The 56,242-nt window shown below is 67.3% G+C and carries 52 protein-coding genes (2 of these 52 only partly in view); 28 read left to right on the top strand and 24 right to left on the bottom strand.

Features of this window, described 5'->3' with window-relative positions; translation table 11 throughout:
* The 5 genes from hydA to C8N44_RS12480 form a co-directional block, all read left to right on the top strand.
* Positions 1-1,016, top strand: the 3' portion of a protein-coding gene (hydA, locus tag C8N44_RS12500) for a dihydropyrimidinase (RefSeq protein ID WP_107977032.1). Its footprint begins 439 nt before the window's first position; only the last 1,016 of its 1,455 coding nucleotides appear in the window; its start codon lies off the left edge, out of view; it ends in the stop codon at positions 1,014-1,016.
* 7 nt (positions 1,017-1,023) lie between these two features.
* On the top strand, positions 1,024-1,839 hold the full coding sequence (locus C8N44_RS12495) for an ABC transporter ATP-binding protein (RefSeq protein ID WP_107977030.1): 816 nt from the start codon (positions 1,024-1,026) through the stop codon (positions 1,837-1,839).
* Between the two features lie 68 nt (positions 1,840-1,907).
* Positions 1,908-2,828, top strand: coding sequence for an ABC transporter permease (locus C8N44_RS12490; protein WP_244641075.1), 921 nt, complete (start codon positions 1,908-1,910; stop codon positions 2,826-2,828).
* Complete coding sequence (locus C8N44_RS12485) at positions 2,825-3,670, top strand: ABC transporter permease (protein ID WP_107977026.1); 846 nt, start codon at positions 2,825-2,827, stop codon at positions 3,668-3,670. Before C8N44_RS12490 ends, C8N44_RS12485 begins: the two co-directional genes overlap by 4 nt.
* Positions 3,671-3,734: 64 nt before the next feature.
* Positions 3,735-4,727 (top strand): ABC transporter substrate-binding protein, encoded by a 993-nt coding sequence (locus C8N44_RS12480; protein WP_107977024.1) that lies wholly within the window; start codon positions 3,735-3,737, stop codon positions 4,725-4,727.
* A gap of 80 nt (positions 4,728-4,807) precedes the next feature.
* Here the strand turns inward: C8N44_RS12480 and C8N44_RS12475 are convergent, their stop codons facing one another.
* Both C8N44_RS12475 and guaB read right to left on the bottom strand, forming a co-directional pair.
* Positions 4,808-5,746 carry a hypothetical protein gene (locus tag C8N44_RS12475; protein WP_146178841.1) on the bottom strand — a complete coding sequence of 313 codons (939 nt, stop codon included), beginning with the start codon at positions 5,744-5,746 and terminating at the stop codon, positions 4,808-4,810.
* A 90-nt stretch (positions 5,747-5,836) separates the two neighbouring features.
* Positions 5,837-7,285 carry an IMP dehydrogenase gene (guaB, locus tag C8N44_RS12470; RefSeq protein ID WP_107977020.1) on the bottom strand — a complete coding sequence of 483 codons (1,449 nt, stop codon included), beginning with the start codon at positions 7,283-7,285 and terminating at the stop codon, positions 5,837-5,839.
* A gap of 134 nt (positions 7,286-7,419) precedes the next feature.
* Here guaB and C8N44_RS12465 point away from each other — a divergent pair, with 134 nt between their 5' ends.
* On the top strand, positions 7,420-8,382 hold the full coding sequence (locus tag C8N44_RS12465) for an agmatinase (RefSeq protein WP_107977018.1): 963 nt from the start codon (positions 7,420-7,422) through the stop codon (positions 8,380-8,382).
* On the opposite strand, the gene C8N44_RS12460 is transcribed toward C8N44_RS12465, so the two are convergent.
* Together C8N44_RS12460 and C8N44_RS12455 are read right to left on the bottom strand one after the other, a co-directional pair.
* The gene (locus C8N44_RS12460; RefSeq protein WP_107977016.1) at positions 8,349-9,563 is read right to left on the bottom strand and encodes a DegT/DnrJ/EryC1/StrS family aminotransferase; all 1,215 of its coding nucleotides are present in this window, start codon (positions 9,561-9,563) and stop codon (positions 8,349-8,351) included. The two genes, C8N44_RS12465 and C8N44_RS12460, sit on opposite strands and share 34 nt — an antisense overlap.
* A 31-nt stretch (positions 9,564-9,594) precedes the next feature.
* Positions 9,595-10,263, bottom strand: coding sequence for an HAD-IA family hydrolase (locus C8N44_RS12455; protein ID WP_107977014.1), 669 nt, complete (start codon positions 10,261-10,263; stop codon positions 9,595-9,597).
* 105 nt (positions 10,264-10,368) lie between these two features.
* Here C8N44_RS12455 and glmU point away from each other — a divergent pair, with 105 nt between their 5' ends.
* Both glmU and glmS read left to right on the top strand, forming a co-directional pair.
* Entirely contained in the window at positions 10,369-11,721 is a 1,353-nt protein-coding gene (glmU, locus tag C8N44_RS12450) for a bifunctional UDP-N-acetylglucosamine diphosphorylase/glucosamine-1-phosphate N-acetyltransferase GlmU (RefSeq protein ID WP_107977011.1), read from the top strand.
* A gap of 4 nt (positions 11,722-11,725) precedes the next feature.
* On the top strand, positions 11,726-13,543 hold the full coding sequence (gene glmS / locus C8N44_RS12445) for a glutamine--fructose-6-phosphate transaminase (isomerizing) (protein WP_107977009.1): 1,818 nt from the start codon (positions 11,726-11,728) through the stop codon (positions 13,541-13,543).
* Between the two features lie 169 nt (positions 13,544-13,712).
* Here the strand turns inward: glmS and C8N44_RS12440 are convergent, their stop codons facing one another.
* Positions 13,713-14,186, bottom strand: coding sequence for a hypothetical protein (locus tag C8N44_RS12440; RefSeq protein WP_107977007.1), 474 nt, complete (start codon positions 14,184-14,186; stop codon positions 13,713-13,715).
* A gap of 86 nt (positions 14,187-14,272) precedes the next feature.
* Here C8N44_RS12440 and moaA point away from each other — a divergent pair, with 86 nt between their 5' ends.
* Positions 14,273-15,280 carry a GTP 3',8-cyclase MoaA gene (gene moaA / locus C8N44_RS12435; RefSeq protein WP_107977005.1) on the top strand — a complete coding sequence of 336 codons (1,008 nt, stop codon included), beginning with the start codon at positions 14,273-14,275 and terminating at the stop codon, positions 15,278-15,280.
* Between the two features lie 319 nt (positions 15,281-15,599).
* On the opposite strand, the gene C8N44_RS12430 is transcribed toward moaA, so the two are convergent.
* Positions 15,600-16,655, bottom strand: a complete 1,056-nt coding sequence (locus C8N44_RS12430; RefSeq protein ID WP_244641076.1) for an anhydro-N-acetylmuramic acid kinase — start codon at positions 16,653-16,655, stop codon at positions 15,600-15,602.
* A gap of 97 nt (positions 16,656-16,752) precedes the next feature.
* On the opposite strand from C8N44_RS12430, the gene tyrS reads away from it, so the two are divergent.
* The 3 genes from tyrS (at position 16,753) to C8N44_RS12415 (ending at position 19,745) form a co-directional block, all read left to right on the top strand.
* Entirely contained in the window at positions 16,753-18,006 is a 1,254-nt protein-coding gene (gene tyrS, locus C8N44_RS12425; protein ID WP_107977001.1) for a tyrosine--tRNA ligase, read from the top strand.
* Between the two features lie 255 nt (positions 18,007-18,261).
* Positions 18,262-19,152, top strand: coding sequence for a GNAT family N-acetyltransferase (locus C8N44_RS12420; protein ID WP_107976999.1), 891 nt, complete (start codon positions 18,262-18,264; stop codon positions 19,150-19,152).
* Between the two features lie 98 nt (positions 19,153-19,250).
* Positions 19,251-19,745: a hypothetical protein gene (locus tag C8N44_RS12415; protein WP_107976997.1), complete on the top strand. Its 495-nt coding sequence runs from the start codon at positions 19,251-19,253 to the stop codon at positions 19,743-19,745.
* A gap of 7 nt (positions 19,746-19,752) precedes the next feature.
* Here the strand turns inward: C8N44_RS12415 and C8N44_RS12410 are convergent, their stop codons facing one another.
* From C8N44_RS12410 to C8N44_RS12390, 5 genes are all read right to left on the bottom strand, one after another.
* Complete coding sequence (locus tag C8N44_RS12410; RefSeq protein ID WP_107976995.1) at positions 19,753-20,874, bottom strand: ABC transporter ATP-binding protein; 1,122 nt, start codon at positions 20,872-20,874, stop codon at positions 19,753-19,755.
* 31 nt (positions 20,875-20,905) lie between these two features.
* Positions 20,906-22,558, bottom strand: a complete 1,653-nt coding sequence (locus C8N44_RS12405; protein ID WP_244641069.1) for an alpha-glucosidase — start codon at positions 22,556-22,558, stop codon at positions 20,906-20,908.
* Positions 22,559-22,569: 11 nt separating this feature from the next.
* Entirely contained in the window at positions 22,570-23,829 is a 1,260-nt protein-coding gene (locus tag C8N44_RS12400) for a carbohydrate ABC transporter permease (protein WP_107976993.1), read from the bottom strand.
* A gap of 1 nt (position 23,830) precedes the next feature.
* On the bottom strand, positions 23,831-24,805 hold the full coding sequence (locus C8N44_RS12395; protein ID WP_107976991.1) for a carbohydrate ABC transporter permease: 975 nt from the start codon (positions 24,803-24,805) through the stop codon (positions 23,831-23,833).
* A gap of 96 nt (positions 24,806-24,901) precedes the next feature.
* Complete coding sequence (locus tag C8N44_RS12390) at positions 24,902-26,242, bottom strand: ABC transporter substrate-binding protein (protein ID WP_107976988.1); 1,341 nt, start codon at positions 26,240-26,242, stop codon at positions 24,902-24,904.
* A gap of 271 nt (positions 26,243-26,513) precedes the next feature.
* Here C8N44_RS12390 and C8N44_RS12385 point away from each other — a divergent pair, with 271 nt between their 5' ends.
* From C8N44_RS12385 to C8N44_RS12350, 8 genes are all read left to right on the top strand, one after another.
* A complete protein-coding gene (locus C8N44_RS12385) occupies positions 26,514-27,539 on the top strand; it encodes a LacI family DNA-binding transcriptional regulator (protein WP_107976986.1) in 1,026 nt (341 codons plus the stop codon).
* Between the two features lie 7 nt (positions 27,540-27,546).
* On the top strand, positions 27,547-28,866 hold the full coding sequence (locus tag C8N44_RS12380; protein ID WP_107976984.1) for a GH1 family beta-glucosidase: 1,320 nt from the start codon (positions 27,547-27,549) through the stop codon (positions 28,864-28,866).
* A gap of 5 nt (positions 28,867-28,871) precedes the next feature.
* On the top strand, positions 28,872-29,837 hold the full coding sequence (locus C8N44_RS12375) for a glucokinase (RefSeq protein ID WP_107976982.1): 966 nt from the start codon (positions 28,872-28,874) through the stop codon (positions 29,835-29,837).
* A gap of 324 nt (positions 29,838-30,161) precedes the next feature.
* Positions 30,162-30,599 carry a universal stress protein gene (locus tag C8N44_RS12370; RefSeq protein ID WP_107976980.1) on the top strand — a complete coding sequence of 146 codons (438 nt, stop codon included), beginning with the start codon at positions 30,162-30,164 and terminating at the stop codon, positions 30,597-30,599.
* Between the two features lie 16 nt (positions 30,600-30,615).
* The gene (locus tag C8N44_RS12365; RefSeq protein WP_107976978.1) at positions 30,616-32,157 is read left to right on the top strand and encodes an alanine/glycine:cation symporter family protein; all 1,542 of its coding nucleotides are present in this window, start codon (positions 30,616-30,618) and stop codon (positions 32,155-32,157) included.
* Positions 32,158-32,345: 188 nt separating this feature from the next.
* Entirely contained in the window at positions 32,346-34,211 is a 1,866-nt protein-coding gene (locus C8N44_RS12360; protein WP_107976975.1) for an ABC-F family ATP-binding cassette domain-containing protein, read from the top strand.
* A gap of 55 nt (positions 34,212-34,266) precedes the next feature.
* The gene (locus tag C8N44_RS12355; protein ID WP_107976973.1) at positions 34,267-34,893 is read left to right on the top strand and encodes a MarC family protein; all 627 of its coding nucleotides are present in this window, start codon (positions 34,267-34,269) and stop codon (positions 34,891-34,893) included.
* Positions 34,894-34,950: 57 nt separating this feature from the next.
* Complete coding sequence (locus tag C8N44_RS12350; protein WP_107976971.1) at positions 34,951-35,532, top strand: retropepsin-like aspartic protease family protein; 582 nt, start codon at positions 34,951-34,953, stop codon at positions 35,530-35,532.
* Here C8N44_RS12350 and C8N44_RS12345 read toward each other — a convergent pair.
* Genes C8N44_RS12345 through C8N44_RS12335 form a run of 3 tightly spaced genes read right to left on the bottom strand, consistent with a single transcriptional unit; the run spans position 35,529 to position 37,906 of the window.
* Positions 35,529-35,981, bottom strand: a complete 453-nt coding sequence (locus C8N44_RS12345; protein ID WP_188758717.1) for a GNAT family N-acetyltransferase — start codon at positions 35,979-35,981, stop codon at positions 35,529-35,531. The genes C8N44_RS12350 and C8N44_RS12345 overlap by 4 nt on opposite strands.
* Positions 35,974-36,438 (bottom strand): DNA polymerase III subunit chi, encoded by a 465-nt coding sequence (locus tag C8N44_RS12340; RefSeq protein ID WP_107976969.1) that lies wholly within the window; start codon positions 36,436-36,438, stop codon positions 35,974-35,976. The genes C8N44_RS12345 and C8N44_RS12340 overlap by 8 nt, the downstream gene beginning before the upstream one ends.
* Before the next feature lies 1 nt (position 36,439).
* Entirely contained in the window at positions 36,440-37,906 is a 1,467-nt protein-coding gene (locus tag C8N44_RS12335) for a leucyl aminopeptidase (RefSeq protein WP_107976967.1), read from the bottom strand.
* A gap of 134 nt (positions 37,907-38,040) precedes the next feature.
* On the opposite strand from C8N44_RS12335, the gene lptF reads away from it, so the two are divergent.
* From lptF to rsmA, 6 genes are all read left to right on the top strand, one after another.
* A complete protein-coding gene (gene lptF, locus C8N44_RS12330) occupies positions 38,041-39,168 on the top strand; it encodes an LPS export ABC transporter permease LptF (RefSeq protein WP_244641070.1) in 1,128 nt (375 codons plus the stop codon).
* The gene (gene lptG / locus C8N44_RS12325; RefSeq protein WP_107976962.1) at positions 39,165-40,259 is read left to right on the top strand and encodes an LPS export ABC transporter permease LptG; all 1,095 of its coding nucleotides are present in this window, start codon (positions 39,165-39,167) and stop codon (positions 40,257-40,259) included. The genes lptF and lptG overlap by 4 nt, the downstream gene beginning before the upstream one ends.
* Positions 40,256-42,397, top strand: coding sequence for an LPS-assembly protein LptD (locus C8N44_RS12320; RefSeq protein WP_107976959.1), 2,142 nt, complete (start codon positions 40,256-40,258; stop codon positions 42,395-42,397). The genes lptG and C8N44_RS12320 overlap by 4 nt, the downstream gene beginning before the upstream one ends.
* Positions 42,385-43,650 (top strand): peptidylprolyl isomerase, encoded by a 1,266-nt coding sequence (locus tag C8N44_RS12315; protein ID WP_244641071.1) that lies wholly within the window; start codon positions 42,385-42,387, stop codon positions 43,648-43,650. The genes C8N44_RS12320 and C8N44_RS12315 overlap by 13 nt, the downstream gene beginning before the upstream one ends.
* A complete protein-coding gene (gene pdxA, locus C8N44_RS12310) occupies positions 43,647-44,612 on the top strand; it encodes a 4-hydroxythreonine-4-phosphate dehydrogenase PdxA (RefSeq protein ID WP_107976957.1) in 966 nt (321 codons plus the stop codon). Before C8N44_RS12315 ends, pdxA begins: the two co-directional genes overlap by 4 nt.
* Positions 44,613-44,697: 85 nt before the next feature.
* On the top strand, positions 44,698-45,540 hold the full coding sequence (rsmA, locus tag C8N44_RS12305; RefSeq protein ID WP_107976955.1) for a 16S rRNA (adenine(1518)-N(6)/adenine(1519)-N(6))-dimethyltransferase RsmA: 843 nt from the start codon (positions 44,698-44,700) through the stop codon (positions 45,538-45,540).
* Between the two features lie 16 nt (positions 45,541-45,556).
* On the opposite strand, the gene C8N44_RS12300 is transcribed toward rsmA, so the two are convergent.
* The 6 genes from C8N44_RS12300 to C8N44_RS12275 form a co-directional block, all read right to left on the bottom strand.
* The gene (locus tag C8N44_RS12300) at positions 45,557-46,312 is read right to left on the bottom strand and encodes a DUF4167 domain-containing protein (RefSeq protein ID WP_107976953.1); all 756 of its coding nucleotides are present in this window, start codon (positions 46,310-46,312) and stop codon (positions 45,557-45,559) included.
* A gap of 220 nt (positions 46,313-46,532) precedes the next feature.
* The gene (gene prmC, locus C8N44_RS12295) at positions 46,533-47,372 is read right to left on the bottom strand and encodes a peptide chain release factor N(5)-glutamine methyltransferase (protein WP_107976951.1); all 840 of its coding nucleotides are present in this window, start codon (positions 47,370-47,372) and stop codon (positions 46,533-46,535) included.
* A gap of 1 nt (position 47,373) precedes the next feature.
* Positions 47,374-48,423, bottom strand: coding sequence for a peptide chain release factor 1 (gene prfA, locus C8N44_RS12290; RefSeq protein WP_107976949.1), 1,050 nt, complete (start codon positions 48,421-48,423; stop codon positions 47,374-47,376).
* A 48-nt stretch (positions 48,424-48,471) separates the two neighbouring features.
* The gene (locus tag C8N44_RS12285) at positions 48,472-48,885 is read right to left on the bottom strand and encodes a DUF1499 domain-containing protein (protein WP_107976947.1); all 414 of its coding nucleotides are present in this window, start codon (positions 48,883-48,885) and stop codon (positions 48,472-48,474) included.
* 116 nt (positions 48,886-49,001) lie between these two features.
* Positions 49,002-49,967, bottom strand: coding sequence for an agmatinase (gene speB, locus C8N44_RS12280; RefSeq protein WP_107976944.1), 966 nt, complete (start codon positions 49,965-49,967; stop codon positions 49,002-49,004).
* Positions 49,968-50,019: 52 nt separating this feature from the next.
* The gene (locus C8N44_RS12275) at positions 50,020-51,180 is read right to left on the bottom strand and encodes a M20 aminoacylase family protein (protein ID WP_107976942.1); all 1,161 of its coding nucleotides are present in this window, start codon (positions 51,178-51,180) and stop codon (positions 50,020-50,022) included.
* A gap of 63 nt (positions 51,181-51,243) precedes the next feature.
* Here C8N44_RS12275 and mazG point away from each other — a divergent pair, with 63 nt between their 5' ends.
* Positions 51,244-52,053 carry a nucleoside triphosphate pyrophosphohydrolase gene (mazG, locus tag C8N44_RS12270; protein WP_107976940.1) on the top strand — a complete coding sequence of 270 codons (810 nt, stop codon included), beginning with the start codon at positions 51,244-51,246 and terminating at the stop codon, positions 52,051-52,053.
* 90 nt (positions 52,054-52,143) lie between these two features.
* Positions 52,144-53,148: a Fe(3+) ABC transporter substrate-binding protein gene (locus tag C8N44_RS12265; protein ID WP_107976938.1), complete on the top strand. Its 1,005-nt coding sequence runs from the start codon at positions 52,144-52,146 to the stop codon at positions 53,146-53,148.
* 258 nt (positions 53,149-53,406) lie between these two features.
* Here C8N44_RS12265 and C8N44_RS12260 read toward each other — a convergent pair whose 3' ends face one another.
* The 4 genes from C8N44_RS12260 to fabD form a co-directional block, all read right to left on the bottom strand.
* Entirely contained in the window at positions 53,407-53,970 is a 564-nt protein-coding gene (locus C8N44_RS12260) for a hypothetical protein (protein ID WP_107976936.1), read from the bottom strand.
* 142 nt (positions 53,971-54,112) lie between these two features.
* Positions 54,113-54,349: an acyl carrier protein gene (locus C8N44_RS12255; RefSeq protein ID WP_107976933.1), complete on the bottom strand. Its 237-nt coding sequence runs from the start codon at positions 54,347-54,349 to the stop codon at positions 54,113-54,115.
* A gap of 208 nt (positions 54,350-54,557) precedes the next feature.
* Positions 54,558-55,295: a 3-oxoacyl-[acyl-carrier-protein] reductase gene (gene fabG, locus C8N44_RS12250; protein ID WP_107976931.1), complete on the bottom strand. Its 738-nt coding sequence runs from the start codon at positions 55,293-55,295 to the stop codon at positions 54,558-54,560.
* Positions 55,296-55,338: 43 nt separating this feature from the next.
* On the bottom strand, positions 55,339-56,242 hold the 3' portion of the coding sequence (gene fabD / locus C8N44_RS12245; RefSeq protein WP_107976928.1) for an ACP S-malonyltransferase. It continues 38 nt past the right edge of the window; only the last 904 of its 942 coding nucleotides appear in the window; its start codon lies beyond the right edge, outside the window; it ends in the stop codon at positions 55,339-55,341.

Below are 56,242 nucleotides of genomic sequence, written 5' to 3'. Positions count from 1 at the left end.
AGCACTTCATGGCCTACAAGGGCGCGCTGATGGTGAACGACGACGAGATGTACGCCAGCTTCCAGCGGCTGGCCGAGCTCGGCGGCATCGCCATGGTCCACGCCGAGAACGGCGACGTGGTGGCCGAGCTTTCCGCCAAGCTTCTGGCCGAGGGCAACACCGGCCCCGAGGCGCATGCCTATTCGCGGCCCAGCCAGGTCGAGGGCGAGGCCACCAACCGCGCGATCATGATCGCCGACATGGCGGGCGTGCCGCTTTATGTCGTGCACACCTCCTGCGAGGAGAGCCACGAGGCCATCCGCCGCGCGCGCCAGCAGGGCAAGCGCGTCTGGGGCGAACCGCTGATCCAGCACCTGACGCTCGACGAGAGCGAGTATTTCGACAAGGACTGGGACCACTCCGCCCGCCGCGTGATGTCGCCGCCCTTCCGCAACAAGAAGCACCAGGAAAGCCTCTGGCACGGGCTGCAGGCCGGGTCTCTGTCGGTGGTGGCCACCGACCACTGCGCCTTCAGCACCGACCAGAAACGCTACGGCGTGGGCGATTTCACCAAGATCCCCAACGGCACCGGCGGAGTCGAGGACCGCATCCCGCTGCTCTGGACCCAAGGGGTCGGCACCGGACGCCTGACGCCCGAGGAATTCGTGGCCGTGACCTCCACCAATATCGCCAAGATCCTGAACTGCTACCCGAAGAAGGGCGCGATCCGCGAAGGCGCCGACGCCGATATCCTCGTTCTGGATCCCGAGAAGGAAAAGACGATCAGCGCCGCCACGCAGGCCAGCGCCATCGACTACAACGTCTTCGAGGGCATGCAGGTGAAGGGCCTGCCGCGCTTCGTGCTGACCCGCGGGCAGCTTGCCGTGAACGACGGGGAGCTTCAGAGCGAGCCGGGCCACGGCAAGTTCGTCAAGCGCTCGGGCAACGGCCCGGTCAACAAGGCGCTGTCGAGCTGGAAGGAGCTCACCTCGCCCCGCCCGGTGGAACGCACCGGCATCCCGGCCACGGGGGTGTAAGGGACACATGCAGAGCGCCGCAGCCCAATCCGCCCCGGCCCCGCAGAGCGCCCCCGCCGTCGTTTCGGCGCGGAACCTCTTCCTGACCTTCCAGACCGCCGACGGCCCGGTGAACGCCCTCTCGGACGTCACGCTCGACATCTCCAAGGGGGATTTCGTCAGCTTCATCGGCCCCTCGGGCTGCGGCAAGACCACCCTCCTGCGCTGCATCGCGGCGCTGGAGACGCCCACAGGCGGCAAGCTCACCGTCAACGGCATGGACCCCGACGCCGCCCGCAAGGCGCGCGCCTACGGCTACGTGTTCCAGGCGGCGGGGCTTTATCCGTGGCGCACCATCGGCGGCAACATCCGCCTCCCGCTTGAGATCATGGGCTTTTCCAAGTCCGAGCAGGAAGAGCGTGTCGCCCGTGTCCTCGACCTCGTGGAACTGACGGGTTTCGAAAAGAAATTCCCCTGGCAGCTTTCGGGCGGGATGCAGCAGCGGGCCTCGATCGCCCGGGCGCTCGCCTTCGACGCCGACATCCTGCTCATGGACGAACCCTTCGGCGCCCTGGACGAGATCGTGCGTGACCGGCTCAACGAGGAGCTCTTGGGCCTCTGGGACCGCACGGGCAAGACCATCGCCTTCGTCACACACTCGATCCCCGAGGCGGTCTACCTGTCCACACACATCGTGGTCATGTCGCCGCGGCCGGGCCGGATCACCGACGTGATCGAAAGCCCCCTGCCCCGGCAGCGCCCGCTCGACATCCGCGACAGCCCCGAGTTCATCGAGGTGGCCCACCGCGTCCGCGAAGGTCTGCGCGCTGGGTACGAGGAATGAGCGAGGCCGTGGCAGAAGGCACCGCTCCGCGCCCGCATCGGCGGCTGCCCATCCCGCCGGTCGTGCCCATGATCGTGGCGCTGATCGCGCTCTGGTACGTCGCCGCGGTGCCGATGAACATCAAGGAAGCGCTCACGCAGGTCGAACGCGACGGCGCCGTGGTCTCCCCCGAAAGCGCGGTGGAGCGGCGCGACATGTCCAACTGGGCGCTCGTGGCGCGCAACCCGCAGCACATCGCCGGCAGTTGGGCCACCGCGCGTCCGCGCCTGCCCGCGCCGCACGTTGTGGTGGAAGAGCTCTACGACTCGACAATCGGCGAAGAGGTCAACGGTCGCCGTGGCCTTGTCCGCTCGGGCAGCCTCTCGAACCGCAGCCTCGTCTACCACGGGCTCGTGACGCTCAACGCCACCTTCGTGGGCTTCCTGATCGGTGCGGTGCTCGGCGTGGCGCTCGCCATCGGCATCGTGCACAGCCGCGTCATGGACATGAGCGTCATGCCCTGGGCCATCGTCAGCCAGACCATCCCCATCGTGGCGCTGGCGCCCATGATCATCGTGGTGCTCTATTCCATCGGCGTGCAGGGTCTGATCCCCAAGGCGGTGATCTCGGCCTACCTCAGCTTCTTCCCTGTGGTCGTGGGCATGGTGAAGGGCCTGCGCGCGCCCGACGGGATGCAGCTCGACCTCATGCGCACCTACAACGCCGACGCCCGCACCGTGCTCCAGAAGCTGCGACTGCCAAGCTCGGTGCCCTACCTCTTCGCCTCGCTCAAGATCGCCATCGCGGCGAGCCTCGTGGGCGCCATCGTGGGTGAGCTTCCGGTGCAGCGCGGCGGGCTTGGCGCCCGGATGCTGGCGGGAAGCTACTACGGCCAGACCGCGCAGATCTGGGCCGCGCTTCTGACCGCCGCCGCCCTTGCCGCAGTCCTTGTGGGACTGCTCGGCTGGCTTGAACGGAAAACCCTCGCCCGCATGGGGATGCAGACATGAGCCTCGTCGTCTTCGCACTGATCCTCTGGGCCGCCGGCTGGGCGATCAACGTCCGCATCGCCAACGGCCCCGGCGGCACAACCCGCGCAGGCGCGCTCGCCGTGCCGATCATCTTCGGCGCCACCCTGCTCGGCATGTGGGAGCTCATGGTGCGCGGCTTCGACGTGCCCCGCGTGATCCTGCCGCCGCCCAGCATGATCGCCACAACCTTCTCCGAGAACCTCGGCATGCTCTGGGGCGATTTCGTCCAGACCATCCTCAAGGGGGCGCTTACGGGCTACCTCATGGGCTGCGCCGCGGCCTTCCTCGTGGCGCTGCTGGTGGACCGCTACGATTACCTGCGCCGGGGCCTGCTGCCGCTGGGCAACTTCATGGCCGCCCTGCCCATCGTGGGCACCGCGCCGATCCTCGTGATGTGGTTCGGCTTCGGCTGGCAGTCCAAGGCCGCCGTGGTCGTGCTCATGGTCTTCTTCCCGATGCTCGTGAACACCGTCGCGGGGCTTTCGGACACGACCAACATGCAGCGCGATCTCATGCGCACCTATGCCTCAAGCTGGGGCCAGACCCTGCTCAAGCTCCGCCTGCCCGCGGCTTTGCCGTTCATTTTCAACGGCCTGAAGGTCTGCACCACGCTGGCGCTCGTCGGGGCCATCGTTGCCGAGTTTTTCGGCAGTCCCACGCTGGGGCTCGGCTTCCGCATCTCGACCAGCATCGGGCAGCTTGACCTCGGCATGGTCTGGGCCGCCATCTTGGTGGCCGCGATCTTCGGTACGCTTTTCTACGGCATCATTGCCGGCCTCGAAAAGCGCCTGACCTACTGGCACGCCTCGCAGCGGGGCTGACAGTTCCAGAACCCGGACCCGGGACAACCCGGGCCGTCACCGACGACAACATGGAGGTTCGTCAATGCATCGCAATATCCTCGCCGCCGCCGCGGCGTCCCTGGCCTTCGCCGCGCCCGCCATGGCGCAGGACGAGGTCACGCTGCAGCTCAAGTGGGTCACGCAGGCCCAGTTTGCCGGCTACTACGTGGCGCTCGAAAACGGCTACTACGACGAGGCGGATCTCGACGTCACCATCCTGCCCGGCGGCCCAGACATCGCACCCACGCAGGTGATCGCCGGGGGCGGTGCCGACGTGATCGTGGAATGGATGCCCGCCGCGCTTGCCGCGCGCGAAAACGGCCTGCCGCTGGTGAACGTCGCCCAGCCTTTCAAGGCCTCAGGGATGATGCTCACCTGCTGGGGTGACGTCGGCATCGAGGAACCGGCCGACCTTGCGAACCGCACGCTCGGTGTCTGGTTCTTTGGCAACGAATATCCCTTCTTGTCGTGGATGAGCCAGCTCGGCATCGACACCGACGGCGCCGACGAAAACGGCGTCGAGGTGCTCAAGCAGGGCTTCAACGTCGACCCGCTGCTCCAGCGCCAGGCCGACTGCATCAGCACCATGACCTACAACGAATACTGGCAGGTCATCGACGCGGGCGTCGCACCCGAGGAACTCGTGACCTTCCAGTACGAGAACCAGGGCGTCGCCACGCTCGAGGACGGTCTCTACGTGCTCGAGGACGATCTCGAGGACGAGGCTTTCGTCGACAAGATGGCCCGCTTCGTGGATGCCTCGATGCAGGGCTGGAAATGGGCCGAGGAGAACCCCGAGGAAGCGGCCATGATCGTGCTCGACTACGACGAGACCGGCGCCCAGACGGAACAGCACCAGATCCGCATGATGGAAGAGGTCGCCAAGCTCACCGCCGGCACCGAAGGCGCCCTGGACGAGGCGGACTACGAGCGTACGGTGGAAACCCTGCTCGCCGGCGGTTCCGACCCGGTGATCACGAAAGAGCCCGAAGGCGCCTTCACCCACGCTGTCACCGACAAGGCGCTGGCCGACTGAGACGGTCTCGGATCGAGCCTGAAACGAACAAGGCCCCCGTGGAACCGGGGGCCTTTTTTATGCGCGTGGCTCGATGCGGCTCAGTTCTCCGCGGCTTCGTCGTCGCGCCGCACAGCCGGGCGCGCATCGCTCAGGATCGTGTCGATGGCCCGACGAATGCTCTTTACCAGCGCGGGTCCTTCCGGCCCTTCGCCAAGGGCATCGACGCGCGCCGCGATCTGTCCGTTCAGGACGGCCAGACGGCGCAGCGCCTTGGTTTCGGCCGGCTCGGGTTCTGGTGCCGCCTCGGGAACAGTGCCATGGCTTTCGGAAAGCTGCAGCAGCAGGGCCTTCAGTTCCTGCTGGATCACCTCCGCCCGCTCCGACGCACTGCCGATACCGCCGAGCGCGGCCAGAACCTGGCGGTTCAGGCGGGCGAGCAGGGCCGTCTGCTCCGCCTCCGCCGCCGAGATCCCGGCCTCCTCGATCGCAGCACGGGCCTCTGCCGCCACGTCGCGCCTGAACTGTCCCATGGTCTCGCCGAAGCCGTCGAGCATGTCCGCGATGCGGTCGCCGAGCCTGTCCAGCATCTCGGGGCCCTGCGTGGCACCAATGCGCGCGGCAAGCGAATCCAGACGGGATTCGATCAGCGAAAGCCGCGAGTCGCTCAGCGCCATGACCTCGCTCAGCCCGCCAAGCTGCGCCGCAACGGCCTCGTTCGCTTCGGCCACGCGCTCGAGCCGGGCCAGCATATCATGCCCACCGCGCGCGCCTGCCAGGGTCTCCGCCAGCGCCTCGAGGCGGGCGACCCGCGCATCGCTTTCTGCGCCCATCTCGCCTGCCGCCTCGACAGAATCGCCAAGCGTGAATTCGATCTGATCCAGCCTGTCGGCGAGTCGCTCCATCCATGCACCAAGGTCGCCACGGTCGTCGCGCATGACCCCGGAGGTCCCCGCGGGCATACCCTGCACCCCGTCAGTCGAAGAGCCGCCCGGCGCACGCGGACTGGTGAAGACCGGTTTCAGCATCTGTCTGTCCAATCGATCCTCCAGCGATCCCGGCCCCAAATCCGAGGGCCGAGTCACCCTTAACAGAGGATCAATTAAGACAGCGTTTCTCGATCCGCCCGATCACCCGATCCGGTAGTTCGGAGACTCCCGCGTGATGGCCACGTCGTGCACATGGCTCTCGCGCAGGCCCGCATTGGTGATGCGCACGAACTGGCAGTTCTTCCGCATCTCCGCGACCGTGGCGCAGCCGGTGTAGCCCATGGCCGCCCGCAGACCGCCCACCAGCTGGTGCAGTACGGCGCCCGCGGACCCCTTGTAGGGCACCTGGCCCTCGATCCCCTCGGGCACCAGCTTGTCGCTGGCGGCATCCTTCTGGAAATACCGGTCGGCCGACCCGCGCGCCATGGCGCCAAGCGACCCCATGCCCCGGTAGGCCTTGTAGGACCGGCCCTGGTAGAGGATCACCTCGCCGGGGCTCTCGTCCGTGCCCGCGATCATCGACCCGACCATGGCGCAGGAGGCCCCCGCCGCGATCGCCTTGGCGAAATCGCCCGAAAACTTGATGCCGCCGTCGGCAATGATCGGCACGTCGCCCGCCGCCTTGGTGCATTCCATGATCGCCGTCAGCTGCGGCATGCCGACACCGGCCACCATCCGCGTCGTGCAGATCGACCCCGGGCCGATTCCCACCTTCACCGCGTCCGCACCCGCGCCAATCAGCGCGCGGGTGGCCTCGGCGGTGGCCACGTTGCCCGCCACGACCTGCACCTCGTTCGACAGCGACTTGGCGCGCTCGACCGCCTTGGCCACGCCCGCGCTGTGGCCGTGGGCTGTGTCGATCACCACCATGTCGACGCCTGCATCCACAAGCGCCTGCGTCCGCTCGAAGCCCGCGTCGCCCACGGTCGAGGCCGCAGCCACCCGCAGCCGGCCGAGGCTGTCCTTGCAGGCCGTCGGGTTCACCACCGCCTGCTCGGTGTCCTTTAGCGTCAGCAAGCCCGTCAGGCGCCCTTCGGCATTGGTCACCAGAAGCTTCTCGATCCGGCGCGCCTTCATCAGGTCGATGGCCTCGTCACGATCGGCAGGCTCGCGCAGGATGGCGAGGTTTTCCGAGGTCATCATCACGTGCACGGGCGTGTCGTCGCGCTGCGCGAAGCGCATGTCGCGGTTGGTCACGATGCCCACGACCTTGCGGGTCTCATCGACCACCGGAAAGCCGGTGAAGCCGTAGCGCTCGGTCAGCGCGCGGGCATCGGCCAGCGTCTGGTTGGGGGTCAGCGTCACGGGGTTGTAGACGATCCCGCTCTCGAACCGTTTCACGCGCCGCACCTCGCGCGCCTGTTCCTCGACGGTCAGGTTGCGGTGGATCACCCCCATGCCACCGACCTGCGCAAGCGTGATGGCCATCTGGGATTCGGTGACCGTGTCCATGGCGCTCGACAGAAGCGGAATGTTCAGGGCGATGGACTTGGTGACCTGCGTGCGCGTGTCGGCCGTGCTCGGCAGCACGTCGGAAGCGGCCGGAACAAGCAATACGTCGTCGAAGGTGAGCGCCTCGCGAATCTCCATGGGGGTCTCCTTGGGAGGTGTCGGTTGGCACGTCCCTCTTGCACGCAGAACGGCAAAAGAAAAGGCCGGATTTACGCAGCGGCCTTGTCACCGTGCCGCACGAGCGTAATCGTGATCGCGATCAAGGAGTTGCCATGCACGGATACCAGACCGGACGTCTCGACCTGCCCTTCACGGGCATCTGCACCTTCGCCCGCGCGCCCCACGTGGCCGACTGGGCCGCGCTCGACTGCGACGTGGCCGTCCTCGGCGCGCCTTTCGACGCGGGCACCCAGTGGCGCGCCGGCGCCCGCTTCGGCCCCCGCGGCGTCCGCGAGGCCTCGACGCTTTTCAGTTTCGGCCACGCCGGCGCCTACGACCACGAAGATGACGTGACCTACCTCGACGGCGTGCGCATCGCCGACATGGGCGACGCCGACATCGTACACACCGACACGCTGCAAAGCCACGCCAACATCCGCGCGGGGGTCGCGGCCGCACTGGCCGCGGGCGCCCTGCCCGTCACCATCGGCGGCGACCACTCCACCAACATCCCCTGCATCGAGGCCTACGAGGACCACGCCCCCTTCCACCTTCTCCAGATCGACGCGCATCTGGATTTCGTCGACGAACGGCACGGCGTCACGCGCGGCCACGGCAACCCCATGCGCCGCGCCGCCGAAAAGCCCTGGGTCAGCGGCCTCACGCAGGTGGGCATCCGCAACGTCAGCTCCACCGCCCGCGAGGGCTACGAGGATGCCCGCGCCCGCGGCTCCGACATCCTCTCGGTCCGGCAGATGCGCGCGCTCGGAGCCCTCGCCACGGCGGCGCGCCTGCCGCAGGGCGCGCCCGTCTACATCACCATCGACATCGACGCCTTCTGCCCCTCCATCGCGCCGGGCACCGGCACGCCCAGCCATGGCGGCTTTCTCTACTACGAGGTGCTGGAGCTTCTTCAGGCGGTGGCCAAGGCGCATCCCGTCATCGGCATCGACCTTGTCGAGGTCGCGCCCGACTACGACCCCACCGGATCGACCTCGATCCTCGCGGCGCAGCTTCTCATGAACCTGCTCGGCTTCGTCTTTCACGCCCGCGCGTCGGTGCCCCCGGCGGCCTGATAGACGGCCGAGACCTCGGCCCGGATGATCCGCGCGATCTGCGCGCAATCGTCCAGGCTGAAGGTCAGCGGTAACCGCATGTCGAGCAGTCCAGCCAGCACCGCGTCCGTCCGCGGCAGCGGGCCGCTCGGCGCGTAATGCCAGCTGTCGTAGCGCGAGGTATAGCCCACGGGCGCCTCGGCCCCGAACCACTTGAGCTCCACGCCCCGCGCCTTGCAGCGGGTCACGACCTCCTCCACTGCCCCAGGCGACCACTCCGGCAACAGGAACTGGTAGGACGAGCCCACGAAGACACCGCGCGGATCGCGCGTCACCTGCCGCAGGCCCGGCGTGTCGCGGAGGCCCGCCTCGACCACGTCGTAACGCGCGTTCCACCGCGCCACCTGCTCGCCCAACTTCGCGATCTGCGGGCGCAGGATCGCCGCGCGCAGGTTGTCCATCCGACCCGACACGTTCGGCGTCTCCAGCCGCACCCGCTCGAAGACCTCCGGCCCCGGCGCCGCCGCGTGCCGTTCGTACAGCATGTAGGACCCCGACAGGATCACAGCCCGCGCCGCCACCTCCGCGTCGTCGGTGACAAGGAAGCCGCCCTCGCCGGAATTGACGTGCTTGTAGGTCTGCGTGGAATAGCAGCCCACCAGCCCGTGCCGCCCCGACGCGACGCCATTCCAGGTCGCCCCCATGGTATGCGCGCAATCCTCGATCACCGTGATCCCCGCCGCGCGGCAGATCTCCATCAGCGCATCCATGTCGCACAGATGCCCGCGCATGTGGCTCAGCATCAGGACATCGGCCTGCCCCGCCTTCGCCTCAAGGTCCTCGAGGTCGATCACCAGGTCCTCGGTCACCTCGACGAAAACCGGCACGCCGCCCACGCTTGCGATGGCGCCGGGCACAGGGGCCAGCGTGAAGGCATTGGTCAGCACGCGGTCGCCGGGTTTCACCCCCACGGCCCGCAGCGCGCAGCCAAGCGCATAGCCGCCCGAGGCCACGCCAAGGCAATAGCGCGCGCCCGTCAGCGCCGCGAACTCCTGCTCTAGGGCCGCGGTCTCGGACACCTCGCCCTCGCAGGTGTTGTAACGGTGCAGCCGCCCGCTCCGCATCACGGAAAGCGCCGCCTCGATCCCCGCCTCGGGGATCGGTTCCTGCTGGGTGAAGGACCCTGTGAAGACCTCTGTCATGCGCCTGTCTTGCGCCTCCGATGCCTCGCCGTCAACGCTGGCCGAAGATGCGCGACACCTCGGCGGCCAGCTGATCGAAATGCGCGATCTTGCCCTCAGGCTCCAGCGTCAGCACCGCATCGCCCTCGGGGCCGAAGGTCACGAGGATGCAGGGCACGCCCGCCGCCCGTGCCGTGCGCCGGTCGGTGTCGGTATCGCCCACCAGCAGCGCATGGTCCCGGAACCCGCCGGCCCCGTCGACCGCCGCCCAGAAGGGCGCGGGATCGGGCTTGCGCACCGGCAACGTGTCCGCCCCGATGAGCGAGTCGAACATCGACCGCACGCCCAATCGCTGCAGCAGCGTCTCGGCCAGCGCCTCGGGCTTGTTGGTGCAGATGCCCACCGCGTGGCCGTCCGAGCGCAGCGCCTCCACGGCCTCCATCGCGCCGGGATAGATCTTCGTCCGCAGGTCGATCTCGTCGCCGTAGGCCTCCAGCAGCCGAGGATACCACGCCTCCACCGCGTTGTCGGAAAGCCGCCCCTCGCGCGCAAGCCCCAGCTTCAGCATAGCCCGCCCGCCGCGGAAGGCCGTCGCCGCGTCCGCCTGCGGGTCCAGCCGCACCGCGGCGCCCATCTCCGCAAAGGAGACATTCGCCGCGGCGATCAGGTCGCCGCTCGTGTCCGCCAGTGTTCCGTCCAGATCGAAGATCACGCAGCGCATGGGCCACCCCTGTCACATAAGGAAATCAGGCGTGACCGCCGTCTGCTTGCCCCGCACTGCGTCTCGGATAAAACGGGGGCCAGAAAATAACAACGGACCGAGGCCATGAGCACCGCCCTGATCATTCTCGCCGCGGGCAAGGGCACGCGGATGATGTCGGACACCCCCAAGGTCCTGCACGAAATCGCCCACGCCCCCATGCTCTGGCACGCCATGCGTGCCGGGCAGGCCCTTGCGCCCGACCGCACCGTGGTCGTCACCGGCCACGACGCCGAGGCGGTGGCCGCGAGCGCCCGCGCCTACGACCCCGACGCCACCTGCGTCCTGCAGGAGGAACAGCTCGGCACCGGCCACGCCGTCGCACAGGCCCGCCCCGCGCTCGACGGCTTTTCCGGTGACGCCATCGTGCTCTACGGCGACACGCCCTTCATCTCGGAAGAAACGCTCGCCGCCATGCAGGCCGCGCGCCAGACCCACGACGTGGTCGTGCTGGGGTTCGAGCCCGCCGACCCGGGCCGCTACGGCCGCCTCGTGACGGAGGGCACAAGCCTCCTGCGCATCGTCGAATGGAAGGATGCAACGGATGAGGAACGCGCGATAAACCTCTGTAATTCAGGCGTGATTGCAGCAGACAGCGACAAGCTCTTCGAATTGCTCGACGGCGTGGGAAACGACAACGCCTCTGGCGAATACTACCTCACCGACGTGGTCGGCCTCGCCCGCGACCGCGGCCTTTCGGCCACCGTCGTCCGCTGCCCGGAAAGCGAAACGCTCGGCATCAACTCCCGCGCGGAACTCTCTGCCGCAGAAGCACAATTCCAGTCCCGCGCCCGCGCGGCGCTGATGGAGGACGGCGTGAGCCTGCAGGCCCCCGACACCGTCTTCCTCGCCTGGGACACGGTTATCGGCCGCGATGCGCAGGTTGAGCCGAACGTCATCTTCGGCCCTGGCGTCACCGTGGAAACCGGCGCCCGCATCCGCGCCTTTTCCCACCTCGAAGGCTGCCACGTCAGCCGCGGCGCCGTGGTCGGCCCCTACGCCCGCCTGCGCCCCGGCGCGGAGCTTTCCGAAGACGTGCACGTCGGCAACTTCGTCGAGATCAAGAACGCAACCCTCGCCGCAGGTGTGAAGGCCAACCACCTGACATATATCGGCGATGCCGAGGTGGGCGAACGCACCAACATCGGCGCGGGCACCATCACCTGCAATTACGACGGCGTCTTCAAGCACCAGACGAAGATCGGCCGCGATGCCTTTATCGGCTCGGACACGATGCTGGTCGCGCCCATCTCGGTCGGCGACGGCGCCATGACCGGCTCGGGATCCACCATCACCGAGGACGTGCCCCCCGGCGCGCTCGGCCTCGGCCGCGCGAAACAGGTCACCAAGCCCGGTTTCGCGCGCAAACTCATGGACATGCTGCGCGCCCGCAAGGCTGCCCAGGGCAAGAAGGACTGAACCCATGTGCGGAATCGTCGGCATCCTCGGCACCCACGAGGTCTCTCCCACGCTGGTCGAGGCGCTGCGCCGCCTCGAGTATCGCGGCTACGACAGCGCAGGCATCGCCACGCTGAACGACGGCCACCTCGACCGCCGCCGCGCCGTCGGCAAGCTCGTGAATCTCTCCGACCTGCTGGTGCACGAACCGCTGCCCGGCAAGGCCGGAATCGGCCACACCCGCTGGGCCACCCACGGCGCGCCCACCGAGGCCAACGCCCACCCGCACCGCGCGGGCCGCGTGGCCGTCGTGCACAACGGCATCATCGAAAACTACAAAGACCTGCGGCGCGAACTCGCCAGTGCCGGCATCACACCCGAATCCGACACAGACACCGAAACCATCGCGCAGCTCGCCCAGTATCACCTCGAACAGGGCAAGGACCCGCGCGCCGCCGCCATGGCCACAATCGACCGGCTCGAAGGGGCCTTCGCGCTCGTCATGCTCTTCGACGGGGAACCCGACCTGATGATCGGCGCCCGCAAGGGCAGCCCGCTGGCGCTCGGCTTCGGCGAGGGCGAAGCCTACTTCGGCTCCGACGCCATCGCGCTCGCCCCGCTGACCGACCGGATCACCTACCTCGAGGAGGGCGACCGCGCCGTCCTCACCCGCGCCAGCTGCCAGATCCAGGACGCCAACGGCAACCCGGTCGAGCGCGAGATCAAGAAGATCCAGATGGACGCCGCCCGCGTCGACAAGGCCGGCTACAAGCACTTCATGGCCAAGGAAATCGCCGAGCAGCCCTCGGTCATCTCCGGCACGCTCTCGGCCTACCTCACGCAGGATAGCATCGCCCTGCCCGAACCGGGCATGGATTTCACCAAGGTGGACCGGCTCGTCATGGTGGCCTGCGGCACCGCCTACTACGCCTGCCTGACGGCCAAGTACTGGTTCGAGAAGCTCGCCGGCATACCGGTCGAGGTCGATATCGCCTCGGAATTCCGCTACCGCGAGCCGCCAATCACGCCGGGGACGCAGGCAATCTTCGTCAGCCAGTCGGGCGAAACCGCCGACACGCTCGCGGCCCTGCACTACGCACGCGGCAAGGCAGACCGCATCGTCGCCGTCGTCAACGTGCCCGAAAGCTCCATGGCGCGCGAGGCGGACTACGTCCTGCCCATCCACGCGGGCGCCGAGATCGGCGTGGCATCGACCAAGGCCTTCACCTGCATGCTGACCGTGCTGCTCACCATGGCCCTGCGTGCCAGCGCCGACCGCGGCCGCATGAATGACAACCAGATCGCCGATTTCTCACGCAAGTTCAGGGGCCTGCCCGGCGCTCTGAACGTGGCGCTAGGACGCGACGAGATCATCGAGGACGCCGCCCGCCAGATCGCCGAGGCGCGCGACGTTCTTTTCCTCGGGCGCGGATCGATGTATCCTCTCGCACTGGAAGGCGCCTTAAAGCTAAAAGAAATCAGCTACATACATGCCGAAGCTTATGCGTCTGGCGAGCTCAAGCACGGCCCAATCGCGCTGATCGACAAGAGCGTGCCGGTGGTCGTCATGGCCCCCCGCGATGGGCTGTTCGAAAAGACTGTCTCCAACATGCACGAGGTCATGGCCCGGGGCGGCAGGGTCTGCCTCATCACAGATGCCGCCGGGGCCGAACTGGCCGGCAGCGACGTCTGGCGCACGATCCTGATGCCCGAGGTGGACGAGGCCTTCGCGCCCATCCTCTACGCGCTGCCCGCACAGCTGCTGGCCTACCACGCCGCAGTGGCCAAGGGCACCGACGTGGACCAGCCGCGCAACCTTGCCAAGTCGGTAACGGTGGAATGAGATAGCGAAGTGCCCGAGGGCCCCAGGACAAGCTCATGGGATCCCGGGCACCAAGACGCTCCGAGCGGCATTCTCCGTACCGAAATGACGGACCCTCCCTGCGCCTCTCCCCGCCCGCGGGACCGTCAGCTCGCGAAGCTCCCGAGCATCGCAGCACTGCGGCAGGCGATCAGTCGGCGAGGTAGACCTGGAGCGTCGGCAGACCGGTCAAAGGGGCCCCGATCAGCCGCATCGCGGCAAGCGAAATCCGGCTTCCGGCGGTATCCGGCCCCGGAATTGGACGCAGTTCGACCCGCGCCGTCTCGCCTGTGGCGGCGTATTCGATCCGGCCCGGCACGGTCTCGTCCACGAGCGGCGTCTCGAGCCAGAAGCCCTCGCGCCCCACGTTGCCGAGGCTCGCAACCGTCTCGCCCAGAAGCGCACCGCCCTCGGGCGGCGTTGCGGCCTGCGCGCGCTCGGCCTCGGAGGTTGTGTCGAGAGAGTCCGCGGTCCGGGCGCCCTCCGTGCGTGTCCGGGGACGTGTCTGCTCGGCGGCATCGGCACCGGTCGTGGAAGAGGGCGCGGCAGGGCTTTCGCTTCCGCCGGGCGTCTGGCTGCATCCGGCAAGCGCCGCGATCATCAGGGTAAGTGCAATCTTTTTCATGCCATCAACGCTAGGCCCTCGGCGCCGCGAAGACAATCTCGTCGCCGCCCTTGCCGGAGGCCAGCACGCGGCATACCTTGACGCGAATGGAACATTCTCTGGTCGACCCCTTCCACCGCCCGATCTCCTACCTTCGTGTCTCCGTCACGGATCGCTGCGATTTTCGCTGCGTGTATTGCATGTCGGAGAACATGAAATTCCTTCCCAAGAAGGAACTTCTGACCCTCGAAGAACTCGACCGGCTGTGTTCCGCCTTCGTGAACCTCGGCGTCGAGAAGCTGCGCATAACCGGCGGTGAACCTCTGGTGCGGCGCGACATCATGACGTTCTTCCGCGCAATGGGCCGGCACCTCGAAAGCGAGGCCCTGAAGGAGTTGACACTCACCACCAACGGCTCGCAGCTCGCGAAGCACGCGCAGGCGCTTTACGACGCCGGCGTACGCCGGGTGAACCTCTCGATGGATACGCTCGATGAGGACAAGTTTGCTCGCGTGACGCGCTGGGGCCGCCTGAAACAGGTGCTCCAGGGCATCGACGAGGCACAGCGCGTCGGCCTCCACGTCAAGATTAACGCCGTGGCACTCAAGGGATTTAATGAAGACGAGCTCTTCACCATGACCGAATGGTGCGCCGCACGCGGCATGGACCTCACTTGGATCGAGGTCATGCCCATGGGCGACATCGGCAACGAGGACCGCATCGGCCAGTACTGGAAGCTCACCGACCTACGCGAGCGCTTGTCGGAGCAATACACCGTGACCGACCTTCCCGACCGTACCGGCGGCCCTGCCCGCTACGTCCGTCTCGAAGAGACCGGACAGCGCATCGGCTTCATCACGCCGCTCACGCATAACTTCTGCGAAAGCTGCAACCGCGTGCGTCTGACGTGTACCGGCGAGCTTTTCATGTGCCTCGGTCAGGAAGACCGCGCCGACCTGCGGTCGCCGCTGCGCAACCACCCGCACACCGACGCCCCCCTGACCGAGGCCATCCGCGAGGCGATCTCGCGCAAGCCCGAAGGCCATGACTTCGACTATTCCCGGCAAGGCGTCGATGGCCGCGTGTCGCGCCACATGAGCCACACTGGCGGGTGAGAACGGCGCGCAATTGGGGGCTCTGCCCCCGTCCCTTCGGGACTCCCCCGAGGTATTTTCAGCGAAAAGAAGCCTGGGCGCGTTAACCTTAATGCTGGCTTAGGAAAGCCGTGCTTCGATGAGGTGCGGTACAGGCTGAGGAGCCGATGACCGTGCGAGGAGAAGCCCCGGCTTCTTGCGGCCCGCCTCGACCCCGGGGCGGGCCGCCTGCCTTTCTTCTCGCTCCAAATACCTCCGCCGTAGGCTGCGCCGCAGGCGCATCGCCCCGCAGGGGCGTTCCACCAAGGCCGCGCAGGGGCGTCTGAAGCAGCGGCCAGGCTCATGGCCTGCTCAGCTGCCCGCCCCCCATCGGGATGGAAACGCCGGTCGTACCGGGGGCAGAGGTGGGCAAGCCGCGCGCCACGCGGACCGCGAGAAAGGCGAAGGCCTGCGCTTCCAGCATGTCGCCGTCGAGCCCCGCGTCCTCGACCGTGATCACCGGGCAGTCAAGCTCGCCTTCAAGCATTCGCATCATTACCGGGTTCTTGCGGCCTCCGCCGGTGACCAGCACGCGTTCGGGGGCGGACGGGCAATGTGTCATCCCGCGTACCACCGAAGACACCGCCATGGCCGTCAGGGTCACCGCGGCATCCGCATCCGACAGCCCCTGAACGAGGCCGCGCATGCCCGGAAAATCGTTTCTATCAAGAGACTTGGGCGGAATTCTCTTGAAATACTCGTCGTCGAGAAAAGTCTCGAGCGCCGCGCTGTCGACCCCGCCCGCCGCTGCCAGCGCCCCGCCTTCGTCGCAACTGAGCCCGCGCCGTTCCCACAGAAGGTCGTTGAGCGGCGCGTTTGCCGGTCCCGTGTCGAAAGCCAGAAGCGCGCCGGGTTGCTCGGGCGCCTTGGCCGACGGATCGACCCAAGTGACATTTCCCACGCCACCAAGATTGAGAAAGGCGACCGGACCAGTGGCCCCGAACCACTTCGCGCAGGCGAAATGGAAGAAAGGCGCCAGCGGCGCGCCTTCGCCCCCCAGAGCCACGTCAGCGGACCTGAAATCCCAGGCCACGGGCAAATCGAGCCGCTCAGCCAGCCATGCCCCGTCACCAAGTTGATGTGTCCCGCGCCCCCGGGGATCATGCGCGAGCGTCTGACCGTGAAACCCCACCAGCTCCGCGCGCCCAAATCGCGAAAGGACCTCGGCATGCGCCTCGTGCAGCACATCTGCCGCTTCCTCCAGGCCAGGCCCAGGCCAGCATCCGAGCGCCTCCCGCAAGACCGCGCGTTCGGCATCCGTGTAAGGCCGGTAGGCGGTTTTGCCGAACTCCAGGATCCGCACCCCGTCGGTCATGATCTCGGCCGCGTCCACCCCGTCGAGCGACGTCCCCGACATCGCCCCCACAACACGTACCGGCCCGTCCTTCAACTTGCCCTTCACCTTCGGCTTGCCCCTCAGTATAGCTGCGCGCGCACTATAATGAGGTGGCCCCATGACCTACCATCCCAAATCGGACTTCATGCACGTCATGATGGAGCGCGGCTTCCTGGCCGACTGCACCGACTATCAGGGTTTCGACGAAGCCCTGAGCAAGGGGGTGGTGCCGGGTTATATCGGCTTCGACGCAACCGCGACCTCGCTGCACGTAGGTTCGCTGATCCAGATCATGACCCTGCGCTGGCTGCAGAAGACCGGGCACAAGCCGATCACCCTGATGGGCGGCGGCACGACGAAGGTGGGCGATCCTTCCTTCCGGGCCGATGAACGCCCTCTGCTGACCAACGAGCAGATCGACAGTAACATCGCCGGCATCAAGCAGGTCTTCGCCAAGTACCTCGACTACGGCGACACCCCTACCGGCGCGCTCATGCTAAACAACGCAGAGTGGCTCGACGGGCTGAACTACCTCGAATTCCTGCGCGACATCGGCAGGCATTTCAGCGTGAACCGCATGCTGAGCTTCGAGTCGGTGAAGTCCCGGCTCGACCGCGAGCAGTCGCTGAGCTTCCTCGAGTTCAACTACATGATCCTGCAGGCCTACGATTTCCTCGAGCTGAACCGGCGCTACGGCTGTCTCGTGCAATTCGGCGGATCGGACCAGTGGGGCAACATCGTCAACGGCATCGACCTCACCCGCCGCGTGCTCGATCACGAGATATACGGCCTGACCACGCCGCTGCTGACCACGTCCGATGGCAAGAAAATGGGCAAGACCGCCGACGGCGCGATCTGGCTCAACTCCGAACAGCGAAGCCCCTACGAGTTCTGGCAGTTCTGGCGCAACACGACCGACGCCGACGTGGGCCGCTTCCTGCGGCTCTACACCGAGATGCCGGTCGAGGAATGCAACCGGCTCGGCGCTCTCGGTGGGGCCGAGATCAACGAGGCCAAGGTGGTGCTGGCCAACGCTGTCACCACCCTCTGCCACGGCGCGGACGCGGCGGCGGCGGCCGAGGCCACGGCACGCGAGGTCTTCGAGAAGGGCGGCGCGGGCGACGACCTGCCGACGCTGGAGCTGTCGCCCGCCGAGCTGGGCGACGGCATCTCCATCGTGCAGCTCATCGTCCGCTCGGGGCTGGCCAAGTCCGGCAAGGACGCCAAGCGCCTGATCTCCGAGAACGGCGCAAGGCTCGACGATGCGCCCATCGGCGACCCCGGGCTCATGCTCGACGCTGCGGCGCTATCGTCGCCGGTCAAGCTTAGCGCCGGCAAGAAGCGCCACGCGCTGGTGCGCCTCGCGGACTGAACAACCCGCGTACGGCGAGTTCGCGAAGGCCGGGCCAGGCGCCCGGCCTTTTTCGGTCCGCCTCAGAACACCGCCTGCACGAAGCTCAGCGCCACGAGCGGCAGCGACAGCAGCGTCGCGAGCAGCAGCGCTGCGGCGGCGGTGGGGCGGGGTCGGGATATCACCCGGGCCTCGAAGCGGGGCACAAATTGGCGAGTCGGCTGTTTCATGGCACCGATTAACGGCGGTGAAACTTGTCATCGGGTTAATGTCGGCATGGATGACTTGCCCCTTCCCCTGCCACAGTCACCGGAATTCGCCCGGGCCTGCGCCGCCATGGGGCTGCCCGTGCGGGTCTGCAAGCGCGCCCGCGACAGCGCCGTCACCCTCTGGTGGCAGGTGCAATCGCGCCGCTTCGGGCCTCTGGGGCGGGTCGATCTCGTCTCGCGCGGGCCGGTGGCGCGCGACCCGGCCGAGGCGGGCGACTGGCTTGACGGGTGGCGCCGCTGGCACGGGAGAGCGCCATTGCTGCTGAACGCCCCCGGCCTGCCGCCCGAAGCGCTGCGTGCCCACGGCTTCTGGCCGCTCATGACGCCAGCCACGATTGCACTGCTGCCGCTTTCCGATCGCGCCACCATGCGGACGGCGATGCACCAGAAATGGCGAAATCGCCTCAATCGCTCGGAAACCCGGGGCATCGAGATCCGCCGGCGCCCCCTTGACCGGAGACACTGGCTTCTTGCCGCCGAGGCCGAGCAGGCCCGCGCGCGGGGCTATCGCGGCCTGCCGCCGGCTCTTTCCGCGGCCTTCGCCGCGGCCAATCCGTCCGGGGCTTGGGTCTTCGAGGCGCACAACGCTGGCAAGCCCGTCGCCGCAATCCTCATCCTGCGCCACGGCCCGATGGCCACCTGGCAGATCGGGGTCGCTCGCCCCGAGGGGCGTCTCCTCAACGCAATGAATCTGCTCCTCTGGGAGGCCATGGGCTGGCTCGCCGATGAGGGGCACGAAACCCTCGACCTCGGCACGCTCAACACGCAGGACGCGCCGGGGCTTGCACGGTTCAAGCTCGGCACCGGCGCCGAAGCGCAACGCCAGGGCGGCACGTGGTTACATGCTGGCCCCCTGGCGCCCCTCGCGCGCCACCTGCCGCTCGGTTTGGCCGCCTGACCGGCTCCGAAACGCGATGCGCCCGAGGCGGCTCCGGCTTTACCAAACATTAGGTGCGCTTCGCTAAGCCCGCTTTCGGGGAATGCAAGGGGCCGAGCATGCAGAACAGGCGCAGGGAAACGACCGCCATGACCCGGCGGGTCGAGGATGCGGGCCTCTTCCGCATGCCTTCCAGCAGCATGGTCGTCGTCATGACACCCCGGTTCAGGCGGAACCGGCGCGGCGACTGCATCATCGAGGGATTCGTGGTCGATGGCCGAAACGAGTTGGTCGCCGTCGAGGTGCTCTTCGCGGGTCGCAGATCGCGACACGTCCAGCCGCTCCTGAACCGCCTCGCACGGCTCTCCGAGGACGTGGCCGCTGAGGCTGCCAAGGCGGGCAGGCGCACCCCATCACCCGAAGACATCCGCATGCCGATCCAGGCCAAGGGAAGCTGGCGGAACCGTTTTACCGAGGACGCTGACGGTCTGCAGGAGAAATTCCTGCAGTTCGCCGTCGCACAGTGGTCGATCATCGATCCGCCGAACCCGCCGCGGCTCTTCGGGGAACGCCCCGTTCACGAGGATCAAGCGCGCCCCAAGCCGTCCACCTGATCCGCCTTCACGCGTTTTCCGGCTCGGGTGTTCCCTCGCGGTAGTGCAGCGACACGCCGTCCGCGAAAAGGTGCACCTTGTCGCTCTCGGTGGTCAGCCGCACGGTCTGGCCGCGCATGTTCGAATGCACGCCCGGCAGCTTGGCGATCACCGGGTCCTGCCCCATCTCGGCCTCGAAATACAGAAGCGTCACCTCGCCGAGCGCCTCGGTGATATCCACCTTGCCCTCGTAGAAGTAGAAATCGCCGTCCTTCGCGATGCGGCAATCCTCGGGGCGCACGCCCACCTTCACCTGCAGGCCCTGGTCCGCCTCCGTCGTCGGATAGTCCGAGAACGCCACCCCGTCGTTACCCAAGTGCACGCGCGTCTGCGCGCCGGTGCTCACGACCTCACCCTTCAGAAGGTTCATCGAGGGCGACCCGATGAACTGCGCCACGAACTCGCTGTTGGGCCGCTCGTAAAGCTCCAGCGGCGTGCCCACCTGCGCCACGCCCTTGTTGGCCAGCACCACGATCCGCGTGGCCAGGGTCATCGCCTCCACCTGGTCGTGGGTCACGTAGATCATCGTGCGCTCGGGCATCTTCTCCTTGAGCTGCGCGATCTCGATCCGGGTCGCCACGCGCAGCGCGGCGTCGAGGTTCGAAAGCGGCTCGTCGAAAAGATAGACCTTCGGGTCGCGCACGATGGACCGGCCGATGGCCACCCGCTGCCGCTGGCCGCCCGAAAGTGCCTTGGGCAGCCGGTCGAGGTAGTCCTCAAGCTGCAGCATCTTGGCCGCCCGGTCGACCGCCGCGTCGATCTCGTCCTTCGACTGCTTGGCGATCTTCAGGGCGAAGGACATGTTCTCGCGCACCGTCATGTGCGGATAGAGCGCGTAGGACTGGAAAACCATCGCAATCCCGCGCTGCGCGGGCGGCACGTCGTTAACGACGTCGCCGTCGATCTCGAGCGTGCCGGCACTGATCTTCTCCAGCCCCGCGATCATGCGCAGCAGGGTGGACTTGCCGCAGCCGGAGGGGCCCACGAAGACGATCAGCTCGCCCTCCTTGATGTCGAGGTTGATGTGCTTGAGCACCTCGACGGTCCCGCCGTAGGTCTTGCCGACATCGGTGAGCTTCAAAGTGGCCATGGTCCCCTTCCCCCTTCTGATGCGGGCGCGTTCAGCCCGCCTGCAGCGCCAGCGCCGGTTGCCACGGCCCCAGATGCAACTTGCCATCGGGCGCGGAGAACCCGCTGCCCAGTTCGATCCCGATCTGTCGCCAGTTGCCGTCGGGCATGTCCATCACCTCAGGATCGCCGCTGAGGTTGAAGGCGCAGAAGACGGTCTGCCCCTCGTGCTCGCGCTTGAAGTGAAGGATCGTGTTCTCGGAGCCCAACTCCGTCAGCAGCCCCTTGCTCAGCGCCGGGTAGGCGTGGCGGAAGGCGATGGCGCGGCGGTAATGGTGCAGGATCGCGGCCGGGTCCTGCTCCTGCGCCGAGGCATTCCTGTGCAGGTGGTCGTGGAAGACCGGCAGCCAGGGCTGGCCCGACGTGAACCCGCCGTTCTGGTTCGACGCTTCCCAGACCATCGGCGTGCGGCAGCCATCGCGCCCCTTGAACGCGGGCCAAAGCCGGATGCCGTAGGGGTCCTGAAGATCCTCGAAGGGCACGTCCGCCTCGGGCAGGCCAAGCTCCTCGCCCTGGTAGAGACAGGCCGATCCGCGCAGGCACATCATGAAGGTCGTGAACAGCCGCGCCGCCTGGTCGGTCAGTTCCCAGCGCGACACGTGCCGCGGCACGTCGTGGTTGGAGAACGCCCAGCAGGCCCATCCCTCGGGCGCCTTCTCGAACAGGCTCTCCATCGTCTCGCGCACGTATTGCGGCGTGGGCGGCTTCGACGACAGCAGCTCGAAGGCGTAGCTCATGTGCACCTTGTCACCGCCCGAGGTGTATTCCCCGAGGATCTCCAGCCCCCGCTGGTCGTCGCCGATCTCGCCCACGGCGGCGCCGTTGTACTTGTTCAGCAGCGTGCGCAGCTTGCGCAGGAAGTCGAGGTTCTCGGGCCGGTTCTTGTCGTAGAGATGGTTCTGCCAGGTGTAGGGGTTCACCGCCGGCGCGATGATCGGGTTACGCTCTTCCGGGGCCAGCGCCGGATTGTCGCGCAGTTCCTGGTCATGGACGAAGAAGTTGATGACATCGAGCCGGAAACCGTTGACCCCCCGCGCCAGCCAGAAATCCGCCACCTTCAGCAGCGCCTCCTGCACCTGCGGCTCGTGGAAGTTCAGGTCCGGCTGCTCGTTGAGGAAGTTGTGCAGGTAGTACTGGCACCGCGTCGTGTCCCAGGCCCAGGACGACCCGCCGAACATCGACAGCCAGTTGTTAGGCGGCGTGCCATCGGGCTTCGCGTCCGCCCAGACGTACCAGTTCGACCGCGGGTTGTCCTTCGACGACCGGCTTTCCTTGAACCACTGGTGCTCGTCCGAGGTGTGGCTGAACACGAGGTCGATCATGACCTTCAGCCCCAGCCGGTGCGCGGTAGAGATCAGGATATCGAAATCCGCCAGCGTCCCGAACATCGGATCGACGTCGCAGTAATCCGCCACGTCGTAGCCGAAGTCCTTCATCGGCGACTTGAAGAAGGGCGAGATCCAGATCGCGTCCACGCCGAGAGAGGCCACGTGCGGCAGCCTCTGGGCGATCCCAAGCAGGTCGCCGATCCCGTCGTCGTTGCTGTCCTGAAAGCTGCGGGGGTAAATCTGGTAGATCACCGCCCCCCGCCACCAGTCCGGATCATCCACGGCGGCATTCATCGACACGCCCGATTGTTCGTTCATGGCTACTCTTTCTATTTCACGGAGCCGGCCAGCAGGCCGCGCACCAGATATTTCTGCATCGCAAAGAACATCCCTAGCGGCACGGCGATCGAGACGAAAGCCGCCGCGGCAAGGATGCCCCAGTCTCCGCCGCGTGAGCCGAGAAGATCATCGGCGATCTTCACGGTCATCACCCAGCTCTCCGAATTGGAGGGCAGAAACACCTTCGCCACAAGCAGGTCGTTCCAAGTCCACAGAAACTGGAAGATGGCAAAGCTGGCAAGTGCCGGAAAAGACAGCGGCAACACGATTTTCGTGAACACCTGGAAGTCGGTCGCCCCGTCGACCTTTGCGGATTCGATGATGTCGCGCGGCAGGCCGACCATGTAGTTGCGCAACAGGTAGACGGCGAGCGGCAGGCCGAAGCCCGTGTGCGCCATCCAGATGCCAAGGAAACTCTGCCCCACGCCGATCTGGTTGTGCAGCGTCAGCATGGGCACCAGGGCAAGCTGAAGAGGCACCACCAGCAGTCCCACCACGCCCGCGACCAGCCAGCTGCGGCCGGGGAAATCCATCCAGGCCAGCGCGTAGGCGGCAAAGGCCGCGATCAGGATCGGGATCACCGTCGCCGGGATCGTCACCGTCAGCGTGTTGATGAACGCGCGGTCCATGTTGTCGGAGCTCAGGATGGTGCGGTAGTTGCCCAGCCCGAAGTCCGGCGGAGACATGGCAACCACATAGATCGAAGGCGCTCGCGTGATCTCGTCGGCATCCTCCCACCGGAACTGCCCCTCCTCGGTCACGCTCAGCGACCGGTCGAAGACCTCGGTGTCGGGGATGATGCGGTTGCCGTCCTCGTCGCTCTCGGGAAAGCTCGGCCCCTCTTCGGTGGGATAGGTGATCTCGATCCGCGTGTCGTCGATCTCGCCGTCTTCCTCCTCCACGTCCACGGAGTAGCGCGCGACCGTCTCCCCCGGCTCGCCCATCCCGGGATCGCGCGACGTGATACCGAACCCCGCCACGGCCGACCCCTGGTAGGCCCCTTCGAGGCTGCCCTCCAGCACCCAGCGGTCGCCTTCCCGCGTGACGCCTTCGAGTTCCGGAGTGACGCGGTAGGCCTGCTCCACCGGGAAGGGCGCAAGCCACCAGCCCGTCTCCTGGATCTGCTCGCGGTCCCGGAAGGACGACACGAACAGGCCGACGGTCGGCACCAGCCAGATGATCACGAGAAGCAGCACGCTCAGGTGCGTGACGATGGTCAGGGCGCTGCGCTTGCCGGCGATATTGTCCATCTCAGGCCTCCCTCTGCGCCTGGCGGATATTCCAGATCATCACCGGCAGAACGATCAGCATGATGACGAAGGCCACCGCCGTGGCGCGCCCGTCATCGCGGAACATGTAGTCCATCATGTAGCTGGGCAGGATCTCGGTATCGAAGTTGCCGCCCGTCATCGTGTAGACGATGTCGAAGATCTTCAGCGTCAGGAAGGTGATCGTCGTCCAGACCACGATGATCGTGCTGCGGATTTGCGGCACCTTGATGCGGAAGAAGATCTGGAACGGGTTCGCCCCGTCGAGGATCGACGCCTCGACCGTTTCCTCGGGGATGCCGCGCAGCGCCGCCGAAAGGATCACCATGGCGAACCCGGTCTGCATCCAGACCATGATGAACATGATGAAGAAGTTGTTCCAGAACGGGATCTGCAGCACGTCGATGGGCGAAAGCCCCATGCTGTCGCGCACGGCGTTTATGATGCCGATGTCGGGGTCGTTGGCGTAGACGAACTTCCAGATCAGCGACGCGCCCACGAAGCTGATCGCCATTGGCATGAAGATCAGCGACTTGGCCAGGTTCCCCCAGCTCAGCTTGTCGGTCAGTTCCGCGATGATGAGCCCGAAGAAGGTCGCCGCCGCCGGCACGAAGAGGATCCAGAGGAAGTTGTTGAAGACCGCGACGCGGAACCCGTCCTCGGCGAACAGGTAGTAGTAGTTGCCCAGCCCGATGAACTCCTCGCCCGAGCGGTTGAAGAGCGACCGGTAGAAGCTCCCCACCACCGGGTAGACGAGGTAGAGCCCAAGCGCGAAGATCGCTGGAAACAGGAACAGCCAGGGCCGGACCATCGTGGCTCGGTTGATGTTGCGCCCCCGGTCATCAGTGCGCGCGGGAAAGATCAGGTGATCGAGCACCCAATTCGACGCATAGAAGTAGGTGATGCATCCCCCGACCCCGATGATGATGGTCAGGATGCCCTGGATGATCGGTGACATGGATTGATCCTTCCGGCGCGGTCCGTCGGGCGCCGGCCATAAGGCGCCCCGGTACAGAAAGGCCCTGCCCGTCGCCGGGCAGAGCCTCGTGGTATCTTACTGGATGCTGTCCCAGCGGTCCTGGATGTCGGCACCGACTTCCTCGGCAGGCGTGCCGGTCACGTAGTCGACCATGCCGGTCCAGAAGGCCCCTGCCCCGATCTCGCCCGGCATCAGGTCGGACGCGTCGAAGCGGAAGGTCGAGGCGCCGAGAAGGATGTCACCAAGGCCCTTCAGCGTCTCGTTGGCGTAGAGCTCGGTGTTGACCCCGGTGTGCGGCGTCAGGAAGCCCGACTGCGCCATCCAGACCTCGTGCGCGATCGGCGTCTTGAGGAACTCGATCAGCGCGTTCGCGCCCTCGCTCTCGCCCGTGATGGCCCATAGCGTGCCCGCGCCCAGCACCGGCTGGCCAAGGTCCTTTTCCTCGTAGGCCGGGAAGTAGAAGAACGACGAGTCGTTGTCTTCCGGGAAGAAGGTCGGAATGAACGACGCCTGACGGTGCATGTAGCACTCCGGCGGGATGGTGAAGAGACCCGCGGGGCTCTCGCGGAAGTCGGTGGTGGCCACCGCCTGGCTGCCGCCCTGCACGTAATCGTCGTTCTTGGCGAACCAGCCGAATTCCTCGATCGCGCCGACCACGGCCGGATCATCGAAGGGAATCTCGTTTTCGACCCACTGGTCGTAGACCTCGGGGGGCTGCGTGCGCAGCATCATATCCTCGACCCAGTCGGTCGCCGGCCAGCCAGTCGCCGCGCCGGACCCAAGGCCGATGCACCACGGCGTGCCGCCGTCGTCGACGATCTGCTCCGTCAGCTCCTTGAGCTCTTCCATGGTCTCGGGTATGTCGTAGCCCATCTCGTCGAAGGCCGATTCCGAGTACCAGACGACCGACTTCACATCGACCTTGTAGAAGAACCCGTAGTAGTTCTCCTCGCCCTCGGGGCCCTCGTAGCTGCCGAGATCCACCCACGACTGGCCCGCCGCGTAGTTCTCCTGCATCCAATCCGCCGTGCCCTCGGGCAGCGGCGTCAGGTAGCCCTGCGATGCCATGTCCGAGGCAAGGCCCGGCTGCGGGAAGACGGCCACGTTGGGGGCGCTGCCCGCGCGCGCGGCGATCACGATGTCCTGCTCGAAGCTGTCGGAGCCCGAGAAGTTGACCGTCGCGCCGGTGGCTTCCTCGAAGTAGGCCATCACGCTGTTGACCAGCTCGGCGTCGCGGCCCGTCCACGGGCCGGTCACCTCGACGGTCTCGCCGCTCAGGTCATATTCCCCCGAGAAGCTCTCGAAGCTGTCCCAGTTGAAGTCGCCCTCGCCCGGCGCGAACACGAGGTCCTGCGCCTGCGCCGTCCCGGCGCAGATCGCAAGCGCGGCGGCTCCGGTCAAAAGTACGGATTTCATGATAATCGTCCTCCCGTAATGCGCACCCCCAGGGGCACGGGTTCTGAGTATCGCGGCGGTTGAGCCGAGGCCGAGGGCCCCTCCTCCCAAAGCGCTTTGACGTTCGCCACCGTCCGCGTCAGGAACCAGACTGTCAATCGGTAACCGCATTTGCAAGCCCCGCAAAACATGCTGCGCCGCAGCTAAAAGGTCTACCGTCGAAGCCTCTTTTCCGGGCACATGTTTTGCGTGTAACGTCGCCGGAATTGAAAGCGCTTTGAATCGAGGTGCCATGAACCTCCGCCAGCTCGCCGAGCACCTCCAGCTGTCCCAGACCACGGTTAGCCGCGCGTTGAACGGCTATCCGGAGGTCAGCGAGGACACACGCCAGCGTGTCATCCGCGCCGCACGCGAGCTCAACTACAGTCCCAATTCCCGCGCCAAGGGCCTCGCCACCGGGCGCAGCATGGCCATCGGCCATGTGATTCCCGTCTCCGACCGCCACCAGATGGTGAACCCCGTCTTCGGCGACTTCATCGCCGGCGCGGGCGAGGTCTACGCCGCCTCCGGCTACGACATGGTGATGAGCCTCGTGGGCGAAGCGGGCGAAGAGGATCTCTACCGCTCGATCCGCGCGCGCGGCAACGTCGACGGCATGGTCGTGCACGGCCCGCGCCTCGACGACTGCCGCATCGCCCTGCTGAACGACCTCGGGATGCCCTTCGTCGTGCACGGCCGCGCCACCCGGATCGAAGCCCCCTACGCCTGGGTGGACAGCAACAGCGAACGCGCCTTCGAACGCGCCACCAACCACCTGCTCGACCTCGGCCACCGCCGCATCGCGCTGGTGAACGGGCACGAGGACATGGACTTCGCATGGCGCCGCAGGCTCGGCTACGAAACCGCGCTGGCCGCCCGCGGCCTCGCCCCCGACCCCGCCACCATGTGCGCGGGCGAGATGACCGAGCTCTACGGCCACGAGGTCGCGCGACGCCTTCTCGAGGGCCCCGAGCCGCCCACCGCCTTCCTCGTCTCCTCGCTCATTGCCGCCATCGGCGTGCGCCGCGCGGCGCAGGATCTCGGCCTCGCGCCCGGGCGCGACGTGTCGATCGTCACCCACGACGACGACCTCGGCTACATGAAGAACGGCGCCGACGTGCCGATCTTCACCGCCACGCGCTCCTCCGTGCGCGACGCCGGGCGCCACGCCGCCCAGATGCTCCTTTCGATGATCGCGGCGCCCCAGGCGCCAAGACCCACCCGCCTGATGGAGGCCGAGTTCATTCTCGGTGCCTCCACCGGCCCAGCCCCCATTTGAGGATTTCATGAAATATCGCAGGTCCGATTTCCCCGAAGGTTTCCTTTTCGGCACCGCCACCTCGTCCTACCAGATCGAGGGCCATGCCTACGGCGGCGCGGGGCGCACCCATTGGGACGACTACGCCGCAACGCCGGGCAACGTCGTCCGGGCCGAGAACGGCGCCGTGGCCTGCGACCACTTTCACCGGTATGAATCCGACCTCGACCTCGTCGCCGCGGCAGGCTTCGACTGCTACCGCTTCTCGACCTCTTGGGCGCGGGTCATGCCCGACGGCAAGACCGTGAACCCCGGGGGGCTCGATTTCTACGACCGGCTGACCGATGCCATGCTCGAACGCGGGATCAAGCCCTGCGCCACGCTCTACCACTGGGAACTGCCCTCGCCGCTCGCCGACAAGGGCGGCTGGCGCAACCGCGACATCGCCGACCACTTCGCCGAGTTCACCGAGACCATCATGTCGCGCATCGGCGACCGGATGTATTCCGTGGCCCCCATCAACGAACCCTGGTGCGTGGCCTGGCTCAGCCACTTCATGGGCCTGCAGGCCCCCGGCATCCGCGACATCCGCGCCACCGCACGCGCCATGCACCATGTCCTGCTCGCCCACGGGCGCTCGATCGAGGTCATGCGCGGGCTGGGCGTCCAGAACCTCGGCGGCGTCTTCAACTTCGAATGGTCCACGCCAGCGGATGACAGCGAGGCCACCCGCGCCGCCGCCGACCGCTACGACGGCATCTACAACCGCTGGTTCCTGGGCGGTGTCTTCAAGGGCGAATACCCCAAGAACGTGCTCGAGGGGCTGGAGCCGCACATGCCCGCGAACTGGCAGGACGACATGACCCTCATCAGCCAGAAGGTCGACTGGTGCGGCATCAACTACTACACCCGCAAGGTCATCGCCGCCAATAACGAACCCTGGCCGCACCTGCAGGAGGTCGAAGGCCCGCTGCCCAAGACCCTCATGGGTTGGGAAATCTATCCCGAGGGGCTCTACAACTTCCTCACCCGCACCGCCAAGGAATACACCGGCGACCTGCCGCTCTACGTGACCGAGAACGGCCTCGCCTCGCCCGACGTGATCGAGGATGGCGCGGTGAACGACCAGCCGCGCATCGACTACCTAGACGATCACATGCATTCGGTGAAGCGCGCGCTGGACGAGGGCGTGCCCGTGAACGGCTATTACATCTGGTCGCTCATGGACAATTACGAGTGGTCGCTCGGTTACGAGAAGCGCTTCGGCCTCGTGCATGTCGATTTCGACAGCCTTGCACGCACGCCCAAAGCCTCGTACCACGCGCTCGCAAAGGCCCTGAAGGACTGAACCGCATGAGCGAGAGCTGTCTGGTCGCCGACGTCGGCGGCACCAATACCCGCGTCGCGCTAGCCGAGGACGGCGTGCTCCTGCCCGAAAGCGTGCGCAAGTTCCGCAACGACAGCTACGACAGCCTCGCGGCCGTCCTGCGCGCCTTCATCACGGAAACCGGCGCGACGCCCGCCGCTGCCAGCGTGGCGGTGGCCGGTCCGGTCCGCGACGGCCACGGCCACCTGACCAACCGGGACTGGGAAATCGACCGCACGTTGATCGGCGGCGCCACCGGGGCGGAAACCGTCACCGTCCTGAACGACCTTCAGGCGCAGGGGCATGCCCTGGGTCACATCCCGGAAGCCGAGGTCACCGACATCCTGCCCGGCGCGCCGGCAAGCCCCCATGCCGCCCGCCTCGTGATCGGCGTCGGCACCGGCATGAACGCGGCCCCGGTCTTCCGCCTCGGTGACCGCACGCTCGTGCCACCGTCGGAATCCGGCCACGTCACCCTGCCCCTCCAGAGCGAGGAGGAGCTGCGCCTCATGGCCTTCCTGCGCGATCACCTGGAACACGACCACGGCCAGCCCGGCCTCGAAGAGGTTCTGTCGGGCCGCGGCTTCGAGCATCTCTACGCCTGGCTCGCCTCCGAGGCCGGGGCCGCCCCCAAGGACGCCGCCGCGATCATGGAGAGTGTCGCGACCGATCCGCTCGCGGCGCAGGCGGTGGCGCATTTCGTGCGCTTCCTGGGCCGCGCGGCGGGCAACCTCGCGCTCATCACCCTGCCCTTCGGCGGCATCTACCTGATCGGTGGCGTCGCACGCCACTTCGCGCCGCATCTTGCCACCAACGGGTTCGAAGCCGCCTTCTGCGACAAGGGCCGGTTCTCCGAGTTCATGCGCCAGTTCCCGGTGCGGCTCGTGACCGACGACTACGCAGCCCTCACCGGCTGCGCCGCCCACCTCGCCGAGATGCGCGCGGCACAGTAGGCGCAGGCACCAACCGTCAGCCAATCGAAAGAAGGGCGTCGCCTCCGGGCGGCGCCCTTTCGTGTCTGCCCTCCGGACTTCCGGCTCCGGAACCCTGACCTTTCCTCAAAACCGCGCAACCAAGGCTATAACAGGACTCGCTCCTGTCTACTTTTGCGGCAGTTGTGAGAAAAATGGTTCATCTTCCGGCGGAATTCCGGGGCGTGCCCCAGAATCCATGACGCACGCCCCGTTCCGCGCCAACGTCGATCAACGCACATGCCCAAGGAGCGGCGAAAGACCAAAAAGAACCCAGGAACGACATCAACAAGGGGACGCAAGCCGATGACTTCAGAAAAATTCGTCGTGGCCTACGAAGGCAGCGTGGAGGACAGCTCGCTGCTCTCCTACGCGCTGGAACGGGCAAGAAAGGAGGGCGCGGCGCTGCACATCGTGCACGTGCTCGAATGGTCTCCATACTCCTTCCTGACGCCGGAAGAGCTCGAGGAACGGCACGGCCGCCGCAAGGACGAGATCTCGCGCGCCCGCGAAGTGATCCTCGAACCCGCCATCGCCGAGATCGAAAAGGCCGGCGTCACCTGCACCGGCGAAATCCGCTACGGGCAGGTCGTCGAGATCATCGCCGAGATCGCCGGTGCCCAGAAGGCCGCGATGATCTTCGTCGGTCGCTCGGGCCGCAACTCCGTTTCCTCGCGCGTCTTCGGATCGGTTCCTCTGGGTCTCGCCCAGATCGCACCGGTACCCACAGTCATCGTCCCCTGACCGGAAAGGCAGCATCATGAAGCAGCTTCCCATTGCCGCCGCCTTTCTGGCGGCCGCCCTCCTCTCCGCCGGTCCGGCGGCGGCGCAGGGGCTCGACCAGACCATCAACCAGATCTTCGCGGATTATACCGGCTGGTACGTCGCACTGATCTTCGCCGATCTGCCCGGCACCAACTTCTCGTGGATCGCACTCTGGCTGGTGGTGGCCGCGCTGATCTTCACCGGCTACTTCGGCTTCATCCAGTTCAAGGGCTTCGTGCATTCCATCAAGCTCGTGAAGGGCGACTACTCCGACCCCGACGACGCGGGCGAGGTCAGCCACTTCCAGGCGCTGGCCACGGCGCTTTCGGGCACCGTGGGTCTCGGCAACATCGCGGGCGTCGCGGTGGCCGTCGGCATCGGCGGGCCGGGTGCCACCTTCTGGATGATCATCGCCGGCCTCTTTGGCATGGCGACCAAGTTCACCGAGTGCACGCTCGGCGTGAAGTACCGCAACGAGTATCCCGACGGGCGCGTCTCGGGCGGCCCTATGTACTACATGACCAAGGGCTTCGCCGAGCGCGGGCTCAAGGGCGGCTCGATCTTCGCGGTGATCTTCTGCATCTTCACCATCCTCGGCGCCCTCGGCGGCGGCAACATGTTCCAGGCCAACCAGGCCCACGCCCAGCTTTCCGGCGTGCTCGGGGAATACCCGGGCTGGATCACCGGCGCCGTTCTGGCCGTCGTGACGGGCATCGTCATCGTCGGCGGCATCAAGTCGATCGCGCGGGTGACCGAGAAGGTCGTCCCCTTCATGGGCATCTTCTACATCGTCGTCTCGATCATCATCCTGCTGCGTAACTTCGACGAGATCGGCTGGGCCTTCGGCCAGATTTTCGAGGGTGCCTTCACCGGACTCGGCGTCGCCGGTGGCTTCACCGGCGCGCTCATCCAGGGCTTCCGTCGGGCGGCCTTCTCGAACGAGGCGGGGATCGGCTCGGCCGCCATCGCCCACTCGGCCGTTCGCACCAAGGAGCCAGTGACCGAGGGCTACGTCGCCCTGCTGGAACCCTTCATCGACACCGTGGTGATCTGTACCATGACAGCACTCGTCATCGTCATCACCGGGGTGCTCAACATCGACCCCGAGACGGGCATGTATATCTGGAACGCGGAAGCCGGCCAGATCGAGACCGAGGGCGGCGTCTCCGGCGTGGAGCTCACCTCGGCCGCCTACGCCCAGAGCTTCTCGTGGTTCCCGGCAATGCTCGCCATCGCGGTGGTACTCTTCGCCTTTTCGACCATGATCTCGTGGAGCTACTATGGGCTGAAGGCCTGGACGTATCTCTTCGGCGAAGGGGCGATGAAGGAGAACATTTTCAAGGTGATCTTCTGCCTCTTCATCGTGATCGGCGCGGCTGCGAACCTCGGGCCCGTCATCGACTTCTCGGATGCCATGCTCTTCTCGATGGCGGTCATCAACGTGATCGCCCTCTACCTGCTGATGCCCATCGTGAAAAAAGAGCTCGGCTCCTATGTCGAGCGGCTTCGGACGGGCGAGATCAAGAAGTTCAAGTAGGATCTGCGCCCTGCAAGAATACCGCCCCCGCCGGTCATGCCGGCGGGGGTTTTTCGTGGCAAATGGCAAGCAACGGGGGCTCTGCCCCCGCCGCGGCTGCGCCGCGTCTCCCCCGGAATATTTCTGCCACGAAGAAGCCGCCCCGTTTGCCCTTTCCCCCGGGGCCGGCAACCTGCTAGAGGCGGCGCATGCTGCGGATCGACGACATTTCCTATTCCATCGCCGGGCGTCCCCTTTTCGAGGGCGCCAGCGCGACCATTCCCGACGGCCACAAGGTCGGCCTCGTCGGACCCAACGGCGCGGGCAAGACCACGCTCTTCCGGCTTATCCGGGGCGAACAGCCGCTTGATGGCGGCGAGATCACCCTGCCCCCGCGCGCCCGCATCGGCGGCGTCGCGCAGGAGGCGCCCGCCACCGGGCTGAACCTCGTCGAGACGGTGCTCGAGGCCGACACCGAACGCGCATCCCTCATGGCCGAGGCCGAGACAGCCGAAGACCCGCATCGCATCGCCGAGATCCAGACGCGGCTCACCGACATCGACGCCTGGGGCGCCGAGGGGCGCGCCGCGGCGATCCTCAAGGGGCTGGGCTTCGACGAGGCGGCGCAGGCGCGGCCGGTGTCGGATTTCTCGGGCGGCTGGCGCATGCGCGTGGCGCTTGCAGGCGTGCTCTTCGCCCAGCCCGACGTGCTGCTGCTCGACGAGCCGACCAACTACCTCGACCTTGAAGGTGCGCTCTGGCTCGAGGGGTATCTCTCGCGCTACCCGCACACGGTCATCGTCATCAGCCACGACCGCGGGCTGCTGAACCGGGCGGTGGGCGCGATCCTGCATCTCGAGGACCGGCAGCTCACGCTCTACAACGGGCCCTACGACCAGTTCGCCCGCCAGCGTGCCGAAAAGCGCGCCCAGGCCACCGCCACCGCCAAGAAGCAGGAGGCGCGCCGCGCCCACCTTCAGAGCTTCGTCGACCGGTTCCGCGCCAAGGCCTCGAAGGCCAAGCAGGCGCAGGCACGCCTGAAGATGATCGAACGCATGGACATGGTGACGGCGCCCGAAGAAGCCGCCAAGCGCGTCTTCAGCTTCCCCCAGCCCGAGGAGCTGTCGCCCCCCATTGTGGCGCTCGAAGGCGGCGTCACCGGCTACGGCAAGACCGAGGTGCTGCGCCGGCTGAACCTGCGCATCGACCAGGACGACCGCATCGCTCTTCTGGGCCGCAACGGCCAGGGCAAGTCGACGCTCTCGAAGCTGCTCGCCGACCGGCTGCCCCTGATGGACGGCAAGATGACCCGGTCCTCCAAGCTGCGCGTGGGCTACTTTGCCCAGCACCAGGTGGACGAGCTGCATCTCGACGAATCCCCGCTGCAGCACCTTCAGCGCGAACGCCCCGGCACGCCGCCCGCGAAACTGCGCGCGCAGCTGGCAAGCTTCGGTCTTCAGGCCGCGCAGGCCGAAACCGAGGTCGGGCGTCTGTCGGGTGGCCAGAAGGCGCGGTTGTCGCTGCTTCTGGCCACGCTCGACGCGCCGCACATGCTGATCCTCGACGAGCCGACCAACCACCTCGACATCGAAAGCCGCGAGGCGCTGACCGAGGCGCTCAACGCCTATTCCGGCGCAGTGATCCTCGTGAGCCACGACATGCACCTGCTCAGCCTCGTGGCCGATCGGCTGTGGCTGGTCTCCGACGGCAGTGTCGCGCCCTACGACGGCGATCTCGAAACCTACCGCCAGTTCCTGCTGACCGACAGCCGCCCGACCAAGCAGACCACGGCGGCCGCCGACAAGACCCCGGAAAAGCCCAAGCGCCCCCCGCGCGAGGTCATCCTCGAACTGCGCGCCGAGGTGCGCAAGTGCGAGGAGCGCGTCACCAAGATCGAGCAGATGCGCGAAAAGCTCGCCGCAAAGCTGGCCGATCCGACGCTCTACGAGGACACCCGCGTGGGCGAGCTCGAGGTCTGGAACAAGAAATACGCCGAGGTCATGGAAGGGCTGCAAAAGGCCGAAGGGCTCTGGATGAAGGCGCAGGAAAAGCTCGAGAGCGCCGAGAGCGCCTGAGCCATCGGCCACGCGCCAACTGGACAGGACGGCGCGTTGCCGTTACCCCGCCGGCATGGACAGCGCCTTCCTGATAACCTCTTTCGCCACGCTTTTCGTGGTGATCGACCCCGTGGGCCTGACACCTGTCTTCATCGCCCTGACCGCCGGCACCGACGCGGCCCACCGCCGCGCCGTGGCGATCCGGGCCTGTCTGGTCGCGCTGGCGCTGCTGACGCTCTTTGCCTTCTTTGGCGAGGCGGTGTTGGGCTTCATCGGCATATCCATGCCCGCCTTCCGCATCGCAGGCGGCATCCTGCTTTTCCTCACCGCGCTCGACATGCTGTTCGAGCGGCGCACCAAGCGCCGCGCGGGACAGGCCGACGAGGCCGAGGAGGACTATCCCGATCCTTCGGTCTTTCCGATCGCCATCCCGCTCATCGCCGGCCCCGGCGCCATCGCCACGATGATCCTTCTCATGGGGCGCGCCGAGGGCCCGGCCGAGATGGCAGGCGTGCTTGGCATCATGACAACCTGCCTTGCCGTCGTGATGACGTTCTTCCTTTCTGCGGGAATGATCGAACGCCTGCTGGGCCGCATCGGCATCACCGTCGTGACGCGGCTGCTGGGCATGCTGCTTGCGGCGCTCTCGGTCCAGTTCGTGCTCGACGGGTTGCGCGATTTCGGCTTTGCCGGCGGCTGAACCCTGTGAAACCATCGCCCGCGGCCCTATCTTTCAGGGCATGAGCGGAGGGAGCGCATGACCGGAGACCAGATCGCCAGCCTGGCCTATCTCGGCCTTCTCGGGGGCGCGCTGGTGATATGGTTCGTGATCACCGACCGGGCCCGGCTGGGCCAGAACATGCGCAACCTTGCGCTCTGGGGGCTGATTTTCCTCGGGGTGATCGCCGCCGTCGGTCTTTGGGACGACATCCGCGCCACCGTGGCCCCGCAACAGGCGGTCTTTGCGCAGGAGGGCCGGATCGAGCTGCCCCGCGGTCCGGACGGACATTATTACGCGACGGTCGACGTGAACGGGACGCCCACGCGCTTCGTGGTGGACACCGGCGCCAGTGTTCTGGTGCTGACACGCGACGATGCCCGCCGCGCCGGGATCGACCCTGACGAGCTTTCGTATTTCTCCGAAGCGATGACTGCAAATGGCGCAGTTGCCACCGCGCCCGTCACGCTTGACAGCGTGTCCATCGGTCCCTTCGCCGACCGCAATGTCCGGGCTTTCGTGAACGGTGGAGAGATGTCGCAGTCCCTGCTGGGGATGAGCTACCTGCAGCAGTTCAGCCGGGTCGAAATCGCCGACAACCGCATGGTGCTCGAACGCTAGAGCGGCTTTTCGAAGTAGACGCGCGCCAGGCCCCGCTCGGTCTTGCGCCCCGTTTCGACATAGCCGATCCGGGTGTAGAGTGCCCGGTTCTCGACCATCTTCTCATGCGTATAAAGCCGGATGTGCGTGAAGCCCGCCGCGCGCGCCTGTGCCTCGGCAAAGCGCATGAGCATGCCGCCGAAGCCCCGCCCCTGCGCCGCAGGCAGGATCGCCACATTGTCGAGAAGCATCGCATCCTCCTGCGGGATCAGGATGACGAACCCGCAGGGCTCTTCCGCCTCCAGGACATGCACCCATCCCCTTGCGATCGGCCCCGCATAGTCATCGTCGAGAGGCCCGGGCCGCACGCCGATCCGTGCCTCGTAGGGACCGTAGGCCGCCGAGACGATGGTTTCGATGATGGGCAGATCGCCCGCCTCGGCCAGCCTGATACGCGCCGCCTCAGGCACCGTGCTCGGCCTTCTTTTCCCACTTGCCCGATTCCTCGGACCAGTACTGCGCCGGAACGCCGCCAGCGGTCAGCGTCTTCCACTGACCGCGCGCGTGCTGCACCGCCTCCGTATCGTGACCGTCGAACAGGATGCAGACCCGTTCCAGCACCTTGGCCTCTTCCGGCGCCACCTCGGCGCCGTCGATGGCCATGACGCAGGCCGGGCGGTTTCCCGCCTCGGCCCCCGTGGTCAGCAGCACCGGCTGATCCGCGTCGTGCTTTCCGCCCGCAACGCCGTGCGGCAGGAATCCCTCGTCGGCAACCAGCCAGAGCTTCTCGTCCAGCCAGTCGATCCGCGCGGGGTCCACGCCACGCACCGCCACCCGCCAGCCCGCGGCAAGCGACCGCTCCAGCAGCAGCGGGAGCGTCGCCTCCAGCGGGCGCCGGGTCAGGTGATAGAAGTAGGCCGCGCCCATCTCACTCCTGTTCGAAGCGGTCGCGCACAAGCCGGTCCAGCGCCATGACGCCCCAGCCGGTCGCGCCCTTCGGCGCCAGCGCCGTGTCTGCGGCGACCTGCGCCACGCCCGCGATGTCGAGGTGGATCCAGGGCACATCGTCCTTCACGAAGCGCTTGAGGAACTGCGCTGCGGTGATCGATCCCGCAGGCCGCCCGCCCACGTGCTTGAAGTCCGCCTTGTCGGATTTCAGCATCGCGTCATAAGCCTCGCCCAGCGGCATCCGCCAGGCGCCCTCGCCCTCGGCCTTGGCCGCCTTGAGGAAGTCCTCGGCAAAACCGTCGTCGTTGGAATAAACGGCGGCATTCTCGTGGCCCAGCGCGATCACGCAGGCCCCGGTGAGCGTGGCAAGATCGACCATGGCGGCGGGCTTCTCGGCCTCCTGCGCGTGCCACATCACGTCGCACAGAACCATCCGGCCCTCGGCGTCGGTGTTGATGATCTCGACCGTGTCGCCCTTCATGGTCTTCACGATGTCGCCCGGACGCTGCGCGCGCCCGTCGGGCATGTTCTCGACCAGCCCGACAAGGCCCGTCACATTGGCCTTGGCCTTGCGTGTGGCCACGGCCTTCATGACGCCCGCGACGGTGCCCGCGCCGCCCATATCCATGGTCATGTCTTCCATGCCCGCGGCGGGCTTGAGGCTGATGCCCCCGGTGTCGAAGACGACACCCTTGCCGACCAGCGCCAACGGCGCGCCCGTGCCGCCCTTCCAGCGCATCACGACCACCTTGGAGGGGCTTTCCGAGCCCTGCCCCACGCCCAGCAGCGCCCGCATGCCAAGCTCCACGAGCTTGGGCTCGTCCAGGACCTCGACCTCAACGCCCAGTTCGCCCAGCGCCACCAGTTCCTCGGCGAAGGTCGTGGTGGTCAGCACGTTGGCCGGCGCGCTCACGAGATCGCGGGTAAAGACCACGCCCTCGGCCTGCGCCAGAAGCGGACCAAAGGCGCCGGTGGCGGCCTCGGGGTCCTTGCACATCACGCTGGCGTCGGCCGGCACATCCGCCGGTTGCGATTTCTGGGCGGTGTAGCGGTAGCTGCGCAGCACCAGCCCCATGGCGATCTCGGCGGGGCGCGCCACGCCTTCGGCGATCAGCGTCACCGCCTTGTCTCCGGCGGCCTTGGCGATGCTGGCCCCCGCCTTGCGGGAATCCGCCACATCGGCGCGGCGCTCCAGCTTCACGAGGTCAATCCCTTCGGCCGCGACACCGGCCGGATAGGCGAGGCTCATCGCGTCGCCCTGCTTCAGCTCGCCCCAGGCCTCGCTCTGCAGCGCCCGTTCCACGGCGCCCTTGGTCAGCCGGTTCAGGCGGCGCAGGCCGGGGCTCATCTTGACTTCTGCCGGGCAGAGAGCGGCAATGCGCCCCCCGGCTTCGGCCAGTCCGTCGAGATCGACTACCCCGAAGCTCACCTTGCGCAGATCCGTCATGGCATTCTTCCTCGCTGCTCTGATTTTTCGTCCCGACCAGACCTAGCCCCGCAGCCGCTGCTTGACCAGAGCCCGCTTTTCCCCCCCGGCGCCATCGGCTAGTGTCCGTCCACCAAAGCCTCGGGGGATGTCACGTGCAGAGATTCGACAGGTACATGCTGTCGCAACTCATGATGCTGTTCGGATTCTTCTCCCTCGTGCTCGTCGCGATCTACTGGGTGAACCGCGCGGTCGTGCTCTTCGACAGGCTCATCGCCGACGGCCATTCCGCCGGCGTGTTTCTCGAGTTCAGCATGCTCTCCCTGCCTTCGGTCATCGCGCTGGTGCTTCCCATGGCTGGCTTTGCCGCGGCGATCTACGTGGTGAACCGCATGTCGGGCGACTCCGAGCTGACGGTGGTTCAGGCCACCGGCTACTCGCCCTGGCGCCTCACTCGCCCCGTCCTCGCCTTCGGGCTGATCCTCATGCTCATCATGTCGATCCTCGCCCATCTTCTCGTGCCGCTTTCCTATGCCCAGCTCCGCGACCGCGAGCAGGAGATATCGACCTCGCTCAGCGCCCGTATCCTGCGCGAGGGCGCCTTCCTGCACCCCACGAGCGGGGTGACCTTCTACATCCGTGCCATCACCGAAGAGGGCGAACTGCGCGACGTCCTGCTCTCGGACCGCCGTACTGCCAACCAGGTCACAACCTACACCGCGGAACGCGCCTACCTGCTGCGCGACGACGCAGGCCCCAAGCTGGTCATGGTGGCGGGCCTCGCCCAAGTCTACACCGCCGACAACGAACGTCTCTCGACCACCAACTTCGAGGACCTCACCTACGACATCTCCGGTCTCATCGTGCCCTCGGACGGGGACGAGCGCGAGCTGGACAGCGTGCCGACCTGGGAAATGCTCATGAGCCCCACCACCATCGCCGAGGAAACCGGAGAACGCCTGACCGAGGTCTGGGAGGCCGTGCACCTCAGGTTCGAGGCCGCGTTTCTCTGCCTTGTCGCGGTGCTCATCGGCCACGCCGCCATGATCAGCGGGCGCTTCTCCCGTTTCGGCGCCACCCGCCAGATCGTGATGGGCATCGCACTTCTGGTGCTGGTGAAGCTCGTCGAAAGCGCGGTCGCGGATCCGGTCCACGACAACGGTCAGCTCTGGCCGCTCGCCTACCTGCCCAGCGTCGTCGGGCTCGCGGTCGCGCTTTTGCTCATCCGCAGGGCCGCCGCCCCCTTCCGCCCCGGCAGGGCGCCGGCCGAGGATCCCGCATGATCCTGCACCGGTATTTCGCCCGTCGCTTCCTGTGGATGTTCCTCGCCCTGCTGGCGGTCTTCGCCACGTTCCAGCTCCTGCTCGACTTCACAGAACTCCTGCGCCGGCTCGATGACCGGGTGGGCCTTGCCCAGGTCATCCGCATGACCTTCCTCAAGACGCCCGAGGGGCTCTACCAGATCATCCCCCTGGTCATGATCCTCGCGACGATCTCGCTCTTCATCGGCCTGTCGCGCTCCTCGGAACTTGTGGTCACCCGTGCCTCGGGCCGGTCGGGCCTCACGCTTCTGGCCGGGCCGGTGACCGTCGCGCTCATCATCGGCGTGCTCATCGTCGGCGTCATGAATCCCCTCGTCGCGACCACATCGAAACACTACCAGGAACAGCTCGAGGCCTACCGCTCGGGGGGCGGATCGGTGCTCTCGATCGGCTCCGAAGGGCTCTGGTTGCGGCAGGGTGATCCGCAGGGCCAGACCGTGATCCGCGCCGCCCGCGCCAACGGCGACGCCTCGGTGCTCTACGACGTGACCTTCATCGCCTACGCCCCCGAGGCCGGGCCGGTCCGCCGCATCCACGCGGCAGAGGCCAGCCTCGACCAGGACGGCTGGACCCTGACCGACGCCAAGGCCTGGCCGCTGGCCGCGGGTCTCAACCCCGAAACTTCATCCGAACGGCACGAGACCCTGCGCATCCCCTCCACGCTCACGCAGGAAAGCATCCGCGACCGCTTCGGCAACCCGGCCTCGATCTCGGTCTGGAACCTGCCCGCCTTCATCACCGACCTTCAGGACGCCGGCATTTCGGCCCGGCGCCATCTCGTCTGGCTGCAGATGGAGCTCGCCCGCCCGGTCTTCCTGCTCGCCATGGTCCTGATCGGCGCCGCCTTCACCATGCGCCCCGCGCGGCTCGGCCATACCGGCCTTGCCATCCTCTCGGCCGTGCTGCTGGGCTTCGGCCTCTACTACGTGCGCAGCTTTGCCCAGGTCATGGGCGAAAACGGCCAGCTTTCGCCATTGCTCGCTGCCTGGGTGCCACCGGTCGCCTCGGTCCTTCTCGCACTTGGACTTGTCCTTCAGATGGAGGACGGATGACTCTCCGCGCCACCCTCGCCCTTCTGCTGACCCTCCTCGCGGCCCCCCTCGCTGCCCAGGAAGACGACGCCGCCCTGCTGGTGGCCGACGACCTCTTCGTCGAGGGCGACGAACGCCTTGTGGCCAAGGGCAATGTCGAGATCCTCTACCAGGAGACCCGCCTGACCGCACGCAGTGTGATCTACGACGGCGCCGCCGACAGCCTCGAACTCCAGGGCCCGATCCGCATCACCGGCCCCCAGGGCGAGGTACTTCTGGCCGATACCGCCGAACTGGATCAGGACCTCGAGAACGGGATCCTCACCGGCGCTCGCCTCGTGCTCGACCGCCAGCTTCAGCTCGCCGCGGTCGAGGCCCGCCGCGCCGAGGGCCGCTACACCGAGCTCAACCGCGTCGCCGTCTCCTCCTGTCAGGTCTGCGGCGCCAACGAGGTGCCGCTCTGGCAGATCCGCGCCGACCGCGTCGTGCACGACCAGCAGGAACGCCAGCTCTATTTCGACAACGCCACCCTGCGCGTGCTGGACCTTCCGGTGCTCTACGTGCCCCGCCTGCGCCTTCCCGATCCCACCGTCACCCGCGCCCGCGGCGTGCTGATCCCCCGCCTGCGCAGTTCCACGCTGCTGGGCTTCGGGGTCAAGGTCCCCTACTTCATCCCCATCGGTGACCATCAGGACATCACACTGACGCCCTACCTGTCGCGCAAGACAACGACGATGGAATTTCGCTACCGCCGGGCCTTCGCCCATGGCGAGATCGAACTGAACGGCGCCGTCTCCCGCGACACGCTCGAAAACAACGACCTGCGCGCCTACCTCTTCGCCGAGGGCGAATTCGAGCTGCCTAACGACTTCGACCTCTCCTTCAACCTCAAGACGGTACAGGACTACGGCTACCTCTCGGACTACGGCTATTCGAGCACCGACCGTCTCGACAGCGCGGTCGAACTCGTACGCGCCCGCGACAGCGGCCTGCTGCGGGCCAGCATCGTGCACTACGAATCCCTGCGCGAAGACGAAGAGAACGACACCCAGCCCGCCATCGTGGGCGACATCCGATACGAACGCCGCCTCTTCCCCTCCGGCCTGCCGGGCGAGCTGCGGCTCGGCGGCACGATCCATTCGCACCACCGCTACTCCTCCTACCCCTACGACGGCCCCGACGAGGACGACCTCGTCGACGGGCGGGACGTGGCGCGTGTCGGGGTGGACATGAGCTGGCGCGAACGCTGGACCCTGCCTGCCGGCCTGCGCGCCGGCGCACAGCTTCAGCTCTGGGCCGACCGCTACGCCATCGAGGACGATGCCACCAGCGACGAGGACGCAAGTGCCCTGACCCCCGGCGCCTCCGTGGAGCTGCGCTGGCCGCTGCTGCGCCGCGGCGCGCAGGGGGGCCGCACGCTGCTGGAGCCACTTCTTCAGGTCGGCTGGACGGGCGGCGAGCGCCCCAACATCGCCAACGACGAAAGCACCCGTGCCGAGTTCGACGAGGGCAACCTTCTGGCACTCTCGCGCTTTCCCGCCGGCGACCGGCGCGAACACGGCACCACGCTCGCCACCGGCCTGCGCATGCTGCACCGCGCGCCCGCGGGCTGGCAGACCGGGCTTACCCTCGGCCGCGTGCTCCACGACGGGGAAGACCCCGCCTTCACCCGTTCCTCGGGTCTCGACGGCGACGCCTCTGACTGGCTGCTCGCGGCAAGCTTCAGCTACCCCACCGGGCTCGACCTCATGGCCCGGGGGCTGCTCGACGGCCTTTCCTTCACCAAGGCCGAAGCTCGCGCCGAATGGCAGAACGACCGGCTCGACCTCGGCGCGTCCTATCTGCTGCTGGTCTCGGACCCCGACGAAGGCCGCGGCGACGCCCAGTCAGAATGGACCTTCGATGGCAGCTACCGGGTGCGCCGCAACTGGACCACCTCGGCAGAGACCCGCTACGACCTCGCGGACGACCGGCTTGACCGGTTCGGGCTGGGGCTGCAATACCGCAACGAATGCATCGAGGTGGAATTCTCGGCGACCCGCCGATATGCCTCCTCCGAGAACGTGGAACCCTCCACTGATTTTGGCCTGACCGTCGCGCTGAAGGGCTTTGGCACCGACGGCAGCGGCAAGGAGTACCGACGCACATGTCCGCAATGATCCGTCACGCGCTCTGCGCCATGGCAGCGACCGCCGCCCTGACCGCCGGCACCGCCACGGCTACCCTTCTCGGAACAGCCGTCCCGGCAAGCGCGCAGCAGGGGCTCTTCAGCCCCGCGATCACGGTCAACGACCGCGTCATCACCGGCTACGAACTTCAGCAGCGTGCGCGCATGCTGACCCTCTTGAACGCCCCCGGCAATCCGGAGGATCTGGCCCGCGAACAGCTCATCGACGACCGCCTGCGCATGCAGGCCGCCGGCGAGATGGGAATCGAAGTCACCGAGGAAGAGATCGCCGAGGGCATGGCCGAGTTCGCCTCCCGCGCCGATCTCAGCGCCGAGCAGTTCAACCAGGCCCTCCAGCAGGGCGGCGTCGCCATCGAGACCTTCCGCGACTTCGTCCGCGCCGGCATCGCCTGGCGTCAGGTGGTTCAGGGGCGTTTCGGCGGGCAGGCCCAGGTCGGCGAGGCCGAGATCGACCGCGCGCTCACCCCGCAGGGCGGCAGCTCCGACGTCCGCGTGCTTCTCTCCGAGCTCATCATGCCGATCCAGCAGGGCAACGCAGACGAAGTCCGCGCCCGTGCCCAACGGATCTCGCAGCTCACCTCCACCTCGCAGTTCTCCTCCGCCGCGCGGCAGTACTCCGCCACCGCCTCGCGAGAAAACGGCGGCCGCCTGCCTTGGCGCAACCTCAGCGAACTGCCCGCGCAGCTGCGCCCGATCCTGCTCGGCCTCTCGCCGGGCGAGGTAACCGATCCGCTGCCGCTCGAAGGCGCGGTGGCGCTCTTCCAGCTCCGCGACATCGAGGAGGCGGGCTACACCGCGCCCGAGATCACCGGCGTCGAATACGCCGCCTACTTCATGCCGGGCGGCCGCTCGCCCGAGTCGCTCGCCCGCGCCCGCGTGCTGGAACAGCGCGTCGACCGCTGCGACGACCTCTACGGCGTCGCCAAGGGCCAGCCCGCCGAGGTGCTGCGCCGTGAAAGCGTGCCGGTCGGCGATCTGCCCACCGACATGGCCATCGAGCTCAGCAAGCTCGATCCGGGCGAGGTCTCGACCGCGATCACCCGCAATGACGGGCAGACGCTGATGTTCTTGATGCTCTGCGGACGCTCCACCGGCGCGGGCGCAGGTGACGGCGAGCAGGACCGCAGCCAGGTCGCGATGAGCCTGCGCAACCAGCGTCTCAGCACGCTCGCAGATGGCTACCTCGCCCAGCTTCGTTCCGACGCGCGCATCGTCGACCAATGACCAAGGCCCCCGTCGCGCTGAGCTGCGGGGACCCCGCGGGCATCGGCCCCGAACTGGCTGAAGCCGCTTGGGACGCGCTGCGGGGCCGCCTTCCCTTCCTCTGGATCGGCGCCCCCGACCACCTGCCCGGCAGCGTTCCCCACGTGATCTGCGAGGATCCGTCCGAGGCAAGTTCCCGCGCCAACGAAGGCCTCTGCGTGCATCCGCTGGCGTTTGACGCCCCGCGCGTGCCCGGCAGGCTCGATCCCGCCAACGCCCGCGGTACGATCGCCGCCATCGAGATCGGCGTGAAGCTGGTGCAGCAGGGCGCCGCCTCCGCGCTCTGCACGCTGCCAATCCACAAGCAGGCCTTGGCCGAGGGCGCGGGCTTTGCCTTTCCCGGCCATACTGAATTCCTGGCCGAGCTTGCGGGCGTCGAGGACGTGGTGATGATGCTCGCATCGCCCGAATTGCGCGTGGTGCCGCTCACCATCCACATCCCCGTCTCGGAGGTCCCTGCCGCGCTCACGCCCGAGCTACTGGAGCGGCGCATCCGGATCACCCACGCCGCGCTGCGCGACCGCTTCGGCCTGCCCGAGCCCCGCCTCGCCGTCGCCGGTCTGAACCCTCACGCGGGCGAAGGCGGTCGCATGGGCCGTGAAGAGATCGAGGTGATCGCCCCGGTGCTTGAGAAGCTGCGCGCGGAAGGCATGCAGATCGCGGGCCCGCTTTCGGCAGACACGCTTTTCCATTCCGCCGCACGCACGCGCTATGATGCCGCGCTCTGCATGTACCACGACCAGGCGCTGATCCCGATCAAGACGCTGGATTTCGACCGCGGCGTGAACGTCACGCTGGGTCTGCCCTTCGTGCGCACTTCGCCCGACCACGGCACGGCACTGGACATCGCGGGGCAAGGTGCGGCAAACGTGACGTCCACGCTGGAGGCGCTTAAGCTCGCATGGGCGATGTCCGGCGGCTGAGGGCGCAAGGGGGCTCTGCCCCCGCCGCGGCTGCGCCGCGACTCCCCCGGAATATTTGAACCAAGAAGAAGCAGGACAGGCGCGCATGAGCGGCATCGACGATCTTCCCCCCCTGCGCGATGTCATCGCCAGCCACGGGCTGACCGCGCGCAAGGCGCTGGGGCAGAACTTCCTGCTGGACCTGAACCTGACCGCGAAGATCGCGCGCAGCGCGGGGAATCTTTCCGGCAAGGACGTGCTCGAAGTGGGCCCGGGCCCAGGCGGTCTGACGCGGGGGCTTCTGGCCTCGGGCGCGCGCCGGGTGCTGGCGGTCGAAAAGGACCCCCGCTGCCTGCCGGCGCTGGCCGAGATCGCCGCGGCCTATCCCGGCCGGCTGGAGGTCATTTCGGGCGACGCGTTGGCGCTGGACCCGGCCGAGCATCTCGAGCCGCCCTATGCCATCTGCGCCAACCTGCCCTACAACGTTGGCACCGAGCTGCTGGTGCGCTGGCTCACGCCCCCCACCTGGCCGCCCGCATGGGACCGGCTGACGCTCATGTTCCAGCGCGAGGTGGCCGAGCGCATCGTGGCACAGCCCGGCGGCAAGGCCTACGGGCGGCTCGCGGTGCTTGCGCAATGGCGGACCGAGGCGCAGATCGTCATGCATCTCTCGCCGCAGGCCTTCACGCCGCCGCCCAAGGTGTCGTCGGCGGTGGTCCGGCTCGATGCGCTGCCCGAGCCGCGCTTCCCGGCGGATCCGAAGATTCTGGAACGCGTGGTGGCCATGGCCTTCAACCAACGCCGCAAGATGCTGCGCGCGGCGTTGAAGGGGCTGTCGCCGGACATCGAGGACCGGCTTCTGGCCTCGGGGATCAAGCCTACCGAGCGGGCCGAACAGGTGGGCATCGAGGCCTTCTGCGCGCTCGCCCGCAACGTCGCCGCGGGCTGAGCGCCAGGGCGCCGCCTTATTCGGCGGCGTCCTGCTTGGCCTCTCCGGGGGCCTCTCCGCCGTCCTGCTGACCGTCGGCCTTGGGCTCGGCCTTCTTGCGCGGGCTGCGGCGCGGCTTCTTGGGCTTTTCCTCGGCCTGCGCCTGGGGCGCATCACCCTCGGCCGTCTCGCCCTTGGGCTGTTCGGCCTTCGGCTTGGCGCGGCTGCGCCGCGGCTTGGACGCGGGTGCAGGCTCGGCGCGGTTCTCGGGGGTCTCGACGAGGCCGGTCTCTTCCTCGTTGCCGAGATCCATCACGTCCTGCGCGGGCGCCTCCTGGGCTGCGGGCTCGGGCTGCTTGCGCGGGGCGTTGTCCGAGGAACCGTCATTGCCGCCCTGCTGCCGGTCGCCCTTGTCGCCGCGATCGGACCTGTTGCCGTCGGATTTCTCCGCCTCGCGGGCCTCGCGATCGGCGCGCTCGCGGTCGCGCTGCGACTGGCGTTCGCGGTTTTCCCGCTCCTGCTGCTCGCGGCGCTGCTCCTGCTCGCGTTGCGCCTCGCCCAGCATGCGCAGGTAGTGCTCCGCGTGCTGCTGGAAGTTCTCGGCGGCGACGCGGTCGTTGCCGAGCGTCGCATCGCGGGCGAGCTGATTGTACTTGTCGATGATCTGTTGCGGCGTACCGCGCACCTTGCCCTCCGGGCCACTGCTGTCGAACACGCGGTTGACGACATTGCCCAGCGAAGAGTTACGGTTGCGGTTGTTCTTGGACCGCGAACGAGATTTGGAAGAACGCATATTTCGTAGTCCAGCCTTGGTTGCGACTGCTGTGTGTGACCGTGTTATGGTGCATGTCTCGCACCGCAGTGGTGGGTCACATCCATGTTCGGCTTGGTGTCGGGCGGGACCGGCGCTTGGCCATCCACCGCCTCGATGGCCCCTGACTAACCACAGCGAATGGCATGTGACAAGAGAAAAGCGGCGATTCTCTCTGGTTTCTACGGAGAATTCGCCCCGTTCAGCGAGGGGCCGCCGCCGCGACCACGCGGTCCCGACCGTCGAGATCGCGCAGCACCCGGACATCGCGCAAACCCGCATCGCCGAAAAGCCCCGCCACGGCGCTGCCCTGCGTCGGCCCGATTTCCGTCAAGAGCCGGCCCCCGGGGGCAATACGGCCGCCGATGCCCGCGGCGATCGCGCGATAGGCCTCGAGCCCGTCGCCACCGTCGGTGAGCGCCATCTCGGGCTCGTGGCCGCGCACCTCCGGCGAGAGCCCCGCCATCTCCGACGCGGCGATATAGGGCGGGTTGGAGACCACGAGATCGTAGCGCCTGCCCGCGGGCAACGGATCGAACCAGCTGCCCTCCAGCAGCTCTGCCCGCGTCTCGAGACCCAGCGCCGTCCTGTTGCGCGCGGCCACCTGCAAGGCCGCGCCGCTGAGGTCGGTGCCCGTTCCCCGCGCCTGCGGGCGCTCGGCCAGCAGGGTCAGCAGGATGCAGCCCGACCCGGTGCCCAGATCCAGCAGGTTCTCGAAAGGCCCCTCCAGCGCCGCAGCGACCAGCACCTCGGTTTCCGGCCGCGGGTCGAGGACATCGCCCGTCACCGCGAAATCGCGCCCCCAGAAGGCCCGCCGGCCTGTCAGGTGGCTCACCGGCACACGCGCCGCGCGGCGCCCGATCAGGTCCTCGAAGCGTTCTGCCACCTCCGGGCCGATCTCGTCGCCAAGTGCCAGTGTCAGCCGGGCGGGCGAAACCCCGAGCGCCAGCGCGAGCAGCCGGCGGGCGTCGCGGGCCGGGTCCTCGATCCCTGCCGCCGTCAACCGCACCATGCCATCTGCCAGAACGGAACTCCCGCGCATCTCAGCCCGACATCTCGGCCAGCTGCGCGGCCTGATGTTCCGAGGTGAGCGCGTCGATGATCTCGTCGAGATCGCCCGCCATGACCTGGTCGAGCTTGTAGAGCGTGAGACCGATCCGGTGATCCGTCAGCCGCCCCTGCGGGAAGTTGTAGGTGCGGATGCGCTCGGAGCGGTCGCCCGATCCGACCTGCGCCTTGCGGTCCGCGCTGCGCGCCGAATCCGCCTCCTGCCGCTGCATGTCGAAGAGCCGCGCGCGCAGCACCTGCATGGCGATCTCGCGGTTGCGGTGCTGCGATTTCTCGGAACTCGTGACCACGATCCCGGTGGGCACATGGGTGATCCGCACCGCCGAATCCGTGGTGTTCACGTGCTGCCCGCCCGCACCCGACGACCGCATGGTGTCGATGCGCAGGTCGTTGGGGTCGATCTTCAGGTCGACCTCCTCGGCCTCGGGAAGCACCGCCACAGTCGCCGCCGAGGTATGGATGCGCCCGCCCGATTCCGTCTCAGGGACGCGCTGCACGCGGTGCACGCCGGATTCGTACTTGAGCCGCGCAAAGACGCCGTCCCCGGCGATCCGAACCACCAGCTCGCGCACGCCACCCAGCTCGCTCGCCTGCTCCTCGACGACCTCCCAGCGCCAGCCGCGCGCCTCGGCGTAGCGCTGGTACATGCGGGCCAGGTCGCCCGCGAAAAGCGCCGCCTCCTCGCCGCCCGTGCCGGGACGGATCTCCAGCATGGCGGGCTTGGCGTCGGCGGCATCCTTGGGCAGCAGCGCAAGCTGCACTGCGCTTTCAAGCTCGGGCAGGCGCGCTCGCAGCTGCGGAAGCTCTTCCTCGGCCAGCGCCTTCATCTCGGGATCGTCGAGCATGGCCTCGGCCTCGGCGATCTCGGCCTGCACCTGCTCCCAATCCTCGATCACGGCCACCACGGGCCGCAGATCGGCATATTCCCGGCCAAGCGCGGCGATATCGCCCGAGCCTTCCGACATCCGCGCCTCGACGTAGCCGAAGCGCTCCTTGATCTGCTGAAGTCTGTCCTGAGGAACCATGCGGCTCTGTCGCCCAAGCCCGCGCGGCGGTCAAGATGCCCGCGGCACTCAGCCCTCGGCGCCCTCGCTCTCGAGGCGCGAAAGCCAACCCTCCACGCGCTCGCGGTTCACGCCCATGTCGGACTGACCGAACCGCTGGCGGGCATAGATCTCGAGCGATCCCTCGCCCTGCTGCACCGTGGTGTAATCGGGAAAGCCGAACCACTTGGACCGCGTGATATAGGTCGCGCGCGGCTCCGACGGGCCGCCGGCCAGCACCTCGGTGCGCGGCGTCTCGAGGATGATGCCGTGCAGGCGCTCGAAGGTTTCGGCGTCACCGGGAATGCGACGGCGCACGCCATGCGCAAGGTCCTGATCCGAGGTGACCATCGGATCGACGTTCCAGACAGCCGGATCGGATGGCGCAAGCCGGATCCAGGCCAGCCCCGCAACGATAACCAGAACGATGAACCAGAAGATCATGCGCACGCCCTGTCCTTTCCCTTGCTGGCACGGCGCCCTGACGCGCGCCCATCGCCGGGGATGTCACGAATCCCGCCCCTTTGAAAGGGGTCCGCCCCGTCAGCGGCGGTCCGTCGCTAGCCCGCGCGCCGGGTCACGGCCCAGAGGCACAAGAGCTCCGTCGCGACATGCGCGCCGGCCACCGCGGTGATGCCCGCCGGGTCGAAAGGCGGCGAAACCTCGACCACGTCACCGCCCTTGAGGTCGATCCCCGCAAGGCCCCGCAACAGCACCGCCGCCTGGTGGCTCGACAGCCCGCCCCAGACCGGCGTGCCGGTACCCGGCGCAAAGGCCGGGTCCAGCCCGTCGATGTCGAAGGTCAGGTAGACGGGCCTGTCGCCCACGAACCGCTTGGCACGCGCTGCCATGGCCTCGGGCCCCTCGGCATGCACCTGCCGCGCGTCGAGGATGTTGAAGCCCAGCGTATCGGGATTGTCCGTCCGGATGCCGATCTGCACCGAAGTCGCCGGGTCCACGATCCCTTCCTGCACCGCCTTGTACATGAATGTGCCGTGATCCACGCGCTCCGGATCGTCGTCGGCCCAGGTGTCGGTATGGGCGTCCACCTGGATCACCGAAAGCGGCCCGTGTTCCTTGGCATGCGCGCGCAAGCAGCCGTGCGTCACCGAATGGTCGCCCCCCAGCGCCACGCAGGCCGCGCCCTGCGACAGGATGCCGGCCACGTGCGCCTCGATCTTGCCGAGGATCTCCGACGGCATCGCGTAGTCGAATGCCATGTCACCGTAGTCCGCGATGGCGAACTCGCTCAGCACGTCAAAGCCCCAGCCGAAGGGCGCATCGCAGGGCTGCAAAAGCGACGCCTCGCGGATCGCCCGCGGCCCCAGCCGCGTGCCGGGCCGGTTTGTCACCGCCTGGTCGAAGGGCAGCCCGGTCAAGGCGATATCGGCGCCCGACAGGTCCTTGGTGTAGCGCCGGCGCAGGAAGGACGGCGCCCCGGCAAAGACGTTCTCGTAGGAACGCCCCTTCAGATCGTCACGGGTAAAGGCATGGTCGATCTGCGTCTTCGCGTCTTCTAGGGCCATCGGCTTACCCCTTTTTTGTCAGTATATTACGAGGCTTCATGAAACCGCGAAATCAAGGCCGGAGCCGATGCCGCGTCTCGATCAGCCGCGCGAAGAAGCTTGCCCCGTAGGGCGCCGCCTCGTCGTTGAAGTCGAATTCCGGGTGGTGCACAGACGGCCCCTCGCCCTGCCCGAGGAAGAGGAAGGCCCCCGGCCGCGCCTCCAGCATATAGGAGAAATCCTCCGACCCCATCTCGGGCGGCAGGTCGTCCACCACTTCGGTCGCCACGCCCCGCGCCACCTCGGCGGCAAAGGCCGCCTGCGCCGCGTGGTTCACGGTCGGCGGATAGGATTTGTGATACTGCAGCTCGGCGGTCAGCCCGGCGCTGGCCGCCTGCCCGGCGACGATCTGGGCGATACGCTCTTCGGCGTGCGCCCGCACGCCCGGATCGAGGCTGCGCACCGTCCCGGCAAGATAGGCCGTCCCCGGCACAACGTTCATCGCCGATCCGGCGTGCACCTGCGTCAGCGACACGACAAGCTGATCGAGCGCAGCGACCTCGCGCGACACCAGCGCACTCAGCGCCTGCCCGATGGCCAGCGCGCAGGGAATGGGATCGCGGCAGCTTTCGGGATGGGCGGCGTGCCCGCCGCGCCCCGTGACCGTGATCTCGAAATCGTCGACCGAGGCCATGATCGGCCCCGGCGTGGTCCGCAACATGCCCAGCTTGGAAAACGGGTCGGTGTGGATCGCATAGACCTCTTCGACCCCGAAACGGTCCATCAGGCCTTCCTCGACCATGATCCGCCCGCCGCCGATGGTCTCTTCGGCCGGCTGGAAGATCAGCACCGCGCGCCCGGCAAAATTCCGCGTCTCCGCCAGGTACTTCGCCGCGCCCAGCAGCATCGAGGTATGACCATCGTGCCCGCAGGCGTGCATCTTGCCCGGGACGGTCGAGGCATACTCCAGCCCCGTTTCCTCTGTCATCGGCAGCGCGTCCATGTCGGCGCGCAGGCCCGTCACCGGACCCTCGCCCTGCCCCTCGATCACGGCCACCACGCCGCTCTCGGCAAGGCCCTCGTGGATCTCGGTCACGCCGAAACTGCGCAGCTGCTCGACCACGAAGGCCGCGGTGCCATAGCACTCCAGCCCCAGCTCGGGGTGCATGTGAAGATGGCGCCGCCACGCCTTCATATCGGGCGCGAATTCCGCGATGCGGTTGACGATGGGCATGGGCATGGACTCCTGAGGCGCGATCCCGCAAGGCTCCCCTGACGCAAAAAGGGGGTTCATGCAATGCGCGACGATCTGATCCACGACCCGAAGGGCGGCATGCCCCGCCTGCGCGAGATCATGCGCAGGCTGCGCGACCCGCAGACCGGCTGCCCCTGGGACATCGAGCAGACCTTCGCCAGCATCGCGCCCTACACCATCGAGGAGGCCTACGAGGTCGCCGACGCCATCGAGCGCGAAGCCTGGGGCGAGCTGAAAGGCGAACTCGGCGACCTGCTCTTCCAGTCGGTCTTCCACGCCCAGATGGCCGAGGATGCGGGGCTCTTCAACTTCGACGACGTGGCCAATGCCATCGCCGACAAGATGGTCGCCCGCCACCCCCACGTCTTCGGCGACGAGAGCCGCGACAAGAGCGCCGAGCAGCAGACCCGCGACTGGGAAACCGTCAAGGCCGCCGAACGCGCCGCCAAGGACGAAAAGGGCGTGCTCGACGGCGTCGCACTCGGCCTGCCCGCCCTCACCCGCGCCGTGAAGCTGCAGAACCGCGCCGCCCGCGTCGGCTTCGACTGGCCGCAGACCGACCAGGTGCTCGACAAGGTGGCCGAGGAAATGGCCGAACTGCGCGAGGCCACCGACCCCGCCCACCGGGCCGAGGAATTCGGCGACCTGCTCTTCGTCATGGCCAACCTCGCCCGCCACCTCGACATCGACCCCGAGGACGCCCTGCGCGCCGCCAACCTCAAGTTCACCCGCCGCTTCGGCGCGGTCGAGGCCGCGCTGGCCGAACAGGGACGCCATCCCAAGGACAGCACGCTTGAGGAAATGGACGCTCTCTGGGACGCGGCCAAGCGCACGGAAAAGGCCTCAGGTTAGGAAACAAATTTATCCGATTTGTTTACTCAGGAATTGACGTGCCCTCCCGTCTCGGTGACAACACCGCGGCAAACCAACAGGAGGAGCTTCATGTCCCACCGCCTCATCCCCGCGCTTGCCGCGCTGGCCGTCGCCACGCCGGCGCTCGCGCAAGAAGTCAATGTCTACTCCTACCGGCAGCCGGAACTGCTGGCGCCGCTGACCGATGCCTTCACCGAGGAAACGGGCATCGACGTCAACGTCGCGTACCTTGAAAAGGGCATGGTCGAGCGCCTTCGCGCCGAGGGCGAACGCTCGCCCGCCGACCTGATCTTCACCGTCGACATCTCGCGCCTTGCCGCGGCCGTCGACGCCGGCGTGACCCAGGCCGCCGAAAGCGATGCCCTGCGCGAGAACGTGCCTTCGCAGTACCGCGATCCCGACGGCCACTGGTGGGGTCTCACCACCCGCGCGCGCATCGTCTACGCCAGCAAGGACCGCGTCGATCCCTCCGAGGTGACCACCTACGAGGATCTCGCCGATCCCAAGTGGGAAGGCCGCATCTGCACCCGGTCGGGCACGCACCCCTACACGCTGGCCCTCGTCGCCGCGATGATCGAGCATCACGGCGAGGAAGAGACCAAGACCTGGCTCGAGGGCGTGAAGTCCAACCTCGCCCGCCGTCCGCAGGGCAACGACCGCGCGCAGGTCCGCGCAATCTGGGCCGGCGAATGCGACATCAGCCTCGGCAACACCTACTACATGGGCAAGATGCTCGAGGATTCCGAACAGCAGGAATGGGCGAACTCCGTCAACGTGCTCTTCCCGGAGTTCGAGGACGGCGGCACGCACGTGAACATCTCGGGCGTGGCCATGACCAAGTCGGCCCCCAACCGCGACGCGGCGCTGCAGATGATGGAATTCCTCACCTCGCCCGAGGCACAGGAGATCTACGCCGCCGCCAACTACGAATACCCCATTGCGCCGGGTTCCGAGGCCGTGGAGCTGGTCCAGAGCTGGGGTGAATTCGGGGCCGATCCGCTCAACCTGATGGAAATCGCCGACCACCGCGACGAAGCCCTGCGCCTCGTCGAAGAAGTGGACTTTGATGGGTGATCATCCGAACTCCCGCGCCTCCGGCGCGGGAGCGAAAGGTCCGGGGGACCTTTCGGGATGATCACGGGCGGAGCCCCGGGCCCCAGGCATTTTCCGGACCTGCGCCGTTGGCGGCGGCGAACTCTCCAGGCGGAGCCCCGGGCAGATAACCATCGTGCCCCCGGCTCCGAAACCTGACGCAATCCCGCCAAGCAGAGCGCCGGGCCGCGAAAGCAGTCCGGCGCTTTTTCCATCCGGCGGTCGGCCCTCAAACCCTCATCAAGACGAGAAGAACGACTTCCCCGCATTGAACTGGCACCACTCCGAGGCCTTCAGCCAGGTCGCCGTGAACCCGTTCAGCAGGAAGGTATCGAAGACCTTCGGTGCACCGCCCCGTCTCACGCCGACAATGACCGTGTTGCCCGCGCGCAGCTCCTTGACGGTCTCGGACACAAAGCTGTTGGACAGCGAGGCATCCACCACGAAATCCCCGAAATCGTTGTGATACTCCGACACCGTCAGCTCGTCGGCGATCCAGCTTTCCTGCCCGTCGAACATCAGCACCACCTCGTCGTCGAGCGTCATGGGCGGCGCCATGTTGCGGAAGGTCACCGGCTCGTAGGAGAACGAGGCATCCGCCCCACCGTCGCCCACATGCAGCGCCAGCGTGCCGTTGCCGTCACCACCGGTCCAGACCCGGCAGCTGCGCATGTTCCACTGCGTGTCCTCCACCAGCGCCACCCGCCAGGAGCCGTGCTCCCAATAGGCAAGCTGCACCTCCTCGGCGAAGGAGGGAAAGGCGACAACCGCCAGAAGGGCGACAGCGGTGGGACGAAGGATCATGGCAAGCTCCGGGAAATCGATAATCCGCCCTGCCTAGCGGCCAAACGTGAACGGCGCCCTATGGCCCGCGAACACGAAAACGGCGCCCGCAAAGGGGCGCCGTCCGAAACTTGCAATATCCGCGGAAGCGGACGGAAGCCGCTTACTGCGCTTCCTTGATGAACTTCACCGCGTCGCCGAAAGTCTGGATGGTCTCGGCGGCGTCGTCCGGGATCTCGATGCCGAACTCTTCCTCGAACGCCATGACCAGCTCGACGGTGTCGAGGCTGTCCGCGCCCAGGTCGTCGATGAACGAAGCGTTCTCGGTGACCTTGTCTTCCTCGACGCTCAGGTGCTCGACGACGATCTTCTTGACGCGCTCGGCGATGTCATCACTCATGTCTCTTCCTCACTTCCTTCGGACCTTCAGGCCCTTTTCCTTCGCCCTCGCCCTGCCGGGGGTGGCATCGAGTGCCCTTGCGGGCGGCTAGGCCCACCACATGGACGGGCTAGGCCAGTGGCGCAATCCCCCCGGCCAAAATCTGCGGCGCCTATAGCACAGGCACCAAAGATGACAACAGCTTTGTCATCGTCGCGTGATGTCCCTGTCAGAGCATCGCCATACCGCCGTTGACGTGCAGCGTGGTACCGGTCACGTAGCCCGCTTCGGCGCTTGCAAGGTAAAGCACGGCGGCGGCGATTTCGGAAGGGCTTCCCATACGCCCCATCGGAATCTGACCCAGAATTCCCGCCTTCTGATCGTCGTTGAGCTTTTCCGTCATCGCCGTCTCGATAAAGCCCGGCGCAACCGCGTTCACGGTCACACCGCGCGTCGCCACCTCGTAGGCCAGCGACTTGGTCATGCCCACCAGACCGGCCTTGGCGGCGGCGTAGTTGCCCTGCCCGGGATTGCCCGTGGCGCCGACGATGGACGAGATGTTCACGATCCGGCCCCAGCGCGCCTTCATCATGCCGCGCAGCACGCCCTTGCACAGGCGAAACCCCGAGGTGAGGTTCACGTCCAGAACGCTGGCCCATTCCTCTTCGGACATCCGCATGAACAGGTTGTCGCGCGTGATGCCCGCGTTGTTCACCAGGATGTCGACCGATCCCATGGCCTCGGCCGCCTGCTTGGGCAGGGCGTTGACCGCCTCGGCGTCGCTCAGGTTGCACGGCAGCACGTGCGCCCGCTCGCCCAGCTCGGCGGCCAGCGCCTCGAGCGGCTCGGTCCGCGTGCCAGAAAGCCCCACCGTCGCGCCCGCGCCGTGCAGCACCCGGGCCACCTCGCCGCCGATACCGCCCGAGGCGCCCGTGATGAGGGCCGATTTTCCCGTCAGATCGAACATTGTCGCTATCCCTGTCGCTTGTCGTTGTCTCGTGCCGCCCGGCTCAGGCCTTCAGGCTCGCCGCCGCATCACCTGCGTCCGAGGCGCTGCCCACGGTGCGCACCGCGGCGGGCCGGTGGATGCGGCGCACCATGCCGCTCAGCGCCTTGCCGGCGCCCACTTCCCAGAACTCGTCCACGCCCTGCGCAACCATCCATTCCACGGACTCGCGCCAGCGCACAGCGCCGCAGACCTGCTCGACCAGAAGCTCGCGGATCCGCGCCGGATCGTCCACGGCCTCGGCCACCACGTTGGCCACCAGCGGCACCTTCGGCGCCGCGATCTCGACCTCGGCCAGTGCCGCGCGCATGGCCTCGGCGGCGGGCTGCATCAGCTCGCAATGGAACGGCGCGCTCACCGGCAGCATGACCGCGCGCTTGGCACCGGCGCCCTTGGCCGCCTCCACCGCGCGCTCGACCGCCGCCTTCTGACCGGAAATCACCACCTGCGCGGGATCGTTGTCGTTGGCTGCGGCCAGCACATCGCCCTGCGCTGCCTCGGAGACCAGCGCCCGCACGGCCTCCAGATCGAGGCCCAGCAGCGCCGCCATGGCACCTTCGCCCACCGGCACCGCCTCCTGCATCGCGCGCCCGCGCAGCCGCAGAAGCCGCGCCGCGTCGCCAAGGCTCAGCGCGCCCGCCGCGGTCAGGGCAGAATATTCGCCAAGGCTGTGCCCGGCCACGTAGGAAGCCGCGGTGATGTCCACGCCCTCGGCCTCGAGCGCGCGCATGGCCGCGATCGAAGTTGCCATCAGCGCGGGCTGCGCGTTCTCGGTCAGGGTCAGGGTCTCGGCCTCGCCTTCCCAGATCAGCTGGGACAGCTTTTCGCCAAGCGCCTCGTCGACCTCATCGAAGACGGCACGGGCCTGCGGGTAGGCCTCCGCCAGATCCTTGCCCATGCCGATGGCC

It is taken from the genome of Allosediminivita pacifica, from assembly GCF_003054175.1.
Taxonomy (GTDB): domain Bacteria; phylum Pseudomonadota; class Alphaproteobacteria; order Rhodobacterales; family Rhodobacteraceae; genus Allosediminivita; species Allosediminivita pacifica.
This window is presented reverse-complemented; position numbering and strand designations above follow the sequence as displayed.

Excerpts from the sequence above, each read along its gene's own strand:
- glmU (WP_107977011.1), top strand. The coding sequence starts at position 10,369 with ATGAGCACCGCCCTGATCATTCTCGCCGCGGGCAAGGGCACGCGGATG.
- guaB (WP_107977020.1), bottom strand. The coding sequence starts at position 7,285 with ATGGAGATTCGCGAGGCGCTCACCTTCGACGACGTATTGCTTGTTCCG.
- glmS (WP_107977009.1), top strand. The coding sequence starts at position 11,726 with ATGTGCGGAATCGTCGGCATCCTCGGCACCCACGAGGTCTCTCCCACG.
- C8N44_RS12410 (WP_107976995.1), bottom strand. The coding sequence starts at position 20,874 with ATGGCCACTTTGAAGCTCACCGATGTCGGCAAGACCTACGGCGGGACC.
- C8N44_RS12395 (WP_107976991.1), bottom strand. The coding sequence starts at position 24,805 with ATGTCACCGATCATCCAGGGCATCCTGACCATCATCATCGGGGTCGGG.
- tyrS (WP_107977001.1), top strand. The coding sequence starts at position 16,753 with ATGACCTACCATCCCAAATCGGACTTCATGCACGTCATGATGGAGCGC.
- C8N44_RS12320 (WP_107976959.1), top strand. The coding sequence starts at position 40,256 with ATGACTCTCCGCGCCACCCTCGCCCTTCTGCTGACCCTCCTCGCGGCC.
- fabG (WP_107976931.1), bottom strand. The coding sequence starts at position 55,295 with ATGTTCGATCTGACGGGAAAATCGGCCCTCATCACGGGCGCCTCGGGC.
- C8N44_RS12390 (WP_107976988.1), bottom strand. The coding sequence starts at position 26,242 with ATGAAATCCGTACTTTTGACCGGAGCCGCCGCGCTTGCGATCTGCGCC.
- C8N44_RS12465 (WP_107977018.1), top strand. The coding sequence starts at position 7,420 with ATGCACGGATACCAGACCGGACGTCTCGACCTGCCCTTCACGGGCATC.
- C8N44_RS12315 (WP_244641071.1), top strand. The coding sequence starts at position 42,385 with ATGTCCGCAATGATCCGTCACGCGCTCTGCGCCATGGCAGCGACCGCC.
- C8N44_RS12350 (WP_107976971.1), top strand. The coding sequence starts at position 34,951 with ATGACCGGAGACCAGATCGCCAGCCTGGCCTATCTCGGCCTTCTCGGG.
- C8N44_RS12255 (WP_107976933.1), bottom strand. The coding sequence starts at position 54,349 with ATGAGTGATGACATCGCCGAGCGCGTCAAGAAGATCGTCGTCGAGCAC.
- C8N44_RS12275 (WP_107976942.1), bottom strand. The coding sequence starts at position 51,180 with ATGCCCATCGTCAACCGCATCGCGGAATTCGCGCCCGATATGAAGGCG.
- prfA (WP_107976949.1), bottom strand. The coding sequence starts at position 48,423 with ATGGTTCCTCAGGACAGACTTCAGCAGATCAAGGAGCGCTTCGGCTAC.
- C8N44_RS12430 (WP_244641076.1), bottom strand. The coding sequence starts at position 16,655 with ATGTCGGGGACGTCGCTCGACGGGGTGGACGCGGCCGAGATCATGACC.
- lptG (WP_107976962.1), top strand. The coding sequence starts at position 39,165 with ATGATCCTGCACCGGTATTTCGCCCGTCGCTTCCTGTGGATGTTCCTC.
- C8N44_RS12335 (WP_107976967.1), bottom strand. The coding sequence starts at position 37,906 with ATGACGGATCTGCGCAAGGTGAGCTTCGGGGTAGTCGATCTCGACGGA.
- rsmA (WP_107976955.1), top strand. The coding sequence starts at position 44,698 with ATGAGCGGCATCGACGATCTTCCCCCCCTGCGCGATGTCATCGCCAGC.
- C8N44_RS12420 (WP_107976999.1), top strand. The coding sequence starts at position 18,262 with ATGGATGACTTGCCCCTTCCCCTGCCACAGTCACCGGAATTCGCCCGG.
- C8N44_RS12340 (WP_107976969.1), bottom strand. The coding sequence starts at position 36,438 with ATGGGCGCGGCCTACTTCTATCACCTGACCCGGCGCCCGCTGGAGGCG.
- speB (WP_107976944.1), bottom strand. The coding sequence starts at position 49,967 with ATGGCCCTAGAAGACGCGAAGACGCAGATCGACCATGCCTTTACCCGT.
- C8N44_RS12495 (WP_107977030.1), top strand. The coding sequence starts at position 1,024 with ATGCAGAGCGCCGCAGCCCAATCCGCCCCGGCCCCGCAGAGCGCCCCC.
- C8N44_RS12365 (WP_107976978.1), top strand. The coding sequence starts at position 30,616 with ATGAAGCAGCTTCCCATTGCCGCCGCCTTTCTGGCGGCCGCCCTCCTC.
- C8N44_RS12260 (WP_107976936.1), bottom strand. The coding sequence starts at position 53,970 with ATGATCCTTCGTCCCACCGCTGTCGCCCTTCTGGCGGTTGTCGCCTTT.
- C8N44_RS12285 (WP_107976947.1), bottom strand. The coding sequence starts at position 48,885 with ATGATCTTCTGGTTCATCGTTCTGGTTATCGTTGCGGGGCTGGCCTGG.
- C8N44_RS12385 (WP_107976986.1), top strand. The coding sequence starts at position 26,514 with ATGAACCTCCGCCAGCTCGCCGAGCACCTCCAGCTGTCCCAGACCACG.
- C8N44_RS12480 (WP_107977024.1), top strand. The coding sequence starts at position 3,735 with ATGCATCGCAATATCCTCGCCGCCGCCGCGGCGTCCCTGGCCTTCGCC.
- pdxA (WP_107976957.1), top strand. The coding sequence starts at position 43,647 with ATGACCAAGGCCCCCGTCGCGCTGAGCTGCGGGGACCCCGCGGGCATC.
- C8N44_RS12405 (WP_244641069.1), bottom strand. The coding sequence starts at position 22,558 with ATGAACGAACAATCGGGCGTGTCGATGAATGCCGCCGTGGATGATCCG.
- mazG (WP_107976940.1), top strand. The coding sequence starts at position 51,244 with ATGCGCGACGATCTGATCCACGACCCGAAGGGCGGCATGCCCCGCCTG.
- C8N44_RS12460 (WP_107977016.1), bottom strand. The coding sequence starts at position 9,563 with ATGACAGAGGTCTTCACAGGGTCCTTCACCCAGCAGGAACCGATCCCC.
- C8N44_RS12485 (WP_107977026.1), top strand. The coding sequence starts at position 2,825 with ATGAGCCTCGTCGTCTTCGCACTGATCCTCTGGGCCGCCGGCTGGGCG.
- C8N44_RS12370 (WP_107976980.1), top strand. The coding sequence starts at position 30,162 with ATGACTTCAGAAAAATTCGTCGTGGCCTACGAAGGCAGCGTGGAGGAC.
- C8N44_RS12375 (WP_107976982.1), top strand. The coding sequence starts at position 28,872 with ATGAGCGAGAGCTGTCTGGTCGCCGACGTCGGCGGCACCAATACCCGC.
- C8N44_RS12415 (WP_107976997.1), top strand. The coding sequence starts at position 19,251 with ATGCAGAACAGGCGCAGGGAAACGACCGCCATGACCCGGCGGGTCGAG.
- prmC (WP_107976951.1), bottom strand. The coding sequence starts at position 47,372 with ATGCGCGGGAGTTCCGTTCTGGCAGATGGCATGGTGCGGTTGACGGCG.
- C8N44_RS12265 (WP_107976938.1), top strand. The coding sequence starts at position 52,144 with ATGTCCCACCGCCTCATCCCCGCGCTTGCCGCGCTGGCCGTCGCCACG.
- C8N44_RS12360 (WP_107976975.1), top strand. The coding sequence starts at position 32,346 with ATGCTGCGGATCGACGACATTTCCTATTCCATCGCCGGGCGTCCCCTT.
- C8N44_RS12300 (WP_107976953.1), bottom strand. The coding sequence starts at position 46,312 with ATGCGTTCTTCCAAATCTCGTTCGCGGTCCAAGAACAACCGCAACCGT.
- C8N44_RS12400 (WP_107976993.1), bottom strand. The coding sequence starts at position 23,829 with ATGGACAATATCGCCGGCAAGCGCAGCGCCCTGACCATCGTCACGCAC.
- C8N44_RS12490 (WP_244641075.1), top strand. The coding sequence starts at position 1,908 with ATGATCGTGGCGCTGATCGCGCTCTGGTACGTCGCCGCGGTGCCGATG.
- C8N44_RS12380 (WP_107976984.1), top strand. The coding sequence starts at position 27,547 with ATGAAATATCGCAGGTCCGATTTCCCCGAAGGTTTCCTTTTCGGCACC.
- C8N44_RS12455 (WP_107977014.1), bottom strand. The coding sequence starts at position 10,263 with ATGCGCTGCGTGATCTTCGATCTGGACGGAACACTGGCGGACACGAGC.
- moaA (WP_107977005.1), top strand. The coding sequence starts at position 14,273 with ATGGAACATTCTCTGGTCGACCCCTTCCACCGCCCGATCTCCTACCTT.
- C8N44_RS12440 (WP_107977007.1), bottom strand. The coding sequence starts at position 14,186 with ATGAAAAAGATTGCACTTACCCTGATGATCGCGGCGCTTGCCGGATGC.
- C8N44_RS12355 (WP_107976973.1), top strand. The coding sequence starts at position 34,267 with ATGGACAGCGCCTTCCTGATAACCTCTTTCGCCACGCTTTTCGTGGTG.